Origin of the sequence: Novosphingobium sp. fls2-241-R2A-195 (assembly GCF_030209485.1) — a bacterium.
Lineage (GTDB): Bacteria > Pseudomonadota > Alphaproteobacteria > Sphingomonadales > Sphingomonadaceae > Novosphingobium > Novosphingobium resinovorum.
In genome coordinates this window covers 57672-115342 of record NZ_JARVRY010000010.1, presented here as the reverse complement: position 1 = coordinate 115342, position 57671 = coordinate 57672, and the positions used below count along the sequence as shown (strand labels likewise).

The window sequence follows — 57671 nt, the reverse complement described above, 5'->3', positions numbered from 1 at the left end:
TTTCGGTGCCCATGCCTTGAATGCCGCTTCGGAAAACCGTTCCTCTGACTCTCGCACTCCGGCCGCAGGGGTGCCGTCGATAGTCACTGCTCGAACAAACCGCCCGTCCGCGTCGAACGCAATTTGGAGAACCGCGACGCCCAGTTCGGAAATACGCTTCGCCGTTGCCAAAGCGTCTTCGAGTTGCGGCGGTCGAGGCGGTGCAGCCGCCTCATCCCAGCCGGGAATGGCAGCCCCCCAATCGGCCATCGAATCGAGTAAGAACCGGAGGCCTTGACTGTCGTCAAGTATGGCGCTGTCGCTCAACGCGCGTTGAGCGAGCATCGACAGCTGCCGCGTGTCGTATCCGACATCGTCGGCGTAGCGTGCCTGTGGCATGTTGGCGGCGAGTTGCGCCACCTCGCCGACACTTGGCGTATCGACCGACACGATCTTGACGAAGCTCGCCAGATTCCCGCCCGCCCACTTGGAGAGCTCGTCAAAGGTCGCTTGGGCATCATCCGGGATTGCGAGCTTGAGCTGGCGGGCCGCGCGGATGAGCTGCCCAAGTGCTGCAGCCGAGGGCGCGGTCTGGTCCTGTTCGGCAATCACGGTCTTGCCAATACGGACAGCTTCCCTCAACAATGCCAAGATCTCTTCAGCGTCGGTTTCGCGGAGCGTCGTTTGACGCGTCTGCAGTGCCATGAGATCGATACGATGACCGTACCGCTTCGTGAGACCTAGTGAATCCATCAACTGACGTGCCCGCTCGATGGCGGCAAAGGCCATCGGCGTGATCCCGATGTCGCGCATCAGACGGACAAGGGCGTAGGTCTCTTGCCACGCCGGCTCCTCATCGATGTGGTCATCTGCGGAGAGCGCGCAAGCCAATGCCAGCATGCCGTTCAGGTAATCCTGAGAACGGTGATAAACATCGGCGACCGCCAGCCACGCAAGCCGACGGCGACGGGGCGTGTCGGCGCCGCTCTCCACTGCGGTTTCAACGAGATCTCGACCGCGTTGCGGAAATCCGGCGCTCACGAGCTTGCCGCAGGCGAGCCGGTAGAGCCTAAGATCGACATCCGGATCAGCCGAGTGTGGCGCGATGGTCGTCCCAAGCGTAAGAAACAACTGCATCACCTGAACGTCGTTCTCGTCGCTTAGCGGAATGGCTTCGAGGCAAGCACTGATCCCTGCGACTGCGTCGTCCGGATCGACGGTGAGCAATTCGATTGGAAGGGCCAGCTTTCCCATGACGATCGGGGTCTCGTCCCCAAGCCAAGTCATGGCATTATTGATAAAGGTCTCGTTTTCTTCAATCCAGGCGACGCTGCGCCCGCGCATCGGGACGCCCTTGTCGATATGTACGGGCCGTCGGTATTCGTCGATGCAGATTTTGGCGATGAGCGCATGGCCGGTGGGACCGGCAAGATTTTGGCGCAGGAGCGAATAAAGGCCCGATCGGAGGTGGGCACTTCGAGGGTTAGCGGCAAGCCGTCGGACCAATGCGAGCACGGCGCTTCCGATATCGTCGATCGAGACCGGCGGATTGCCTTCCGCATCGAGGTTCAGAAAGCAGAGTTCCAATGCCGAAAGGAGTACCCGCTCCCACGGCTCTGCCAATTCAGGATCTCCGGGCCGGGATTTGGCCAGCTCGAACGCATGCACAACAAGGCCCCCCTCGTTGGCGTCGCGCGCGGATGCCAGTCGATACTGGTCGCGTTGCATCGCGTCCGATCCGGTGTCGATGAGCGCCAGATAGTCGGGAACGCCTTGTGCGGAGAACGCCTTCCCAATCGCATCGTAGTAGGCGGCAAGCGTAGGATTGTCGGGGCGTACGATGACGGCGACCGCAGCGTAATCTCGTGCTTTGAGGAGGCGCTGACGACGGTGTTCCTTGAGGCCGGCCGACATAGGAAAGCGGGCCTCAAGTCGTATCGCGACCCTGTCTGCGAGACCAATATCCTTGACGGCGTCGAGGGTGAGGAGCGCGCTCTGAAGCTCGTCAAGCCCCTCCAGTTCGTTGATCACCGGCTCGAGGATTTCGCGGGCAAGGTTGTTGGCCCCCGCCTGCCATGCGATTAAGGCTAGTCGGGTACGCGCACTTGGCGACGGATTGCTTGCTGGAAGAATGTCCGATCGAATTTCTGCGAGCGCCTGGACGGTGAGACCGGCCTTGCTCAGGAGTTGCACACGCAAGAACGGCTTCTCGGTGTCGAAATTCTCAGGGAGCGCAGCAACGTCTCGCAATGCGAGGCCTATGTGGCCGCTCCTAATCCATGTGTCCCACTGCCCTACCCGTTGCACAAGAATGGTCTCGCGAGCCTCCGAGCTTTCGGCGCTCAAAATGCCGAACCGATCAACCGACTGGAGAAGCGACTGGAGTGCGGGATTGACCGGCGCAAGCTCGTTCGCGTCGAAAGCGACGTACAGCGTGCGCTGCTGGGCGATCGGCACAGCAGTCTGGGCAAGAGCGAACAGCTGCGGCACCCAAATATCTTCCGGCGCCAAGGGACCACTCCCCCCAGGAGCTACGAACGGCTCGACCGTTTCGTCGCGAAAGAGGGCGGCCTCTGTGATGATGACGGCGGTTTGCTCTGCCTGTTGGCAGAGAAACTGGATGATCCAACCGGACCGCAGCTCCGCGGCTACGACCAGTTCGACGCGCTCCTCGAACCACTCTTGTAATTCCCCAGCGAGCGCAGTGCCGGACAGCACTCGGAAACCGTTTGAAAATCGATTCCAAAATCGTTCGCGAGCTTCTGTGATGTCGGCTGCGGGAGGAAGAATAATTCTGTAATGCTCGATTGCGCGAGCACCACCTTCAAGTCTGAGACCCGAAAGCACAGCCGCCGTCAGGCCAGCGCGACCCGGCGGCCTGCCGCCCGTTATGAGGAGCAAATCACCAGATTCCAGCACGGTCATATTTCCGGTGAAGTAATCAAACAGCGCTTGGAGCAAACCGGAATCGCCCCCCACCGCTCTTGCCTCGAAGTTCGATGAAGTTTGCGACGTCGCGCAATCTTGAGCTGCCTGCTCCGGTTCGTTCACCATCATTCGACCTGCTTTGATTTCACGCTGGTTGTCTAGCCGTCGGTCAGCATTAGTCGACTAACTTTCCCTATCGTCGCGCCGCGCAAACATCGGCTGCTGGCAAAAGTTGGCGCTCAAGCTGTACATTTTGAACGCCGAATTTGTCCCAGGGCGAGCCGTTGGGCTGACCTAGTGCGGACGCGGAGCGAATGTCGGCTTACCCAGAGCGGGCGCTCCAAAGGCGACTGTCGGCTAGGTCCCAATTGCGATCTGCTCCAAGAGGAAATCCGAGCCGAGGTTACCGAGCGTTTGCTAGCCGGCGTACGACTTGATCCATTGATATGCCGCCAGAAAGGAACTAAAACGTTTCAGTGCAAATGCGGCTGGTCCGTTCGCGCGGTACAGTGCGCCGACTGGTAATGTTGGAATGCAAGGCTTGGGGGGTACTTTGCCTGGTCCGAATTCGTTGAACTCAGTTCGTAAAGCCGTGAACTCCGACTTTTTCGCTACGAGCACTATCGCCCGTCTGTTAGCGATGGCGGCAGGTGTCCTCATGCAAGCAGTGCCCTCTCCATCGGTCGCAGTAGCCAAGGGCACCGCACCGGAACTCGTTATTTTCGATAATGACTTCTGCGAGATCACGCCGGTGCTGCCTTTGCTTTCGGCGCCCAATGTTCGCGTGATCGGGCTCACCACGGTGACCGGCGACTGCTGGAGCGAGGAGGCGACCCTTGCGACCCTCTCGGATCTGGAAGTGATCGGCCGCACAGAAATTCCCGTCGCGTCGGGGGCTATGTATCCGTTGGTGAACACGCCGGATCGGATGGCTGCGGCGGAACCTATGCGCGGCGCGCTGGCATGGAAGGGGGCGTGGAACGCTGCAGACGAGTCGGGGCGCTATCACCCCGACGATCCGCATGCATATGGCCTTCCAGCCCCCTTGCCGAGGCAGACGAAAGCCGTGGCCCAAAGCGCGGCTGCCTTTCTTGTCCGCATGGTTCGGGAGCATCCGCATCAGGTCACGATATACGCCGCGGGACCAATGACGAACATTGCGCTGGCAATTCGCCTGGATCCGGAAATCCCCAAGCTGGCGAAGGCATTGGTATTTGATGGTGGGCACATCCGCGCCTTTGACGCTGAAGGAGAAAGTGATGCCGATTTCAACTTTGCGTTCGATCCCGAAGCGGCCCATGTCGTTCTGTCCGCGCCCTGGTCCGGCATCACGTCGGTCGGCGATCTTGCCGATGCGATCGTAGTGACACCGGATCTGCTTGCGCGCATCGATGCTCAAAAGACGGTATTGTCGGCCTACGCCTTGCGCCGATTGACGCCCGGCATGCCGTTATGGGATGCGGTAGGCGCGGCGATCATCGCAGATCCGTCGCTCGTAGCCGCCGCGCGCGATCTGGCGATGGACGTCGATATCGCCGAGGGCTTGTTCTATGGGCGCGCACGGGTGTGGAGTGCGGGGCGCACGCCGCCTCGTACCGCACGCTGGGTCCGCGTGATCGAGGGGATCGACCGGGAAAGGCTGGAGCGGCAATACGTCGCTTCCCTCGCGCCAGGGCGCTGACGGCGCAACGCGAGGATACAGTTCAGGACAAGCCTTCGAGAGCGAACTTGGCGAGGATCGTTCGTGATCCCGGATCAAAATTGTCGTCCGCGATCATGTAGAGGAACGTTCGGTTGCCCTCGCGGCGGATCGCTACGCCTTCGAAGTTCTCTGAGATATCAGGCCGGGCGAATGTATGGAGTTGGCGCGTCCGGGCCTGCACGCCGTCCGAGCTTTCGGACAGCACCAGTTCTTCGACCATCACCGAAAAGCCCTGTCGCTCGCTCCAGCTTCGGCGCAGCATGATGTAGCGTCCGCCGCCGAGGGCCACCAGGTCGCTGGGCCGGTGATCGCCGGGCGCCGGGACGGACAGCGGTATGCTCCCCGCGACCGCGCCGGTGCCGAGCGCGGGACGGACCAGCATCGCGCTGGCCTGCCCGTCCGGTGCCCGCAGGCCCTCGGAGATGAGCAGGGTCTCGCCATCGGTGCTGGCAAGGGATTCGATGCCCTCATTGTCCGGCTGGCGAGAGAGCCAGGTATCGAGCCCGTGCAACCGCTCGGGGGTGCCGACCGGAAGGCCGCGGCGCATCGCATAGCGCAGTACCCGGTGATCTCGCTCCAGTGTGACGAGCACCGCTTGTGGTTTGCAGGAAGCGGCCGGGCACGGGCTATCGACGAAGTCGATCGCCTCGGCGTCGCTGCGCACCTTGCCCATCAGCGGGGCACCGTCGCTGTCCTGAAGGCTGGTGGAGCGGACTTCGTCCACTCCAACCAGCACGCCGCCGCGTTCGACCGGGCGGAAGGAATACCATGTTCCGTCCTGATCGCTGAGGCTATGAAGACGGCCGGCAGCCCAGCGCAGCGAGGATAAACCGCCGAACCGGACATCGTCCGACGTGAGGTCCACCGCACTCATGAAGCGCAGGTGTGCGCCGAGGTCTAGGTTGCCGATCGGCGCGGGCTTTGCGGCCACCTGCACCCGCATTCCGGCAGTAACGCCGCCGGAATGCGGGTGCGGCATGGCGCAAGCCGACAGGAGAAGTACCAGTCCGCTCAAGATACATCCTGCGCTTGCTGCATTTTCGATACGAACGGGCACGCGTTTCCTCACAGCTTGGCGGTCAGCCCCAGGAACACAGTGCGGCCCAGGGTGTCGTACAGGGCGGGGAAGGTATTCCCGTTGCCGTAATCCGCGTTCACGCCGAGGTTGAAGTTGTCAACGATCGGGGGATCGCGGTCGGCGATGTTGCGCACGCCGAAGCGCAGCACGAAATCGCCATCGGCGACGGGTACGCTGGCGGTCAGGTCGAAGTAGCTCACTGCGCCGATGCGAGCGTCGGCGATATCGCGGGCGCCGCCTGTCGCGCCGCTGAATACCGGGTTGCCGTCATTGATGTCGACTTTCGAACTGCCTACGAAACGCCAGGCCAGCGAGACCGTGGCGTTGCCTGGAGTCTGGTAGCTGAGGCGGGCGACGTGGCGCCATTTCGGGGTCGGCGAGCCGCAGGTCGGGCCGAACAGTCCCGCGCAGTCGTAGGACGCCTGACCGGGCAGGGGCGAGATGCTGCGGTCCCGCGTCCAGGTGCCGTTGGCGTCGAACAGCAGCCTGCCGGCCGCACCGATATCGGTGCCGTAGGCCAGAGTGGCATCGATACCGCTCGACTTGAGATAGCCGGTGTTGACATTGGTGGCGGCGATGTAGCCGCCCGTCGTCGCAAGGCTGCCGTTGGCGTCACGCCGGATCAGCGAGCAGAAGAACGGATCGGCGTTGTTCAGGCACTGCGAATAGGCCAGTGTCGGCGCCACGGTACCGATCAGGTTGCGGACCTTGATGTCGTAGTAATCGACCGTGAGAACCAGCGAGCGGGCGAAGCGCGGGGTAAGAACCAGCCCCATGGTCCAGGTGTCTGCAGTTTCCGGGCGCAGCGCAAGGTTGCCGCCGGTCAGCGTCGTGCAGAAGTTGGAGGCGCACTCGGCGATGGTGCCGTACTGAGCGGCGGTGACGCCGGTGTTGCTGCATTGCGCCTGGCTGCCGGTGGGTGAGGTGCCCGCGCAGACGTCGGTGATCGAGGCGGAGGACAGCGCCTGCGGGGCGAACAGTTCGACCACGTTGGGCGCGCGGATGGCCCGGTTGAAGCCACCGCGCAAGGTCAGCTCGGGACTGGGCGACCAGTCGAGGCCGAGCTTGAAGGTGTCCGCCTCTCCGGCGTAGTTGTAGCTCGAATGGCGATAGCCGGCGTTGAAGGTCAGGCGGTGGATGAACGGCATGTCACCCGCGAGCGGGGCGACGAGTTCGACGAAGCCTTCCTTGACGTTGGTGCTGCCCTGCGCCGGGGCGGTGGCGCCGAAACCGGCAAGGTCGCCGCTCAGCAGGTTGGCCGAGGGGGAGAGGTGGATCGCATCCTCCCGGTACTCGACACCGAAGGCCACCGCGACCGGATCGCGTGCAAACGGGCTGGAGATGCCGATCGTGCCGAGATCCCCGTTGATCGTCGCTGCGGCGACCTTCTGGGTGACCCGCCCGGTCGTGCGACCGTTGGCAAAGACGTAATCGGCAGCCTCGGGCGATACCTGGCCGAGCTGGAAAATGTTCAGCGGTGAGCAACCCGCATTGCCGGAGATGCACTGCACCGTCCCGCCCACATTGCGCGCCAGTAGGGCGTCCTGCACCCGGCTGACGGAGACGTCGTTCGTTGCATCGTTGGCGTATTCGACGCGGCCGTACTGACCATAGACGTCGTAGCTCCAGCCCGGCGCGAAAGTTCCGCGAGCGCCGACGATCCCGCGCCACTGGCGGTGCCGTACGTCGTAATACCGCTGGCGACCGGCGACCTCGAGCCGCTTGGCGATTGTGCCCGACCACACGGCGATTGCACTCCCGGCATTGGCGCCGCACAGGGCAGTCGCCTGCGAAGCGCTCAGCAGCGGGTTGTCGCAGTTGATGGTGTAAGTGCGGTTGCCGACGATCCCGGCCGGGGCGATTTGTGCCCGGGTGGTGTCCTGCATGAACATCACGTCGGTATAGAGTTCGATCGCATCGCTGACCTCATAATGCGCCAGCAGGCCCGCCGTGTAGCGCTCATCCTGCCGCTGGAGGTAGTTCTCCTTGGCTGAGTTGTAGGCCAGCGCGCCGGTATACGGCACGAAGGTCGCCGTCCCGTCCGGGTTCGCGGCAAGGCCGCCGCCGGTGCCGCCAGTGCGGAAACGACCATAGGCGTTGGTGCCCGAACCGGTGCAGACATGCGTATCGAACGGCGAGGCACCGCTCACCGTGCCGATGCCGCAGGCGGCGAAATCCCGGTCGATCGCGCCGACGGGCTGCGCATTGCGGTAGCCGAAGTATGCGCTGACATTCCCCCGGCCATCGGCGAAGTTGTGGCCCGCCGCCAGATTGACGTCGTGGGTCCAGCCGTCCCATCCAGCCTCGGGCACTTCGACGCCGAAGGCGCGCAGCTTGTCCTGCGCCCCCTTGTTGTCGTTCTGGGTCTGGTAGGCGCTGACCTGATAGTCGAGGCGGAGGCCCTCCAGGTCGCGCCGCAGCTTGAAGTTGACCACGCCGGCTACGGCATCCGACCCGTAGGCGGTCGAGGCGCCGCCCGTGAGTGTCTCCACCGAAGTAACGAGCGCGGTGGGAATGAAGTTGAGGTCGGCGACCGGCAGCGTCGGATCGCCCGGCATGAGGCGGCGGCCGTCGATTAGAACCAGAGTGCGGCTGGGCCCCAGCTTGCGCAGGTTCACGGTGGCGATGCCGGGCGTTCCGAACGTCGACTGCCCGGCCGTATTGCTGCCCGAGACCTGCGGCAGCGCATTGAGCAGGGTATCGGCAGTGGGCATCCCCTGCAGTGCGATGGAGGCCTCGTCGACGGCAACCAGAGGTCCGCCGGTCACCGCAGGCGAGCGGACGCGGCTGCCGGTGACGACGATGTCATTGGATATCTCGCTATCGGCTGGGACGCCCTGCGCGTGGCCAGCGGCAGGTACAATGGCGCTCAGAGCGGCGCCAAGTGCGACAGATGAAAACAGGCATGCGCGAACAGTCATAATCTACCCCTCATGAGCTTCAGGCCCCTCTCGGCGTGATCGAAGCTCGCGCGGCCCGATTCTGCCTGATGCCCGGCGGGTCGAGAATCTCCGACTTCACCGTGCCAATCCCTTCAAACAGGGGTGTCATAAAAAACGATTTAGTCAATATGATGACGGTGGAAAATCTGACATAACGGTAATTCTCAGCATTTCCTCATCACAGTCGCTCGGAAAATCATATGAATCGTTTTATAAGAATTTTCCTAACTTTGCTGGCGGCATCGTGCCAGCCGGCGATCGCTGCGGCGCAGGCCGGCACCTCGTTGCCAAAATCGGCCCCGGAATACGTCATATATGACAATGACTGGAGCCTCGGCACACATGGCTCCGGCTACGTATCGCAGCCTACCCTGCTCATGCTGCTGGCAGATCCGAACGTCCGGGTGCTCGGGCTGACCGCCACCAGCGGCGATTGCTGGCGGGACGAGGGCGTGGCGAGCCTGCTGCGTTTCCTTGAGATCGTGGGTGCGGTGGATATCCCGGTCTACAACGGCGCAGTGCTGCCGCTGCTGAACAGCGCGGCGCGGCATGCGCAGTGGGAAAGCCGCTATGGCAAGACCTACTGGAGCGGGGCCTGGAACGATATCGCGCGCGATGCCGCCGCCCACGCCGAAGACCCCTTTCGGATCACGGCCCCTGCGGACGGCATGCCAAGGCTTAAGCCCCAGTCGCAGAGCGCGATCGCTTTCATGATCGATGCCGTGCATCGCCATCCCGGACAAGTCACGATCTACGCCGAGGGGCCGCTGACCAACATTGCCCTTGCGGTCCGGCAGGATCCCGAGTTCGCGGGGCTCGTGCGCCGGATCATCGTCCAGGGCAGTTCCGCGATATCGGCCCATGACGATGGCAGCCGGGCGGCGGAGTTCAACTTCCTGTTCGATCCGGAGGCGGCCGATGTGGTGACGACGGCTCCCTGGCGCGAACTGGTGTTGCTCGGGCAGGCTTCCGATCATACCGAGCTGACGCCTGCGCTCAGGGCCCGTATGGCGAAGATCGATACTCCGGGAGGGCGCTATGCCACCGACAATGCCTCGGTGGGGATGCCGCTATGGTCGCAACTCGGCGCGGCGCTGATCGTCGATCCTGCGGTCGTGCGCGATTCCGTCCGGGCTTTCGTGGCGGTGTCGGTCGATCACGATGCGACTTACGGACGGACGCGGACGTGGCCGGTCGATGCGCGCGATGTCGTGCCGTTGGGTTATCGTCCGGCGACGATCGTGACGCGGGTGGATTCGGCGCGGCTGATCGATCTCTACCTCGCGGGTCTATCGCGCCCGGTTTCTCCGCGGCGAGATCACTGACGGCGGGCTACCCTGCCGAACTGCGCGGCGAATGCGCCTCCCAGCAGGCAGACGATGGCCATGAACCAGAAGCCGCCGGTGTCGGCCGGCCCCGACCAGCGGCCGATCAGGAGCGTCACGCTACCGATGACGATACCATGCACCAACCCCGCGAACAGGCCGAGGGCTGCAGGCAACTGGTTTGGTGCCACGATCGTCCGCAAGGCCTGCATGCCGCCCGCCATGGTCGCACCGAACGTGAAACCGTGCAGCAGCTGAGCGGCCAGCAGGGTGCCGAAGGGCGGGTCCAGAGCGCTGATCGACCACCGCAGTACCCCTGCGGCCGCTCCGGCAAGCAGCAGCTTCACCGATCGCTGCAGAGACGGCGGCACATCGGCGGAGCCGCTGCAGAAGGCCAGCACCGCCACCTCCGCTCCGACGCCGATGGCCCAGAGCAGGCCGACCGAACTCGCACTGGCACCGTAGACGGCCATCCAGTGGAGGTTGGCGAAAGTGTAGTAATAGGCGTGGCCGGAATTGACGAGCGCGACCGCCAGCATCAGCAGCCATACATCCTTGCGTACGACGAGAACGCCAAGACCGCGCCGGGGCGAAAGATCGGTCGTGGCGGCGACGTGCGCTAACGCCGAACGAACCCCGGCGCTTCCCCACAGAACGAGGCCCAGCATGAACGTCTCGGCCGCGATCACCGTCCATGCGCCGAACCTGTCGATAGCAAATCCGCACGCGATGCCGGAGGCAGCGAAGCCGAGGGAGCCGCAGGCACGCAGTCTCCCCCAGTTCGTGTCCGGAAACGAAAGCACCATTCCGTCCAGCAACGGCAGCAGAGCACCGCAGAAGACGCCCGACGCGGCGGCCAGCACGAGGATCGAGCCTTGCGCATGGGCCGCTCCCATCGCTGCCGTAAGGAGCATCGCCAGCAAGGCGACAAAAATCGTCAATCGGCGGAGTCCGAGCCTGAGCGCCGTGCTTGGAAGCGCCAGTTGCCCGAAAGTCGTCGCCATCATCACGATTGCCCCGGCGAATGCGATTGCGGGTCCCGCGAACCCGCGATCCGCGAGCCAGAGCGGCATGTAGGGCGTCACGATGCCCAGGTAACCGTAGTATGCCGGGTAGACCAGCGATAGGCCACGTACCCGTCCATCGCCTGCCTGTGTCGCTGTCGCCATCGGTCGATCCGGTCATTTTAAGATCAATGCAGTTCGTCGCCCCGCTTTCGGGCGGGTTGCGCTTGTCTAATGCCCGCGGCGGCCCCTATCGTGAAGAGAGTTCTTCCGCCGATGCGTGCGGGAGCCAGCGAGGATCAATTACACGGTGAAGCAGCCGCGCATCACGATCAGGGACGTCGCTCGAAAGGCAGGCGTCTCAATCGGAACGGTCTCGAACAGTCTGAACGATCGTCCCGGCGTCAGTAACGATGTGCGTCGGCGCGTGCTCAAGACCGTCAAGGATCTCGGATATCGGCCGAACCGTGCCGCGCAGGCCACTCGGACCGGGAGATCCGGCACGCTGGCGTTCGTCACGCCCGACTTGCGCAATCCCTATTATCCCCAACTCGCGCAGGCCATATCCGAGGCCGCGCGCGAGGCCGGATATGCCATGCTGCTCGTCGATACCGGCGATGGAGAAGACGAGCGGGAGCGGATCGAGCAGGTCGAGTTCGCGGGCGTCGACGGCATCCTGTGGTGCCCGGCGACGTCCGAGGATGTGATAGCAGGGAGCTCGGTGTCCAAGCCGGTCGTGGTCATCGACCATTGGCTGCCCGGCCGCGACAATGTCGTCGCAGACTACCGTCTGAGCGGTAAGCTGGTCGCGGATCATGTGCTGCGGGCTGGTTACCGTTCGATTGGCCTGATATCCGGCCCGCAAGACATTTCCGTGGCACAGCAGCGCAGGGATTCGTTCCTGGAGTTCGTTGCCGGAACGATACCTGTCGCCTGGGAGGTGCGTCACCCGTTCGACATGCGTCTGACGGACGAGGCGGTGGCGGCGATACGGAGAGCCGAGGCCGACGTCATTGTCTGCTGTGACGATCTCATGGCTCTGGGTGCCCTTTACGCAGCACGCGAGGCAGGCCTCGCGGTTCCAGACGATGTGGCGATTATCGGCCATGACGACCTGCCGTTCTGCTCTGTCACTTTCCCCGGGATCAGCACCGTGAGGCAGCCACTGGAAGAGTTAGGAAAGGAAGCGGTTGATCTGCTCCTGGCCAGGATCAAGGATCCGGAAAGACCGGCGAAGCGCGTGACGCTGGAAGTCTGTTTCATCGAGCGGGAGTCGACCGGGAATCGGGTTGATCGTCTTACCGTCGGCGAAGCACCGTGATGAATGGCTCTCCGAGCCACCTGCCATGGTTCACGAAGTACCGAAGATTTTGTCGCTAAGGGCCAGCAGAAGGAACGAGGACTTTCGATTGCGTCAGAGGCTCGACGGTCTCGGATTGGAACGCCAAGTTCGGCATGAGTCGCGCCGATCTCGGGGTTGGTGCGGTGCCCAAGCGCAAGCGCGCCGTTAATTCGAGGCTTTGTTGGCTAAATAAAGCCGTTCGCTGACTCCGCAAGCCAGGCTAGGCCGAGAGAAGCTTTTCACTCATCGACATTGGATTTGTTAATGGCAGGTTCGAGCGCGTAGCAGTCGTCGCCGCGCGTGTTCGAGATATGGAGAGGGGCGGCCGCCAAGGAATATGTGCCATCAATTTCGGCTTGGCCGAGCGCCTTCTCCTGACCGGACTAACTGCTTGGTCCGAGTCACAGCGCCCGAAGCAGCCGTCCAACCGCATGGGAACTTCCGCCTTCCTCGGTAAATTGTCGAGACCGGACCGAGCACTAAGGTCAGATTCCCGGCCACGACACTTAAAGTTGGACCGAGCACAAAGTTGCAGATTTCGCCGCATGCTACCATTTGCGGTCATTCGGTCTCGGATTTTCGCCCCCAGGTCTCGGCAGGCCGATTTTTGCTTTTCCCATGCTCTTCGGCCTGACCGATCGCGCAAATCCGACGATGACCCGGTATTATGTTCTCATTACGTTCTAACTGTGATATGCCCGGCGCATGGCCGATACCGAAGTCCGGAAGATCATTCACGTAGACATGGATGCCTTCTTCGCGTCCGTCGAGCAACGCGACGACCCCTCCTTACGCGGTCGCCCGGTCGCCGTCGGATATGCCGCGGCCCGGGGCGTCGTGGCGGCGGCGAGCTATGAAGCCCGCAAGTTCGGAGTCCGCTCGGCCCTGCCGTCGGTCACGGCGATGCGCCGGTGTCCGGACCTCGTGTTCGTCCCGCCGCGGTTCGATGTCTACCAAGAGGTGTCGCGCCGCATCCACGAGGTCTTCGCGCTCTACACCGACCTCATCCAGCCGTTGTCGCTGGACGAGGCCTATCTCGACGTCACCGCAAACCGGCGCGGGATCGAGACGGCATGGCGCACAGCGAAGCAGATCCGCGCGGCTATTCTGGAAGAAACCGGCCTGACGGCCTCGGCAGGTATTTCCTACAACAAGTTTCTCGCAAAGCTTGCGTCCGATCACCGCAAGCCCAACGGCCAGTTCGCGGTGACGCCCGATATGGGGCCGGCCTGGATCGAGGTCCTGCCGGTCAGCCGGTTCCACGGCGTCGGGCCGGTCACGGCGGACAAGATGAAGCGGCTGGGGATCGCCACCGGCGCGGATCTCAGGGCGAAGTCGTTCGAGTTTCTCCAGCAGCATTTCGGCAGCTCGGCCGGCTGGTATTATGCGATCTCGCGCGGGCAGGACGACCGGCCGGTGAACCCGGACCGGGTTCGCAAGTCGTCGGGGTCGGAGACGACCTTCGACCATGACCTCACCGACCCGGCCGAGATCGAGGCCGGGGTCTTGCGAATGGCCGAGGACGTCTGGAACTGGTGCGAAAGCCGCCGCTCATTCGGTCGCACGGTGACGGTGAAGATCAAGTATGGCGACTTCCGGCAGATCACGCGAAGCCGAAGTCAGACGGGCGCGGTGACGACGCGCGATGCCTTGCGCCAGTCCGCGCTGGACCTTGTCCGTTCGGTCTTCCCCGTCGCCAAAGGTATCCGCCTGGTCGGCGTGACGGTCTCGAACTTCACCGACGCGCCTGCCACCGGAGAAGTCGAACTGCCGATGTTTCGCGAAGGACAGGCGGCATGATGCTCGATCTGTTCGACGCGCCCGTACTGCCGGGACTGGCCCTGCGCGGCGACATCATCGACGCGGCCGAGGAACGCATGCTAATCGCGCATATCGATGCGAGCGATCTCACGCCGTTTCGCTTCCAGGGCTGGACCGGCAAGCGGCTGACGACGTCTTTCGGCTGGAACTACGATTTCGATCTGGGGCGGACGAGGCAAGCTCCGCCGATCCCCGACTGGCTGGCGCCCTTTCGTGACCGGGCGGCGATATTTGCGGGGCTCGAGCCCGACGAGATGATCCAGGCCCTGCTGATCCGCTACGATCCCGGCGCAGGGATCGGCTGGCACCGCGATCGCCCGATCTATGAACACGTCGTGGGCATATCACTGGGCGAGGCGGCGACGATGCGGTTCAGGCGCCGGCGGGGCGATGGTTTCGAACGGGCATCGGCACCTCTGGGCGCCCGCGGCATCTACCACATGAGCGGTGTAGCCCGGCGCGAATGGGAGCACAGCATCGCCGAAATGGCGCGGCCACGCTGGTCGATGACATTCCGGAGCCTCACGGAAAGGCGTTGAATCGGCGGGGTGAGATTTCTGGATCCGGCCCCTATATCTTGCCGTGCGAACCCGGGTGCCTGCGAGGTATTGCCTCTACCATGAAAATGATTTCGTTCGCCGATGGCATGAGCGTTCCCGCATTGGGGCAGGGCACCTGGATGATGGGCGAGAGCCTTGATCGCCGCGCGGCCGAGGTCGCGGCCTTGCAGGAAGGCATCGAACTTGGCCTGACCCTGATCGACACCGCCGAGATGTATGCCGATGGTGAGGCCGAGCGGGTGGTCGGCGAGGCGATAGCCGGGCGGCGCGAAGCGGTCTTCCTTGTCAGCAAGGCCTATCCGCAGAATGCATCCGGGAGGCGGCTGCGCCGAGCCTGCGAGGCGAGCCTGAAACGCCTCGGAACCGATCGGCTCGACCTCTACCTCCTGCACTGGCGCGGCAATGTTGCCCTCGCCGAAACGGTGGAGGCCATGGAGGAACTGGTCGCCGCAGGCCTTGTCGCGCGCTGGGGCGTCAGCAATCTCGATACCGAAGACATGGAGGATCTTGCTGCCGCCGGCGGCGAAGCCTGCGCCGCGAACCAGATCCTCTACAATCTCGCACGGCGCGGCCCCGAGTTCGAACTGATCCCATGGCTCGAGCGCCGCCGTATCCCCGTCATGGCCTACAGTCCGGTCGAGCAGGGAAGACTGCTCGGCCATACGGTGCTGCGCGAGGTGGCATTGCGCCACGGCGCCAGTGCGGCGCAGGTCGCCCTCGCGTGGCTGATGACAAGGCCGGGCGTCCTGCCCATTCCCAAAGCGGCCTCGATCGCGCATGTTCGGGAGAACCGCGCCGCTGTGGATCTTGTTCTGACGCAAGGCGATTTCGCGGCGCTCGAGCACGCCTTCCCGCCCCCCGTAAAGCGCAGCCGGCTCGAGATGCTCTAGGCTTGCTTCGCGCCTTCTACCGTTTCGCGGTCGTCTTGGCGGGCAGAGGCGTATCGAACACCCAGTTGAGATAGGCGGCGATGCGAACGCCGGCGTGTTTCAGGCGATCGTCGATCTCGGTGCGGTGGGCGTACGCGTAATCCCACGAGAGTGCCGGATCGGCAGGGTAGATCGTCTTGCGCAGGGCGATGCTCTCGTGGATCCAGACCGCGGGGTCGCGCTCGTTCCAGGCGATGACATCGGCCGGTGTGATCGATCGCGACAGCCAGGCGGCGTACTCGGAATAGGACAGCGAGCGCTGCTCGATGAGCGCCGAATCCCACACCGAGTGGAGATTGGTCGGTTTGCCGAACCAGGTGACCGAGACCGTATTGCCGCCGCGATCGCTACCGGTCCCGGCATGGAGCGGCTGATGCAGATCGCCTATGATATGGACGATGAAACGAAGCGCCAGGCGCTTGTCGTCGGGCGCGGACTTGAGATCGCGCAGGGTAGCGGTGAATCGCGACAGCGCGGTCATCGCGTCCCCAGCGGCAGGCCTGTCGGACGCGTTGTAGTCCTCGCCGGCGACGGTCACGTAGTGCCAGGGGCTGGCCTGCTTCTGCCAGAAGACGTCGGGATCGGACTTCATGTCATCGGGCCAAGTTGCCGCTTCGGCGAGATCCTCGGTTCCGAGCAGCAGGCGGACATTGGCCCGGGCAAGGCCGCTCAGGTTCTCGTCGGCGATCGCCCCGGTGATGCGGTGACCGACCGGTCCCCAGGCATGGGCGGGTGTGGCGATGGCGAGCGAGGCGGCGAGAAGGATCGATTTACGCATGATGCCTTCATAGAGCACGGGCGTCCGGGGCACAGCCCCCAGCTTCCTTCTAATCGATGCGAGCCCGCCAGTTCCACTTGGCAGTTTTTGGTTCACATTACGCTCTCGCGCGGCGCAGTTTCAGAACACTCGCACGGCCGGCAGATTTCCGAAACCGGGACCGAACGCTGCACGAAGCCAAGAATGAAGCAGGGTGTTCTCCTGCCGCGATGAATAGGGCTCAAATGCTCAGGAAGTCGTGGAAAGGATGCTGGAACTAGGCCTGCTTGTACGGCAAGGGGCCTCCCGAATTGCCATCCAGGCCTCGCGAGGCGAGGCCTTACTGACGAGTTGACGACCTGGACATGACCAAGAATGAACGCGGCGGAGAGTTCGAAGCGCCGGTTATCGAGGCGAGCCGCGGCTCTGTCGCCAAGTTCATAGCCTATGCCAGGCGTCGCGGCACGATCACCGTCGACGAGCTGAACCTTGCCCTGCCGCAGGACCAGATGACCGCAGACCAGATCGAGGACGTCATGGCGGCGATGTCGGAGATGGGTATCAGGATCGTCGAGAGCGAGGATGACCCGGATTCCGACGATACGCCCGCCGGGGGCGCCTTATCGCGCGAGGATGAGAGCGACGACGATCAGGCGCCTGGCAACGATGTGGGCGACGATGTAGCCGATGATGATATCGGGGGTGCCGACGACGGGGCAGTTTTCGAAAGCCGCGGGCCGAAGCCGAAAAAGGCGGAGAGCCTGGGCAGCACGGATGATCCCGTGCGCATGTACCTGCGCGAGATGGGGGCTGCGGAGATGCTCACCCGTGAGGGAGAGGCCGCCATCGCCAAGCGGATCGAAGCGGGCCGCGACATGATGATCCAGGGCCTGTGCGAAAGCCCGCTGACGTTCCATGCCATCATCCACTGGTCCGAGGCGCTCAATGCCGGGGGCATGCAACTTCGCGAGATCCTCGATCTCGACGCGATGCTTGCGAAGGAACCGCAACCCGAGACATTCGGGGAGGGAGCCGAGGCTGACGACGGCGGCGAGATCAGCGAGAAGACCGCGGGCCCATCCTTCAGCGATGAAGAGGAGCCGGAAGAGCAGGACGCCGGTCAACTGGACGAAGACGGCAATCCGGCCTCGACCCCGCGAACCGAAGAGGCGGACGCGGACGAGGGCGGTATCAGCCTCGCGCAGATGGAAGCGGCGCTCATGCCCGGGGCGCTGGATAAATTCGCGCTCATCGCCGAATTGTTTCGCAGCTTCGAGGCGCTTCAGGCAGGCCGTATGGAGGCGGCAGGGCTTGGCATCACTTTCCCCGAGGCGAAGGAGGAACAGTACCAGCAGCTGCGGGCCGAACTCACCGCGCAGGTGGAGTCGGTCAAGTTCCATGCGGTCAAGATCGAGCAGCTGATCGACAACCTCTACGTGTCCAATCGCCGTCTCACGGCGCTGGGCGGTCAGATGCTGCGGCTGGTCGAGCGGCACAAGGTGAAGCGCGCCGATTTCCTCGAAGCCTACGTCGGCCGTGAACTGGATGACACCTGGGTGGCCGAGATGGCAGGCAGCGACAAGAAATGGGCCGCGTTCGCCGCCGCCGAAGCCGAGCCCGCCGAGCGTATCCGTAGCGAGGTGACGGAAATCGCGGCGACCATCGGCATGGCGCTCCCCGAGTTTCGCCGCATCGTCAACATGGTCCAGAAGGGCGAGCGCGAGGCGCGTATCGCCAAGAAGGAGATGGTCGAGGCGAACCTGCGCCTGGTGATCTCGATCGCCAAGAAGTACCTCAACCGGGGACTACAGTTCCTCGACCTGATCCAGGAGGGCAACATCGGGCTGATGAAGGCCGTGGACAAGTTCGAGTACCGGCGCGGCTACAAGTTCTCGACTTATGCGACCTGGTGGATCAGGCAGGCCATCACCCGTTCGATCGCGGACCAGGCCCGCACGATCCGTATCCCGGTCCACATGATCGAGACGATCAACAAGCTGGTCCGGGCAAACCGGCGCTTCCTGCATGAGCATGGCCGCGAGCCCACGCCAGAGGAGATGGCAGAACAGCTCTCGATGCCGCTCGACAAGGTCAAGCGCGTGCTCAAGATCGCCAAGGAGCCGGTGTCGCTCGAAACTCCCGTGGGCGACGAGGAAGACAGCCACCTGGGCGATTTCATCAGGGACGAGAACGCGGTTATCCCGGTGGACGCCGCAATCCAGGCGAACCTCAAGGAAATGATCACGCGAACCCTGGCATCGCTCACCCCGCGCGAGGAGCGCGTGCTGCGGATGCGCTTCGGCATCGGCATGAACACCGATCACACGCTGGAGGAAGTCGGCCAGCAGTTCTCGGTGACCCGCGAACGCATCCGCCAGATCGAGGCCAAGGCGCTGCGCAAGCTCAAGCACCCCAGCAGGTCGCGCGCGATGCGCGCGTTCCTGGATTGACGCGTATTTGCACTGGCATTCGCGCCCGGATTCTACGCCGGCTTCGGCGGTTTCAGGTCACAGAACTCGCGGGGGATATGCGACAAATCCGTCGCTGCAACGCATAGCCGCGGGCACCGCGCGGGCCTTGATGCGATCTTGTGCCAGACTCTGTCGAGACTGAACGCCGTCCATCCCGGGAGCCACCCGTATCGACTACCAACTTGCATGCCGGACGCCTAACGGCCGAATGAATGTCCTCCCGTGGCCCATGGCCGATCGGCATTGCTATTCATGGGGCGCAGGGGGAACGTCTGCGTGGTTCTCCCGCTGCCTTCGCGCTTCGTGTTGTTCACGCGCTATCTGCCGGCCGAGAAGGCGGGCAAGACGCAATATAGCGGCATTCGCACTTGGTGAAAGTTCAGAACGTTCGGTGGGAGGCGGGCGTTGGCTTTTCATGGCCTTGCCCTTGCACGGTCGATGCGCAGGTAATGTTGGATCGCGGATGGCGAGCGAGTTGGGAAGGGAGGAGGAAGGAAAGGCTGCAGCTCGCGTTTCGGGAAATTTGTATCGGCGTTCCCGTAGCGAAGACTGTCTTGTCCTGTTTCCACGCCGAGCGTCGTTGTGTTATCTTCCGCTTCGGAAAGGCTCTGCACATGCAGGATGTTGATCACGTCGAACCGGCAGAAGAGGCGGCCCCGCCGTCGCCGCGTGCAGCCGACTGGTTCTGGCGCCCGTGGTATGCCAAACTCTATCTTGTCTTGGCGCTGCTCTACTGGATCGGCCTCGAGTTGATGATCACCATCCCCTATGATCGGCTGAACATCTATCTCGTCAACACGATGGTCCTGCTGATCTTCGTGTTTAATCCCGTCACGGTTGTCGCAGCACTGGGATATGGCTTCCTGAAGGCCAAGGTCGCGTGCGGGGAATGGGTGATTACGCCGGGTTCGCCGTCGCAGAGGCCAATTGGCGATCCATATACTGATCCGGCTGACGCGCGCTCGGGGCTCCGACATCTCCGGCATATCGGAGCAATAAAGCACTGATCTCATGGATCCCGACGCTCCTTGAAGCTGGAATCTCTATCCGTCAGCCCTTGATCTCGGTCGAAAACCAATCGGCCGGAATTGAGGATCGAGGACTGCTCCATCGATATGACGGGGCCGGTGACATCTACAGTGCCGCGTCCAGAGTCAGCTTGCTTTAGATATCTGTTCCGGAGCCCATCATTACCTACCACACGTTCGCTGAGCTCCCCGGCAAATGCCTCCTCTGGGCGACCGGAACGAGCGGCTTTTTTCTCTGCTGAGGCAATCGCCTCCCGGACGTCGTAATTTACAATGTCGATTGATGCTTGCGCAGCAACCCCCGCTATTCCTCGATCTGAAATGTCTGCACTCAACTTTCCGGTTAGAGAGCCAACAGCACTGGTTTGCGCACCATCCTTCTCTTTACCTTCTTTGCCGCTTGAGCCCACTCCGCGTGAGACAGAAGCAGTAAGATCGCCGGAAATACTCTGACTATCCTGCGTCTGATGCTCCGCATTGCGAGTAATCGACCTTTGCCATCCGGTCTGCGCGATGATCGCGGTGACATCGCGTTCAAGCGTATCCGCTACCTGCGGCTTCAGCCGCCAGTCGCCGCGCCGGTCCATCTCGAAGCCGCCGCGCAGCCAGTTGGCCATGGCGGCCTGCCCTTCCTTGCCGCTGCCCAGGAAGTGCTCGATCGTGTCGGGGCCCGCCTGTTTGCCGGCCTCGAAGCGCGTGCTGGTGTCATTGCGCGCGGACCGGCTGAACCCTGTGCTGCTGGAAACAAGCAGATCGTTATGCGCGAAACTGAAGCGCGCATGCCCGCCATTGGCGATGGCGCCAAGCTGGCTCTCGTTGATGAGGCCACCGCGCCACATCTGCGCTGCAAGTTCGGGCGTCAGATTAAGACTGAGGTCCCCATTCTGGTCCATGGCGATCTGGCGCTTCGACATCTCGACACCATGCGCGCGCAGCAGCGCCTGGGTGCGAGTGAGGCGCTCCTTGTCGACGATCCCGGTCAGGCGCTCGTTGCGCGCACGATCGGCGATACCTTCCGCGCCGCCCTCGGCCATGTCGACCTGGTTACCGGCGGTCCCGGCAAGCGCGCGGATGAAGGAATCAAGGCGCGCGGCTTCTCGCACGGAAACGCCCGCAGCCGCGGCTCCCTCAGCAAAGCCGGCATTGTCTGCCTGCCGCCGCTGTTCGCCGATCTGCGCGTTGCTGCGCACCCCGTCGAAGCCGATCTCGCGCTGCGCGTCGAGCTTGCCCGAGCGCTCGGCGAAGTCGTAGCCTGCGGCCTCGCGCGTGCGTCCATAAACGCTCGTACCCTCGCGTGCCGCCTCTGCGCTGGCGCCATCGGCGGTCCCGACCTGCACCGCGGCATTGTAGCTCTCCAGTGCGCGCAGCACCTGCGCTTCGCTCCGCCCGGTCGCGCGGGAAAGCTGGCTGATCGCCGTCGATCGCGCTTCTCCCGATAGGGCGTTGATGAAGCCGATGCGGCGGCTGGTTTCGGTGACGGACAGCCCGAGCATGGCTGCTGCCTGGCGCTGGCCGTGATTGCCGCCGGTGCGATGCGCCTGCTCGGTCGCGACATTGCCGCGCTCGACGGCGGCGACCCGGCTCCCCGCGTAGTCGCGCCGCCCCTCCATCGCGCCGACCTGCGTCTCAGCCGCGGTGAGGTCGTTGCGCAGCATCTGGTCCTGCTCGAAGGCATTTGCCGTCAGCTTGGCGAAAGTCGGATCGGCCCCTGCCTGGGCAATGACGGTGGAAGCCTTGAGCGCGGCATCCTTGGCGTCATAGCCGCTGCGCTCGAAATGCCGCTGCGCGCCCGACTGCATCATCTCGTAGGCTTGGCTGTCGCCGAACGCCTTCCACTGCGCCATGTTCTGCGCGAAGGCGGCAAAGGCCCGCTCGCCCTGCTGTCCTTCTCCGAAATACGTCGTGCCCAGTTTTCGCAAGGCATCGCCTTGGGCAAAGTTATGGATGGCCGATGTCGCTGCATTGGCGCGAACCGTGCGGGCCGTCGCCGGATCGCTGAGGTCCCGCACGGCGAGGGCAGGGGCGAGGCCACCCAGTTCGCGCGCGGCGTCGGTCCGGCCAAGCCCGAACGCGGCGGTGCCGCTCGCGCCGCCGCCCTGTTCGCCGAGCACGGTGCCGGAGGAGGCGAATGCCCGGTCGAGACCGAAACTGCTGCGCTCGCCGAAGTCGCCGAACCCGGAGGACGCCGATCGCCGCGCAGCCGTGCCGCTCGCCGACGCCTGCGCTTCAAGCGCCGAGGCGTAGCCCTCGCTGGTTCCGACAGTGGCCGCTGCCATGCTGCCCTGGCCCTGGACCCCGAGCATGCCCGAGGTGAAGGCGGTGAACATGTTGCCCGAGAAGCGGAACACCGTGAACACGAACGCGCCCGCCAGGCCAGCGGCAGCAGTGCGGAACGAGCCGAAGATGGCGAGCGCCTTCATTGCGGCCGATGGCGCGAGGATCCAGCTGTCCGCGGCGACACTGGTCGCGCGCAGTTCGGCCAGAACGTCCATCGCCCGTCCCAGGGTCAGTTGGTAGATGCCGGCATCGATCACGCCCCACAGCGCGACGAAGACGAAGAGGCCGAGCGCGAAGCTCGCGACCCTCAGGTTGATCGGCGTCAGGATGAAGAGCAGCGCGATCGGCATCATCATCAGCATGATCGCGAAGACCGAGGCGCGGATGGTCGGCATCCACTCGTTGGCGGTCGAGAGCGTGGCGAGCCCGTTGGACTCGATCGCGCGGTTGGCCATCACCCGTGCGGTCGCCGCCGGCGAATCCTCGAACAGGACGTCGCCCACGGTCTGGCCGAGCAGGATGTTGGTTAGGAACTTCTGCCGGTTCATCGCTTGCTCCAGCATCATTTCGCCCAGGCCGTCGATCTGCTGGCGGCAGCGATCGCGCTGGGCTGTCTGGGTCACGTCGAAGCCGGTGCGCGCGCAGACCTGGTCGCTGTAGGCATCGAACAGCGTGGAATCCGACAGGCGCTCGGAAACGTGGCTCCACGCCGCCTCGCAGCTCACCGTCGTTCCCGCCTTGTCGCTCGCCGTGAACACGGTCGAGAAGGTGGCCGGTCCAGCCATCGCCGCGAAAGAGGCGGGAAGGTCGGTCGAGGTCCGGAAGAGCTGGTCGTCGTCGACGCCGTACGCCGGAGAGACGCGCGCCACCGGATAGCACTGGCGCACATAGTCCTTCACCGTCGCATCGAGGAAGGTGTCGACCATCGGGCTGCGCGGAGACACCGCGTTCAGGAACAGGTCGAATGCGTGACCACCCGCTCCGAACTCCAGCTTGGCATTGGGATCGGTGGTATTATCGTCGATCGTCTCGGCAAGCGCCCGCTCCATCAGGTTGGTGACGCCCGCGACCAGCACGATGAGATTGGGGACATCGCCCACCGGCTGGTAGGCGTTGCGAACCCGGTCGTAGACATGGACCGTGCCGGTAGTGGCGATCATCCCGGCGAACAGGCCGATGCCGACGAGCATCTGGAAGCCGAAGGCGACAAGACCCATGCCCGAGCCCCGGATGCTGGCGATCACCGCGCCGAAGGCGATGCCCGCCACCGCGATGATCACCACCAGCGTTTCGTAGCGCGGATCGCCGAAGATCATCGCGATCAGGTGGAAGGCATCGACGGTCTCGGAAAAGCCGTCCCAGGTGTAGTAACTGGAATCGATCGCCAGCGCGGGCGTCGCGAAAAGCGAGCCGGTAAGGACGATCAGCAGGCGAAGAAAGAAGCGCATGGCGGGCCTCACCGGTTACGGTTGGCGTTGGCGCCTGCGGCATCGCGGGCGTCGCGGTCACGCTGGCGCACGACCCCGGCATAGCTTGCCGACAGGTTCGCCTGGTTCATGGCTGCCATGTAGGACTGACGCATCTGCGCGCGCTGGCGCAGCACCTCGTCCCTGAGCTCGCGAAGCTGCTCGATGCCCTTGGTAAGAATCCGCGTCTGGCACACGTTGGTGTTCTCGGCATCGGCGGCACCCGCCGTCGTAACCCCGCGCTCGGCATTCTGAAGGGCGAAGTCGATCGAGCGGGTCAGGTCGTTGAGCATCTGGTAGGCGAGGGTGAGCGCGACCAGTTCGTCCGTGTCGGCAATGACGCTGTCGGTAAGGCCCTGACGCACGCCCCATTCAAGGAGGCGATAGACCGGCAGGGTCCGCACGTTGGCGACGAACTGCTTCTCCTCGCTCGTCAGCGCCGAGCGGGCGCGGATCTTCGCGGCGACCGATTCCATCTTCTCGCGGGCCAGCACCAGCGCGCCGCGCCCGCTGCCGTTCACCGAGCAGTCCGAGGCAGTGGCTGGAATGTTGAGCGCACGGGTCGGCACGCGGCCGGTCAGGAAATCGTCTGCACTCTCGGTATCCTGGCGCGGGCAGGCGGGGATGGCCGAGAAGATCGGTACCTTGTCGTTCGCATCCCAGCGCATGTAGACGTCGCCGACCCGGGCCCGCATGACGCCCGCCCAGTCGGAGGCGCCGACCCTGCTTGCGGCATGCGCGAGCAGCGAGCCGGTCCTGAAGATCTCGGTCACTTCCGCCGGGCAATTCTCGAGCGCGTCCTTCAGGTCCTCGGTCGGGTTGCCCTTGTTCGACTGGATCTTCTCGCGGCTCTGCTGCCAGCTGTTGGCATAGCCCTCGCGGATCGACTTGTAGCCGGTCATCTCCTCGAGGATCCCCGACATGTTGTCGTCGCCCTTGGCGACCTGCACCATGCGGTTGGCGAGGCGGCAGTCGTTCACCTGGATCGAGTTCAGGTAATTGGTCGCCGCCTCCATCTTTGAAATTATGTTCCCCATCTTCTCGTCGAGGGTTTCCAGAAGATACTGGAAGGCGACCGCCGGCGCGGCCTGGAGGATGGTTTCCAGCTTCTCGACGAGGTATTCCGGATCGAGGAACGACATGCCGCCGAGGAACATGTCGATGCCGCCGCAACCCGCCTTCACCTTGGGCAGCGTCAGGCTCATGAGGTAGTCGTCATGGACGTCGACCCGGCCCGACATCCCACCCGCGGTCACATAGCCGCGGGTCTGATCCTCGAAACTTCCGGGCGAAGTGTAGGTGACGTTGTCGAACCAGCTTTCTGCCCAGCTCTGCGCATGGGCGGGGACCGCGTGGCCACACGATGCGACCACCAGGAAGAGCAGGAAGGCCGAAGCGCGACGTTTCAGACGGCGTAGATCGAATTCCATGGCGGGCATCCCGGTGAGGTGGAAAGGTAACGCAGCCCCGCCATGATCAGCGTCCCTTCGGGTTGGAGGAGGCCGGCGCCCTCACGCCGACGATCCCTGTGAACCTGGACATGGCGCGCACGCCGACGGCAGCTCTGGCTCCGGTGAGCATCCTGGCGGCAAGCCAGGCATTGCGCGCGATGTTGGCTTCGTGATCGGTGCCGATCGCGATGGGAACCATGCGGCCGGGATCGCCAAGCGGACGCACCCAGGCGACGGGATGTCCAACCCAGGGCAGGCCGAGCCTCCCCGATCGCAATATCGCCTCATCCTGGCCGATGGTCTGCACCCGCCAGCCAAAGCGGCCTCGAAATTGCACCAGCTTGGTCCAGAGGTCACCGCACGGAACGCAGCCCGGAGCAGTGCTGATCTCGATCACGTAAAGCGACGCCTGGCTGCGCAGCATGACGGCGAAGTCCGGTGGAAAATCACGGGTGAGCGGCACGCGCGAAAGCCACGCTTCCATTTCCCGGACGGTCGATACCGGATGGATGGCTGCACGCATCGCCGGGGTCGGACGGATTTGCGCTTCGGCTGGAGCGGCCATTGTCATCGTGACCGCGGCTAACAGCAGCTTGCAGGTAATGGAGTTTAGCATTACCTTTCTTGCGGTAGAAAGGAATCCTGCGATGACGGCTCTCAACGTACCCGCAAGGGATGCGACCCTGACGGTAACTGCAAAGGGGCAGATCACGCTGCGCAAGGACCTGCTGCAGCACCTGGGCGTCCATGCCGGGGCCAAGCTGACGATCCACAAGCTGCCCAATGGACGGCTCGAGGTCGAAGTCGCTCGCCCGAAGGGCAAGATCACCGAGGCCTTCGGGATGTTGAAGCGGGACGGGCAGAAGCCTGTATCGATCGAAGACATGAACGCTGCGATCGAGCAGGGCTGGGCCGGCGACCTGTGAAAATCACGGCGGATACGAATATCCTCGTCCGGGCGGTGACCGAGGACGATCCGGTGCAGGCGCCGATCGCCCAGCGCTTGCTGGCTGAGGCGACGCTCGTCGCCATACCGATCCCGGCGCTGTGCGAATTCGTCTGGGTGCTGAGCCGGGCCTATGGTTTCGCAAGGTCCGACATCGCGCGATCCATGCGCGCGCTTGTTCACGCAGACAATGTCGAGACGGATCTTGGCGCGGTCGAGGCCGGGCTGGCGCTCTTGGAGGCAGGCGGCGACTTTGGCGACGGCGCGATCGCGCACGAGGGCAAATGGCTTGGCGGCGAGACTTTCGTCTCGTTCGATCGCAAGGCGATCGCGTTGTTGAAGGACCAGGGCGAAGCGGTGCTTCTGCCATCCTGAATGTCCGGCGGTCACGGCCGCGCGCCAGGGGCTCATGGCCGCACACCCGGTGGATCGGCCAATTCACGACCGGTGCCGCGCGGATCGGCCGCGGAAACCGGCCCGTTGGCGAGTGCATCGAAGAAACCATTTTCCTCGCCCGCGGCGGTCAGCCACTGCTCTGGCCGGATGTCGCCGCTCAGCAGCCGCACCGCCTGGTAGGCCATCTGCGCGATGTTGGGGTAAGTCTCGACCCCGGCGGCGATGACCATGCGCTGGGCGCTGTTCCGGCGAATGACCATGGTCGTCGGCGTGACCTCGACCCCGAAGCGCTGCCCCAGTTCAGGCTTGCGGTCGAGATCCACGAGGCTTGCCTGCCAGCCCATCTCGTCCTGGAAGCGCTGGACGATCGGCCACTGCACGCGGCAATAGCCGCAGGACGCGCGCGCGAACATGACGAGCGCGAATTCGCTCGCTTTCGAGCGCAGATACTGGCGGCGCAGCTGATCCTTGTGTGCGCCGAGCACATCGCGCGCCTCGCCGACCATCGGGTTCGCCGCCCTCGCATTGAGCTCGGGATGCGTGAGCATGGCGAGCTGGGTGACGCCTGCGAAAGCGCGGGCCTTACGACGCGCGAAGTCCTGCAGCCGCCAGAAGTCCGATACGGCCTCGACGGTGAGCACGGTGGCGGCATAGTCGCGCTGCTGTTCGATCAGCGTGCGGATTTTCGGCGGGGTCCAGGTCGCGAGCTCCGCCATCGGCGGGATCACCGGTTTTACAAGCGCGTCCGGATCGGGCTGCTCCTCCTCGCCCCCGGCCTCCTCCTCCTTGGGCGGCGCCTCATACCACCAGTAGCCGCGGGTGCCGCTCTGCGCGCCTGCGCCGACGGAGGCCTGCGCCTGCACTGCCTGGGTAGGCAGCAAAAGGGCTGCGGCGAGGGCAAGCTGCCTTCTCACAGCAGCTTCTCCATTCGCGTCAGACGATCGATCGCGACCGGCCCGTAATAGCGGCTGTCGTATCCGTCGGGATGGCGGGAGCCGACGAAGATCATGCCATCGGGAATGCGCGTGATGCCCGGGCGCCAGTGCGTCAGCACCTTGCCGCCGCGGCCGATCGGCTTGCTGACGCCCATCAGGCGGCCGTTGCAATAGTACCAGCCATTGCCGGGTTGGCCCAGGCGAGGGGCCTTCTCGATCATGACAATCGGCTCACCCGGCATGCACAGCGCATATTTGGTGACGTTGACGGGCCTTGGACCCGCCACCGGGTCTGACAGCATGAACGATACGAGATCGCCGCGCCCGATCGGGCCGGGCGCGCGATGCACCACCCAGGCGTCGATCGACGGGGTCATCACCAGCGTCATGTGGGGCATCGCCCACCATGCGAAGAGACCGATCGGGAGTACGATACCGTAAGCCTTGAGCAGCTGCGCGGGGCGCGCCGGCTGGCCAAGACCACTGGCGCCGAGCGCCACGGCGGCGCGTAGCGGCAGATCCCTCCCATCACGATAAAGCCGCTTACCGGCGCGCCAGGCGAGCGAGAGCATCCCGCACCTCCTTTTCGCCGCCGAGGCGGCCATATTCCTCGAGCAGCCCGGTAAGCGCCGCGTCGCCGAACACGAGATGCGCGGGCCGCAGGGGCACCTCGTCACGCTCGCAATAGGGCCGGGTGGGATCGCCGGGGACCATCGCCAGTGCCGGCACCCGGGTGACGCCATGCTGGCGGAAGACCAGCGGATCGACGATCAGCTGCACGTTACGCATGGCGCAGCCGGGCCCTTCGCAGCCCGGATCGATGCGCAGGATCGCCGCCGACAATTTCGCCATCGGCGCGACCTTCCGCATCCCGCCTGGCATTCCCCGAAACGCCATGACGCCGCCGGCACGCTCGAGTTGGCCCGCATAAGTCCGCAGCGTCGCGACCGGCATGGCGGACGACACGAACAGCACCGGCAACCAGCGCGTCTCACCACCAGCGGAGACCACGCCGGCCAGCGCCGCGGCTTCGGGCTGTTCCAGTCCCAGCGCCTGCGCGACCCGGCGACCGGCAGCTTCCCGCTCGGCGGCGAGCGCTTCGCGCGCCGCCGCGACATCTTTTTCCGCGCGTTTGACCATGGCAGGATCCGTCTTGCGGCGGTGGATACCGTCGAAAGCGCGGCGCTGAGTGGCGGTGTCCGGCTTCGGGGGCAGAACGGGCGAGGGGACCGCTGTGGCCTTCGCCTTGCCGGCGGCGCGCTTGACGCGCTCCATGGCGTCCGCACCCTGGTCCTCGATCCGCGTGCGGGCGCTCTCCGGCTGCGCCTGCCCGGTCGCGGCCGGCGGCGCACTTGCGGTTGTCCCCATGGGGACACAGGCAAGGCAAGCCACGAGCAGGCCGCGCCTAGTTGCTGATCGTCTGCATATAGGCATCGATCTTGTCCTTCACGTCGATCTGGATTTCGCTCTGGGCGCGCGCTTCGATCTCCTCGTAGTATTCGGAGAGATCCATCCTGCTGAAATCGAGCGCCTGGAATTCTTCCGCGGTGAGTCCGCGGCAATAAGGGTTCTTCGGCGTGCCCCAGCCCTTCTCGGCGAAGCTCTTGAGCTGGGGGCGTCCCTGTTCCTGGATAATGCGGCCGAGCTTGGTGTTGAAGCAGCAGTGGCCTTTCGCCTTCTGCACGCAGATGCCCAGGATCTTCGACGAGCAATAGCTGCCGACCTCGTGGCACATTCCCGAGCCGCGCAGCATGCCCACTTCCATGTCCTCCTGGTCGCAGCCCTGCAGCAGCACCTCGATCATGAAATTGACGGCAAGGCTGATCGCGATCGAGGTGGGATCGATGCCGACGATGATCGCATTGGCGCCTGCGCTTGCCGCCTGGCTCGCCGTCGCGCCCGCCTTGAAGGCGGTGTAGGCCGCCTTGAGGCCAGTGAAGACGCCCTTGGCGACGGCGATCTTGGTCGAGATCGACGAGATCGAACCGCCCATGCCGTCCTTGACGATCTTGCCCTTGTCCTTGCAGCAGTTCTGGAATGTGGTGCTGAGACCTGCGGGACGACAGCGCGCGGCGCGGCCCGAGAATATCTCGATCGTACCCAGGCAATTGCCGTCCGCATCGACCTCGCCATCGGCCTCGACACCGGGATCGCCGAGCGCGGCTTCCTCGACGACGGGATTGGCACCGGTGTCGATGCAGGGGTTGGCAGAGCAGGCGGCCGCGCCGCCGCTCGCGGGAACCTCGCAGGCATATTGATCGCCGAGCGGGCAATGGAGCGCGCCTGCCGTGTCCGCCTCGCACGTCGTCTGGCCGATCGGACACATCCACCCACCCGAAGCGGTCAGATGGCAGGCGGCCGTCTCGCCTTCGTCGGCCGCATCGCCGTTGCCGCCGAGATCGGCCGCGCAAAGCTGCTGGGCGGCGGCGCTCGCCGGAAGCAACAGCACGCTGGCGATGAGCAGCACGGCTGCTGCAAGGTGGGACCGCGCGGCGCTCATCGCACGCTGCTCGTGCAGACCATGTCCGCCCCGCCGAGGCGCACCGACTGCATCATCACCGCCGCTTCGGGAAAATCATCGAGGCATCCGCAGCCCTCCACGAGGTCCTCGCCTTCCCCGGCCGGGCAGACGTTGCTGTCCTGGCAGGTGCGGTAGTAATAGTCCCAGCCTGTCGGATCGGTCTGCTTCGAACCGGTCACGCCATTGAGGGCGACTGCCGTGTTCGCCTGCGCCTTGCGGGTTTTGCAGATCGGCTCGCAGGCGCTGACGCTGCCGCGATCGGGCATGGAGAAGCTGCGGGTGGTGAGGCGGTAGCTGCCGTCGGCGTTCGCCAACCGGTCGGCAAGCAGGGTCTCGGCCGAGTGATCGATGATATAGGCGCCGCGCGAGAGATCGGGCTCGGCCGCCGCTCCCAGATCGACGGTGCACCGGTAGGTGCGCTCGCGCAGGAAGAAGTCGCGGGCGATCTGCGCGGTGCAGGCGCCGGTTCCGAATACCCGCGTCTGGGGCAGCGGCGAGAGGCCGGTGTTGACGCCGCCGCGAAACGTCGTGACCCCGTCGACCACGTCATCCTGCAGCCGGCAGGCATCGTTTGCCCCATAGCCGGAACAGGTATCGACAAGCTGCTCGCTCGTCTTGCATCCGGTATCGACGCTCGCATCGATCGCGGCATAGGCTTCGCCGCCTTCGGCCACCGCGACGCGCAGCCAGATGTCGTGGTCGCCCTGTGTCATCCGCGAGGTCAGATCGAGCGCGGGGTTCAGGTAGAAGGCGCCCTTCTTCTCGCATTTGCCCGGCGGCAATCCGGTTCCGGTCCAGGTCTGCGGCCCGGAACCCAGCAGTTCGCCGTCGACACGGATCTGCGCCCAATCATCTGCGCCGAAGCGGGTAAGGAGCACCTGGTTCAGGCGATCGATATCCTTGATCCGCAGCGTCATGTGAAAATCGAAGATCGAGCAGGATCCGCCCGAGAGGCTGTTGTCGGACGGCGAGCCCATGAGAAAGGTGACGTTCCCGGTGCCCGTGACGGACGTCGCGTAGCCACCGGCAATCCGGTCGATGACCTTTTCGGTTGTTATTTCTTCCTGGGCGATCTGCCGGGTGATGGTGCAGCTGCGGCTGACCTCGGAAGTGCCGGTGCCGGTCGATGAGGCGGCGAGCGCCTGGAACACGCTGCTGGCCTGCGCGGCGGCGGCGGCGTCGCTGGAGATGGCGCCGGGATTGCTCTTGTACGCGGCGGCGCCGACATCGGACTGCGCTGTGCACGAGGTCGTCTGGGCGCCGGTGTAACGGATGACCGGCCCATCGATCGACGCTTGCGTAATGGCGATGCGGGCGTCCGACGTGGTGAGCGCGCCGACCACGCCGCCACCGAGGTCCTTCAGCACCGAGGCGATGTTGCCCCACGCCAGGTTGCTGCCGCAGCTGTTGTTGACGCAGTAACAGCCGGCAAGCTCGGTCAGATCGACCTCGCTGAGCTTGAGCGCTCCCGAAGTCGCGGTGTCCCAGCGGAAGAACCGGCAGGCATCCCACGTCCCCGGGGTGCAGGAGATGATCCCGTTCGCGCAGATGCCCGAGGTCACGACGGGCACCGTCAGCGCCTCGTCGAAGCTGCCGTCGAGATCGCTGTCCCGCGAAATGCGGAGCGTGGCGATATCGCCGGTGGCGCCTGGCTGCGCGAGCAGTTCCAGATAGGTCGTGGTCTTCTGGCAGGCGAGATCGGGAGTGAACGCTTTGGAGGAGTCCACCGTGGTGATGCTCCGGCCCGCCATACCCGGCGTCACGTAGTTATCGAGCAGCGCATCGCTCTCAGCGCTTTTGGCGCGCGCGGCGGCGGCCGCGGCGCGGGCGCGGTCCTCCGGCGTCTGCGCGTGCAGCGGCGCACATAGCCCGAGCACCGTGACAAGGAGCAGGGCGCGCGCCTTCATGGCTGGATCTCGCCTGGAACGATGCCGCGCGAGCCGCGAGGCAAACGAAACAGCGGGACGTCGCCGTCGCTGAGCGGCCTCTCGGCCCTGAACACGGCTTGCCCCTCGAAGACGGTCAGCGTGGCCGCGACGACAGACGGCGAGGAGGGGAGCACCGCCTGTCCATCGTCTGTGTTGAAGGCCACGCCGACCGCCCGACCGACACCGCAGGGGGGAAACGGCGCCGGTCTGACCGCGATGGAAACGCTCGGGCTGAGGGGCTGACGGGCAGGCCACCGGCTGATCCCGGGCGTTTTCACGCGGTTGTCGGAAGGCGACCTGCTCACGGCGTCGATACTCCGGCGCAGCAGATCGTCTTTTCGAAGAGCATGAACTGGGCGTTGTCCTTGCCGGGCGCATGCTTCGCGCTGGTCCAGAGCGCACCGGGCCGGCCGACATTGACGCAGCTGCCGCCCTTGACCGGCTCCATCAGCTGGAACTTGTAGCGGCTCTTGGTCCACACCGGCTGGGGGATGAAGGAGCAGCCGTCGGCCGAACTGATGGTGAGCGCGCCGAGCCGCCCCATCATGAAGAGGCCACGCGCGGCAAGCCCCGCCCAGGCCTCGACGCTGTCCCCGAAATGAATGTCGCCCGCAACCGGATAAGTCGCGCCCCACGAGCCCATGCACCAGAACAGCGGATCGACGACCTTGCCCGCGGCTGCGGCGGCGCTGTCGGCCATGCAGGCAAGCCCCGCGGCCGGATTGCCGAACAGGATCGCCTCGGGCTGGATGATCGCGCCCAGCGTCGCCGATTGCCAGGTCGGCAGGACCTCGGTGATGAGGGCGACGTCGAAGCCATTGTCCTCGATGCACGGCAGGTCGGTGAACATGTCGAGCATCTTCCAGACCGGCGAGATGTAGTAGTGCATCTGCGCGAACATCTTGCGCGTGTTGGTGCCGTCGGCCAGGCTGCTCTGGCTTCCCTGCAGTTTGCCTCCGGTCGGCATGATGTCCGCGCCGAGCGCCATCATGCAGCCCGGTTCGGTCACGACATCGACCATGCGGTTGGGGGACCAGAAGCTGACCTTCACCCCGAACCAGAAGGTCACGCCCTTGCGGCAGGCGCAGAGCGGCTTGGACGCCGACTGGGCGTCGAGCGCCTTGCCGAGCGGATCACTGGGGCCGATCTTCACCCCGCCGATCGTGATCGGGAAGATGCAGTTCCAGCGCACTTTGGTGATCGGGTTGAACACCGTGCCCGCCTCGCATTTGGACGCATGGGCGGGAGAGGCGATCGCCAGTGCCGCGAGCGCGGCACCAAGCGCGAAGATGCTGCGTCGCGATGGAAATGGGACTATCTTTCCGATGCGGGAGGAGAGCACGGGCTTGCGCAGCGGCATTGAAATGTGCGCCAAATTGGCGTACATTGCGTGGGCCAAGGATCGAAGGCGAGAGTGATGAACAAGTTCGTGGATATTGCTTCGAAGGTCGACGAGCGCGCCACCGAGCGTATGAGCTTCCGCACGAAGCCGCGTATCAAGGAGGTCATCCGGTATGCGGCGGCGGTTTCGGGCGTCGACGATTCCACTTTCGCCATGAACGCGGCTTACAAGGCCGCGCTCGAGGTGATCGAAGCGCAGGAGCGGACAGTTCTTCGCGGAGAAGACGCAGTCGCTCTGCTCGATGCTCTCGAGAAACCCTCTCCGCCGACCGAGGCGATGCGCAGTGCATTTGCCCAGTATCGCGATCGTTACCTGTCCAACTGAGCGACGCACGGCTTCATGTACCGACCTATTACCGAGCCGCTCGATGTCGCCCGGCACGATCGTTCGACATTCGAAAGCGGCGTCGCTCAGGTCGATAATTTCTTCCGCCAGACCGCCGCCAAGCTGACCCGCGCCGCGAATCTGCGAACATTCGTTCTTGACGGTGGGCAGGGCAAGGTGCTGGGCTTCTATGCCCAGAACGCTTCGGCCATCGAGTACCGCGACCTGCCGGCGCGTTATGCAAGGACGCGACCCGGCCATGGAGAAATTCCGGCTGTCTTCATTTCGATGATCGGCGTCGACCGGCGCGTCCAGGGCAGCGGCCTTGGTCGTGACCTGCTCGTCGACAGCCTCTGGCGCATCGTTGAGGCCGAACGCTCGGTCGGAATAGCGCTGGTCCTGATCGATGTTCTCGATTGCGGAGATGCTGTCCAGGTCACCCGGCGAAAGGACTTCTATCTGCGACATGGATTCGCGGAGCTTCCGGGGCAGCCCCTTCGTCTGTTTCTGCCGATCGCAACGCTGCGCGAGCTGATCGGACATTGATCCGCGGCCGAACCTCTGGGCGATAAGGATAATCATCGCGGCGCGTTTCGCGCGATTTTGGCCCTGTCCGCTTCAACCAGGTCCACTTCGGTAAGCACCAGTTTCTGCCCCTCCTGCGCGACGATCACCGGCGCGGCGGTCAGTCCGAGCCGCGCCTTGACGCGCTCTTCGAGCAGAAACAGCGCCCGGCCATGGCGTTCGCCGAGCGTGATCGCATCGGCATCGCCGGGGCCGCCGGCCGCGAGCAGGATGAAATCGGCGGGCCTTGCGGTGCGCAGCGCCCAGTCGAGCTCGCGCGGGTGTACGACAATCAGCCGCTGGGGCAGCGACACATAGGCAAGCGGGTTGAAGCTGAAGCCCTTCGCATAGAGCAGTTTGCCCTCTGGTAGCCGGATATCCTGCTCAAGCGTGTAGAACGGGACCACCGTGCGGGTCCGATCCGCGCGGGCAATTCCGAGCGACGCCGCCTTCATCGCCGACCAGCGTTCGCGCGGCCCGAAGGCCTTCGTCATATCGGGAACGCGCGCAGCCTGGCCTTCGATCTCGCTCAGCGCGTCGGGTTCGGCGATGGGCCAGGTGCGACCGATGGTGCTGGTCGCGGCCAGGACGGCCGTCGGGGTGGCGACAATGGCGGCAAGCGATACCACTCTACGCAGGGCATGACGACATACAGAACTAGCGACCATGGCGACGCCTCCCGCCACGCTCACCACCATCGATATCCTCGCCGACCGCCGCGCGGATCAGCGCTGCACTCGCAATGAGCGTGGTAATGAAGACGAGCAGGCGGAACCGATCGGGTACGCCGGGCAGCTGCCAGGCGATGCAGGACTGCACCAGCAGCAGACCCTGGCTGCCGACCATCAGGCGGACAGGCCCCGGGCCTGGGGTCGAGGAGAAGAGGCCGTTCACCGATGCCTCCACTGCCGAACCCGCGACACCAGCTTCCCGCAGGCGCCGGAAAGACCGATCAGCAGCATGCCGCTCGCAAAGCAGGCGGCGGCGACGATGATCCCGGCGCGCAGCGCGGAGAGGGAAGGCTGATGAAGCGCGATACCGGCGATCGTCACCAGCGCGCCCATCATGAAGGTTTCGATAGCGACGAGCCGCAGCCGCCAGCGGAAGGCAGCAGCCTCCGCACGCTGGGCCACGCGCGCTTCGATGGCGGCCTGCACGGCCCGGTCCTGCTCCCAGTCGAGCAGCAGCTGGTCGGGATGCGAGGACGGCGCGCGTGTCATGTCGAGGCACCATCCGATTGACCGTCCCACTGGCGCTCCTGCCGGCCCGCATCGCCCAGGATCTGCACGGGGTCGACACCGGCGAGTTCGCACACCGCTTCCAGCGGGCTGCGCCCGGCGCGCAGCAGCGCTTCGAAGGCGGCGACCTCGCCTGGCGCCGAGGTGTTTATCCAGTAGCTGAAGGGATCGACCACGAGCCTCGCGATGCCGAGGCCAAGCGGAGAATCTATGAACACCTCGGAATAGTTCGGCTTGGCGTTGCGGACCGATTTGAGGAGGTCGAGGACGAAGCCCGAATAGTCGAGGATCTTGTTGTCGACTGCCTTGTCGTAGGTCGAGCCCTGCAGCAGGAACTTCGTCGCCGCGTTCTCGAGGATCACCTGGCCTGTGCCGCCGAAGAGCGTCAGATCGTTCATGCTCTGAAGGACGATGCCGAAGCTGCCCTGGTATTTGCGCGCCCGGCGATACCCCTGACCGAAGGCCTCGGCGAGACGCGAGAGATCCTGCCCCTCGCTGCGCGTCATGAACTGGGCGGCCTCGTCGCACAGCACGAAGCGAGGACGACCGCGGTCGGAGAGATAGAGCTCCTGGGTGACGGCGTTGACCACCACCATGACGATGACATTGAAGAGGTCCGGCAGTGCCTTGAGCCGTTCGAGCTCGAGCACGACGAACTCGTCGCTGCGGATATCGAAGGTCGATGGGCCGTTGAAGAAATGGCCGTAGGCGCCCCCCGACCCGAAATCGCGCAGGTTGAAGGCGAGCTCGCGCGCGACCGGCACGAGATGCTCGACGCGGTCGAGATCCGAGACAGCGTTCTCGGGATAGCGGCCCAGCCACTCGCGCACCGCATCGATGCCGTCCTCGCCGCGTCCGCCATCGACCGTCCACTGGACAGCGGATTTGAGGAGATTCCACTGCGAGGTGGTAACGGGTTTGCGGGTTGCGGCATTCGCCATTTCCGCGACGATCGCGACCGCCATGGCGATCGCCGACTGCTTGTCCTCGCCATCGAGCGCGAGCCCCATGTCGAAGGGGTTGAGGACAAGGCGTTCCTCACCGATGTCGATGTAGCGGCCCGAGCACAGCGTGCAGAGCTTCCTATAGCTGCCGCCGATATCGATGATCCGGATGAGCGCGCCTTGCGCGTAATATTGCTGGCACAGGTTGTTGAGCAGGAAGCTCTTGCCCGCGCCGGATTCGGCCGAGACGATGAAGTTGTAGTTGTTGATCCGCGGATCGAAGAGGTCGAGCGTGATCAGCTGACCCTTGCGGCCGACGTAGAGGAGTGCCGGGCGCCCGCCCCCGCGAAAATCAGTCTGCACCGGCGCCATCAGCGTCGCGGCTTTCACTGGCATCCGGAAGTCGCGCTCGAGCAGCTTCAGCGTGCGCTTTTCGGGATAAAGCCCGAAAGGCAGGCTGGCGGCGAGCAGCACCGGCAGCAGATAGCTCTCCTCCTGGACCATGAAGGGCAGCGGTTCGGACTCCCACAGCCGCTTGGCACGCGCGGCCATGTCGCGCGCCTGGCCGCTGTCGCGGCCCAGCACCCACATCGTCGGGATCACCGAGACGAACCGGCTGTTCGCGGCCTCGTCGAGGATCCAGCCGATCTCCTCGATCTGCTTGCCAACCTCGACCGCGAAGCTGCCCGCTGCCTTCTGCGCGGAAAGGATCTGGGCGCGCTTGTGAATCTCGAACTGCGAATGGTCGAACAGCACCGTGAGACACGAGAGGAACGGGCCGCCGATCTGGTCGCTGTCCTCCGCGCTTCCGCGCATTCCGCCCATGAGACGGTTAGCGCGCTCGGCGGTGATGCGCCGCGCCGGCGCCTTGGGCGTCAGGCAGCGCGCGACCTGGTTGCCGAGAAAAACCTCCGGCCCCTCGAAAATGAGGTCGGGCCCCGCCTCGATGATCTGGCGGGCCACCGAGGGCGCGGGCATGCCGCCGACGCCGTCCTGCAGAAAAACGCCGGGGGCAGACGCGAACACGCCGTTGAAGATCCGCCGGTAGAAACTGACAAGCTCCGATGGCGGCAGACGGCGAATGCCCATCTTCGCCAGCTGCTCCTCGACCTGCCGGCGCAGATCGGCGCCCAGCTTCACTCGCGTCTTTACCGCGAGGAACAGGCGAAAGTCACGCACCGGGATACCGTGCAGGGAGTCGAGCCCGCGTGTTCCGGCGCGCAGGTAGTCGGCGGTCCGCCGCGCCGAGGCCTGCACCAGCGGATCGGGCCGGACCTTGAGGTCGAGGTAAGCATCGAGCGCAGGGTCTATGAGGGGATCGGCGAAGGTGATGAGCTGCAGCACCGTCCCTTCGGGGAAGTGGACATTGAGCAGCCCAAGCAGCGCCTGCTGGACATGAGCGAACATGTAGGCGGCGGGTACGAGCTCCCAGGCCTGGCCCCAGCCATCGTCGATGCACAGGAAGGCTTCCTCCTCCTCGACCCAGGCCAGCATTGGCAGGAAGTCGGAATAGGCATCGCGTGTCACCGCAGCGCGCAGGCGCCGGTAGCTGAGACCGCCTCGGGAATCCCTCGCGCTCATGGCCGGCTCTCCGGTTCGAGAGCCTTGGGGCTCGCGCCGGTAGATGGGTCGGCGGCTTCTTCCGGATCGCTCTCGCGCGTGGTGCGCAGCACGGGCGGTGCGGGAACCCGGCCGCCGGGTTCGACGAGATAGTCGCCGACAACCCAAGCAGGTCTGTCGACGATCGAATAGATGTAGCGCGGCATATAGAGGCGGCCCGGCCGCTGCTTGTCCGCATAGGGAAGGATCAGCGTGCGCACCGTGCGCGAGGGGCGCAGCATCGGCGAGGCAGGGCTCTCGACCACTGCGCCGATGCTGGGCTCAGCGGGTCGGGCGGCGGCAGGAAGCTTCGTACCCCGGCGATTGGAGGCGGGCGCCGCTGGGGCGTGTTGAGCAGCGGGCAGGGTGCGCCCGTTTATAGGGTGCGCCGTTTCTTGGTCGAGCAGCTTGCGATCGTTGGTGACGGCCGGATCGGACTTGGACGGCCTTCCGGCCAGCGCGTCGGCATAGGCCTGGTCGGGATGGATGCACTGGCCATGGTCGCTGTTCTTGCAGGAGAACTTCTCGCTGTAGGGCGACATCACCGAACCGACCGCAGCGCAGCCCGACAGGGACAGGCCGATGAGGGGGAGGGGGAGAGCCAGCAAGGCGGGACGTAGCACGGTCATGTTCCTGTCTCCGTTGGCGAGGGTCAGAATTTGGCGGCGGTGCCGGGCTTGATCTCGAGGGTCACGCCCTCCTGGATCACCACGACGACGTCCTTGGCGGCGCCGACCTCGACGATGGGCCCCGCCTGCCGGGCGAGATCGAGGTAGAAGTCGGTGAGTTTGTCCGACGACTTGGAAAGGCCCCCGGCGATTCCGGTCTTGGCGGCGTCCGCGGCATCGAGAGTGCGCACCGAGCCCAGCGCCGAAGTCGACGTGCTGCCGAACGTACTTTCGACCGATTGCGAAATGCCGCTGATGGTGCCTGCGATGAAGGCACGGGCGAGCGTCGCGCCGGCGCGGGTCACCACCTTCCCCGAGAGCCCCTTCTTGCCGTCGGTGTCGACGAAGAAGCCTTTGACCGGCTGATCGACCACCGAATGCTCGTCGAAATCGACGCAGGACAGCGAGACGAGCTGGATTTCCACTCGCTCCTTGGCGAGGCTGCCGGTGGCGTTGCCGATGACGAAGCAGCCGGCAAGGTTCGCCTTGACCTCATTGGGCAGGACTGCGGGCGCCTGGACCCTTGCGATGATCGGCTCGGGATTGCTCGTGGCGTCCCGGCTTGCCAGCGCGTCGATCCCGGTCAGGAGCCGCGCCTTCATGAAACCAGGCGGTAAATAGATCGTCCGATTCTTTTTTTTGGACGACGCCGAGGCATCGGCGGTGCCCTGTGGGCCGCCCGTACCTATGACCGCGCCGGTCGCCGAGCCGATCGCGCCGACCGTCTTCTCGACCGGCGGGGCGGTCGGCGCCGCGGATGCCGAGGGACCCATCGGCGGTGCGGGCAACCTGTCGGCGTCAGCGGAAATGTCGCCGGTCTCGGGCGGATAGGGCAGGGCCGGGACGGTATCCGGGAGTGCGGGCGGCAGATCGCCATCGCTGCCCTGGTTACCCGCAGCCGATTTGCTGCCGGGAACCACCTTGCCTTCCTCGATGGCGCTCACCCGGTCTCCGAGCAGCTGCTGGCCGTCGAGCACTTTCTTGAGATCGCCGCGCAGCTTCACCTCGAGGCTGTCGCCGCGCAGCCCCGCGCCCATGTTGAGCGAGGCGGCGGGGTCGGCGGTCTTCACCTCTTCCTTGCGCCCCGAGGCCATGTAGAGCGCGAAACCGAGCGCACCGACTGCGACGGCGACCGCGAATTGCCGCGCGCGCAGCTTCTGCTTCGCGGACAGCCGGTCCCACCTGGCCTTCCAGTCGGGCAGGCCAAGGAGTGCGCCAATCCCCGCACGGGCCAGCGCATCCTCGCCTTCGCGCGCGGCCTGTTCGGCCAGGTGCGCCTGGTAGGCCGAGCGCGGCTCAGAGGTTCCCGTGCCCTTGTCGTCCGCGCCGGTCATTGAACCGCTCCCCGGCGCACGACCACGAGGCGGGCGGCTTCTCCGGCGGTGAGGCGCACACGATCGAGGGTGATCGCGAAAATTCGCTCGCCGAGCCCGGCATCGACCAGTTGGCGCTCGTCGAGCACGATGGGCGCGCCGGCCTGCAGCCGATATTCCGAGGCGGACAGCCCGGTGCCTTCGATGGCGATCCGGCGCTGCTCGGTGAGCGAAAGGGCGGGCAGCGATGAAAGCCGTACCGCCACGCCCGATGGTGCGACTTCGCTGAAGGTCGCCGGGACATGATCGTCGAGGAGTGCCATCGTGACCGAAACCGCGCGGTCCTCGTCGGCGAGCGCGGCGAGCAGATCGCTGTTGGCCTGTGCGCGCTGGCGGGCGCCGGGCACAAGCAGCACGGTCTGCGCCGGGATCTCGGCGGGCTCGCCATAGAGCGGGTACGTCGCGCCGTTGCAGGTGACGAAGAATTCTGCAGGCTGGGTGACATAGGTCCGCGTGACCTGGCCGGCGTCGTCGACCTCGCGCGTCAGGAACTTTATCCAGGCGTCCGCGCCGCCCTTCTCGACAGCGAGACCCTTTTCCGCCGAGAACTTGACGTCCTCGATCTCGCCGCCCTCGCACACGACATGATTGATGTCGCGATTGGAGAGACGGATATGGCTGGTCTGGTCCGGCAGTGCCTGGATGCTCTGGGCCGATGCCGGAGCGGGCACGATGAGGGAGGAAACCAGGGCAAGCACTGCTCGAAAGCACGCGCTGTGGCCCAGGTGCGTCATGTCTCTATGCGAACCTGCGGCCATGGCTGGCCGCCGTGACATCGCGTCAGCGTGTTTCGGCATCGAACTGTTCCTCGGAAAGACGGGTCAGCCAGAAGCGGCCATTCTCGATCCGGTAACCGATCCGCAGAATGCCCCGGAATTTGCGGATCACCCCGCCGATGACGCGGACCTTCTCCACCGGCACGAGGATCTCATGGGGCGTCCAGCGCACAGGCTGGTCACCCCGGATGTAAGTGGCGATCGACAGCGTCGGATTATCGGCCAGTTCGTCGAGCACGCCGTTCAGGCTGTCGCGCATCGCGCCGTAGGCGGACGGATGGACCAGCCCCAGCAGCTCCTGGAACTGGCGATCGGCCGAATAGGCCGACCAGGTTCCCGACAGCGCGACGATGTTGCGCGTCATCGCGACCAGGTAGGCTTCGGACGGCTTGCTGCCCGAGACGTAGAGATCGCCGGTAGCGCCGAAGGGCACGACCACGGTGCGCGCGTTCTGGTTGGTCGTGTAGATGACCGCTCCCAGCACCACCGTGACGCCGAACAAGCCGGCCACCGCGACCTTGAGCAGCCGGTTCTCGTCGAAGAGGTTGGCCGAGCCCTGCAGATAGCGATGGATGCCGAAACTTGCCGGTTTGCCCAGTAGTGGATCTTCGACCGTTCGCTTGCGTGAAAGGATACCCATCGCGCCTACTCGAAGAAGCGGGTCTGCGTCGGACCCGGATAGTGGGGGAAGGAAACCAGGCCCCAGCGCCAGGCGAGGTGGGACAGGTAGCCCCTGGGCTTGCTCCGCTTCCACGGGATGAAAAGGAGAAGGGCGGCGATGAGCGCCCAGCCGACAAATCCGCCCACGATCGCGGCCACGAAAACGCTCGAGGTCGCGAGCAGGAACTCGTCCGATCCGAACCACAGGATCTGGACCGGCCGATGCAGATATTGCGGAAGGCGCTCGTCCATGTGCCCTTCTCCTCCTGCTTCATGACACCTTGCGAAGGTGTCGGTTTCCGGGGACCGACCATCGGCCCCCAGCACGGTACCGGCGCGGGACGAACTTGGCCGGTCGGCCAGGCGCACCCCGCGCGCAGCGTCTCAGACGACCATCCCGAACGTCTGCAGGATCGAGTCCGCCTTGATCAGACAGACAGCCGCGACGATGGTCGGGATGCCGATCATGATGTTCGAGAAGAGGCGCGAGACGCCGAACAGGAAGGCGGCGACGCCGCCCACGAAGCCCAGCGGCCCCTTCACGCCCTTGTTCACGACGATATCGTAGATGTCGTAGCCGAGATCGCCCTGGGCCGGTGCCGAGAAGGCATGGGCCGGGCCGGCGATCAGGGCCATCACGCCCAAAGGGAGGCCGATATTCGCAGCCGCGAGAGCCTTTTTACCGAATGTACGCATCATGGCATTGCTCCAAAGAGGAGCCGTCCGGACATTCGCCTGCCGGCATCGACGAGGATCGGTGTCGGCCGGGGCGTCGGTGGACGGCTCCATGAGCCCGCCGCCGCCGGCATCCTGGTTCATCCGCCGGGCCGGGATCGGCCGGATTGGATGCCCTCCGGAAAAGAGAACGTCGCTTCGCGCTGCGATGCGTGTGAACTCAGCGCGGCGCATCGGTCGCGACCTTCGCCAGCGCGGGCTTCGCGTGCCGGTCGAGGAACGCCTCGAGCTCGGCCTGCTGGAAGCCCGAGATGAGCTTGCCGTCCGCGATGAGGGTCGGCGTTCCCGAGACACCCACCCTGGCGACCAGTTCGGCATCGGCGGCGACCTTGTCGCGGCCGGCCGCGCATTGGCGCAGAACCGGCGGAGTCTGGCCCAAATAGGCGGCCTTGAAGGCGGCCTCGCGATCGGGCGAGCACAGGATATGCTCCGCCTTGGCGGCAGCGGCCGGATGAATACCGCTGACGAAGAAGATGAGCCGCCGGACCGGCTTGCCTTCGGCAAGCTTGGCGTTCCAGTAGCGGTCGAGCGCCTGGCAGTAGGGGCAATCGGGATCGGTGAATTCGATCACCGTCGGCGCATCGACCGGCCCGATCGCCAGCGCCTTGGCAGGATCGATCGCCTTCAGCCGCCGGCTCGCGCCTTGTTCCTGGGCGAGCGCCGTCAGGTTGACGCCATTGCGATCGTAGACCGTGGCGAACAGCAGGTGTTCGCTTTGGGGCGCGAAATAGATGATCTTGCCGCCCGCGGAGGCTTCGTAGATCGGCCCCTTGACCGGCGCGGGGCCGAAGTCCTCGAAGCGCAGGTTGGTGAAGGTCTGGTGGAGCTGCCGCTCGGCTTCAGCCTGTGCACCGCCGAGCTGCTCGGCCTCCGTCTGAGCTGTAGCTGCACCTTCGGATTGGCCCGTCATCTGATCCGGTTCACCGGCATGGGCGGAGGCAGACGACATGAAAGCCAGCGCCGCTGCCCCAGCCGCGCCAAGAAACAAGGCAGGCCGCTTCGGCCACGCTGAGGACGCGGTCGATTCTTCCCGCCGCCTTGCGGCTTGTCCGGTTGCCCCAAGATGCATTCTGGCAGTCATCGCCAATTCACGAGGATCGTGGAACATTGACACATGCCTCCTTCTTCCGGCGCGCAGCGGTAGCGCGACGGGTTTTGTCATGCGGTTCGGGCTGGGAGCGTGGATAAGGGCTGCGCTCGCCGTCACCATGATGATCGGATGGATGAAGGATGATGCGAGCAATTCGCCGCTGCAATGGGCAGGGCACTGAGATACCGGATCGGAAATACAGTACCGCAATCGGCAGCCCATTGCCGGATATGGTGCTTTCTTCGGCTGTTTTTGCCGTCTTGTCTGTGGAAGCGCTGGCCGAGGCGCATTGCTTCGTGACCGAATCAGGCGAGGGAGTGACGGTGTGAGGACGTCCAGGAGCTACAAGCTGCAACTCTCCGGGAAAGGCGTCGATGCGTTTCTTGCCTGCCACTGCCGGCTTGCGCGCCTGACGCGCGAGTTCATTCCATACGGACTGACGCTTTACGTCGCCATGAGCATAGTCGATTCCAGCGATCCGGCCGATATCGCGGCCGAACTGGAATCGCCCGATTGTGAAGTGCTGGGCGGTACATCAAGGCGTTTTGTCGGGGCGACAACCCGGCTTGCCGAACTTGTGGAACGTACAGGCAAGCGTCTTGCCGAGAGTGGGCAATACGGCCGTCCGGTTGCGACATGGCGTCTTTACAATGCGGGGCTCAGCCTACTCCTGAGCCTGGATGATGCCGAGTTGCAGGCGATCTACGAAAGTGCCTCGGCGATCGTTCCGGCAAAAAGAGCGCGGTAAAGCGACGATGAGATCTTCGATTTCGGATTAAATACTTTCATCATGAAAGCATTATTGTTTGACCCTTGGCGTTATCAACAACATCCTTCTCATACGGGCTGCGCGTGGGAGCTTGAGCCATTGGCAAGGGAGACCTGGTCATGCCGCTTCGGGCGATACCCAACGCACGCGATCCTTCCGTACTCGAGGCGATCAAGCAGATGTCGGGGAGGCGCATCGAAATGAAACGACGAACCGAGAAGATCACCCAGGAGCGGTTTGCCGCGCAGGTCGGGATCGGCGCGCGCTGGCTGCGCGAGATCGAGGCCGGCAACCCCAAATCCCGGCTCGACGACCACTTCCGCTGCGCGCATGCACTGGGACTTTCGACCGGGCATCTCATCATTCCGCTGCTTTTCATGGAACACCAGCGGGTATTTCCGCACGGCCTGCTCGAAGGGGATATCTCGAAAATCGAAACCGTGTGCATCGATGCGATCGCCCGGCACAATATCGACATGCTTTCGTTTCAACTCCTCGCCCGCGATGCCGATCATCTCCCCGGTAACCGGGAGGGTGACTGAACGACGATGTCGCCGGGAGCCCGCCAGCATGAAGCGGTTTACGTTCAGCTCAAGCAGGTTCTGCTTTCCCGCAGCTACCTCGCGGGTCGCGAACTGTCGGTGACGCAGCTGGCAGCAGACATGGGAACCAGTATCTCGCCCGTTCGCGATGCGCTGCACCGGCTCTACGGAGAGGGGCTGCTCGCGATGGGCGAGCATCGCGGATTTCGCGTCATGGGCTGGAGCGAGGCGGCCTTGCGCGAATGTTACACATGGCACGGACATTTAATCCGCATGGCCGTCAAGGCCCGGAAATCCAGGCGGCTCGATGATCCGGCAGTCCTCAGAGCTTCTGCCATCGACTGTAGCGCGCCCGCCCGGATCGTCGAAAGCACCGAAGCCCTGTTTCTGCGTATCGCGGAGAGCTCGGGATCGAACGAACTTGCCGCCGCCGTCAAAAACGCCGGTGAGCGGCTTCGGGTGGTACGACTCGTCGAGACGGAGCGATGGTCCGACTGCGGTGATGAATTGCTTGCCGCCAATACATTGGCGAGATCCGGAACCGGACGAGCTCTTCGCGAGGCCTTGTGGAACTATCACCGCCGGCGAATTCGTGCCGTCAGAGGACTATGCGAAGCAGCCCGGAAATCCGTACCCTCCTGATTTGCGTCAGTAAGATCGTCGGCAGGGTAGTAAAACCTGGATCACAATAGAGCGCGGCGAGAGTACTTTCATGCTGAAAGCGTATGGTGCTGAATATATCAGCTCCCAGCCATAGCCTTTGTGGGCCACGAACCGAGTGGCAAACAGAAGGAGGCAAATATGGAACGCGAACATGAAGCCGCCGACAACGGTGTGATCGAACTGGGAGTCGCCAGCGAGGTCACTCACGGGTCCGGGGACCGGCGGATCGACAATCCGCAAGGCCAGTCCCTGATCGGCATGCTCGACGACTGAGCATAGATGGCCTGGCTCGCGGCGCCGCCGCGGGCCAGGCTTTTCTTTGGGGAGGAAGACAATGCCGTTCGTTGATCTTCGCGCCGGAGTGGGCCTTTGCGATTATCAGGATCGTGCCCTTGCCCTCGACATCGACCGCGATCGTTATTTCGAGCTCAAGCCGGAGCTTACGGGATTGGTCCGCAGGTGGCTCGAAGGATTCGAGCTCACATTCTCGCAAACCGAGGCGTTGACGAAATCCGGTCTGTTTGGCGTTTCGGAAACCGCCGGTCTCCGTCATGGCCATGATCGCCGGCTGGCTGAACGCGCCATCGTCGGCACGGAGGCGCCCGTCGAAATCGGAGTTCGCTTCGTCCTCGATTATGCCCGTGCGCTCGTCTGGCTCTCCTTCTTTCACTGGAGCATGCGGCGGCGCAGTCTGCGTTTCCTGCTGAAGATCGCGAACGCGCGAGCGCAATATCGAGCGCAAGGTACGGCGCGCATTCCGCGTACCTTTCCCCCAGGTCTGATGATCTGCCTCTCGGCATTCAGCCGTGCTTCACTGCTCTTCCCTCGCACATCACGTTGCCTGCCTGATGCACTGGCGTTACAACGCCTTGCCTCGCGGCACACCGCTTGCTCGAAGATCGTTTTCGGCGTCCAGGCCGACCCGTTCCAGGCGCACTGCTGGGTCCAGTTGGACAAGGTCGTGCTGGGTCAGGGACTGGACGTCGTGACGGGCTTCCGCCCTATCCTGACATCGCCATGAACACGGCGTTCTCGATCCTGGCGGATCTCACTGCCGCCCCGGATCAGGATGGGTCTCCCGGACATACCCTTAGCCGGAGGCTGGTGCATAGTGCGGACCTGAAAATCCAGCTCCTGTGCCATGGTGACGTCGTCATCATCGGCGATGTATTTCCCGCTGCACGGAGCCCGACTGTCGCTGCGTTCGAAGGCAGCGGCAGCGATCCGCTTGATTTCCTGGCCGCCTTCGCCGGCGCCTATTGGGGGCGATACGTCGGTCTTGCCCGTAATCCGAAGACGGGCGAACTGGCAATCTATCGCGATCCATCGGGCATGGTTCCGTGCTACTACGGTCACTCCGAGAGACGTGTCTCGATCGCGACGGATGCGGTGTCTATATGCACGCAGTTGGGCATCCGACCGACGATCGACTGGTCAAGCATCGCAAATCACCTCCTTGCCCCCGATCGGCGTCAAAGCACGACCTGCTTGGACGGCATCACGGAGGTCCTTCCGGGCGAACTCGTGCGTGTAGGGCGAGATGGTGTGCGCCGGGAACTCATCTGGAAACCGGCGGATTACGCGGGGCGCAACCTGGAAATCCGTTTCGGCGATGCTGCCAGCCTTATCGAGACGACATTTGCACAGGCAGTCGCGGTGTGGAGCGCACGCTACCCGCGTCCACTTGTCGCCGTGTCCGGCGGCTTCGATTCTTCGTCGATCGCCGCGCTGGCAGCGCAATCGGGACCGATCGACCTTCTGGTGTATTTTGCGCGATCCCCTCTGGCGGATGAGCGGAGCTATGCCGGGCAAGTTGCAAAGCACCTGGGCCTCAAACTTCACGCCGAGTTTTGCGATCCCCGGCATGCACAGGTGCGCCGAAACCTCTCGGCCGCGCGTCCGCGCCCATCAGCCCGGGCCTTTACCCAGGTATTCGACCGGCATGCCGAGATGCACGGCGAAGCGCTTGGCACCGCCGCGCACTTCAACGGTGGGGGCGGAGACAACGTGTTCGGGAAACTCCATTCGGCCTACCCTCTGGCTGATCGGTATTTGCATGAAGGACTAACCCGACATCTCCCGCGCACCGCGACCGACATATGCGGCGCGACCGGCGCCTCGCTGCCCTCGGTCCTGCGGCAGGCATTGGCGGCTGTGTCGGGCCGGTTGCCTGGCAAGACTTGGCCGGGCGCCACCGAACTGTTGTCGCGCAAGACGATCGACATGCGTGACGACAGATTGCATCCTTGGCTCGATACGGAAACCCCACTTTGGCCAGCGCAAAAGCAACTTATCAGGAATATCGCGCGTGCGACGGCGGGCACTGATCACCTCCATATCGAGGGCGCTTTGCCGACAATCTATCCTTTGCTTTCGCAGCCACTCGTCGAATTGTGCCTGTCTCTTCCGACCTGGTTCTGGTTCGAGGGGGGGCGCGATCGCGCCGTCGCGCGCGCCGCCATGAAAGTTCACCTCCCGGCCGAAATCCTGGAGCGCAAGCTCAAGGGGGCTTTTGACGGTCTGGTATATCAGATCGTCGATCTCAATCGCGCCGCTATACTGGAGGATCTGAAGAACGGGGCGCTGGCGAGCCAGGGCCTCATTGACGTGGAAACCGTAGGTTCGGTTATGGGCGGGAATGGGAGCAACGAAGTCCACGCCATACGAACCCTCCATCTTCATGAGGTGGAGATGTGGTGCCGTCACTGGTGCTGAAGGCGCTCTCTGAGCCAGGCGAGATTGCGATTGTACACCGCGGATCGATGGGCCGGGTGCAGTTTCACATGCCCCTCATCCGGGTACACGTACATCTCGATCGGCCACCCTCTGCGGTGAAGATCGCGGTATGTCGCAAGACCCATCCTGAACTCGCTCGATGCGGCCTGGACAAGGATGGGCACCTTTCTTGCATCCGGCGCATCGACTATGGAATTTGTGCGCCAGAACCCTGGCGCGGCATCGCGCGTCCCGGGGTAACCCATCGCGACATAGAATTCGTCGAGTGCCGGTCCGCTGGCTTCCTGCGCAGGCTCGCTCTCGCAGCACGTGCTGAGGATAGCAGCCGAGAACAGCGACGAATTGGCAAGGGCAAAGGTCGCCGTCACCGCGCCGTCGCTCTGCCCGGTGATGGCGATCCTGTTTGGATCGATGATGCCCTCCCGGTCCAGCTGGGCGATTACCCGCTCGAGCGAAGAAAGATTGCTTCTGCGATCTGCAAAATTCTCGTTGTTGCGGGCGTAGAACTCGTCGTCCGTTCTTGGATGGCTCGTCAGCCCGAACCACGTCGGCCTGTTGAAGCTGAGCACGGCGAGGCCTTGCCCGGCCATCGCCTGGATCGGGTATTCGTCGCCGGTGCCGCCGCGCAGGAATCCACGCGATTCATACTGGACGATGACAAGAGGAAGGCGTGTTCCCGGCTTCCAGCCCGGAGGCAGGACGACATCGGCGAATGTCGTCAGCCCGAAGGCATTCTGCCAAGTGCGCCTCTGGATACTACCCAATCGCAGCGACGAAAACGCCGGGTTCGGGTCGAACACATCGCGGCGCTTGCCCGTACTCGTGTCCAGTTCGACCACTGTTCGCGGCCGGCTGGACGTCTCCTGCGCGCAAACGAGGTCCGCACCCCTCGAAGCGCATCCGAATAGCGCGTCCGACGTTTCCAGCAGGCGTACAGGTGCCTCTTTGCCAAGCCCCCACGAGTAGAATTCCGTACGGCTGTCCGCTGGCCCCGAGCGTCGCTGGAAGATAAGCCGCTTCCAGTCCGATGCCCACCACAGACCGGTGACAGCCGTGCAGGCTGCAAAGGGGCAAATGCTCTCTGCGGTTGCGTGAGATTTGAACTTGATCTCGGTCACGACGTCGAGCGCGTCACTGCGCGGCACGATCCAGGCAACGAGCCCGCCTTCCTTGGCGATCGCAGCCGCGAGAGCACCATTGGGCCAGATGCGCGATGGATGGAGCGTTCGCGCATCCTGCTGCGACAACGCGGCCGCTCCGCCGCTTTCGATATCCCAGGCACTGTCGATGACCGGAATGTCCGAAGGGGGCATCGGTCTGTCGGCTGATAATGGCCAGAACCGCTCGTCGTAGCGATAGCCATCCTTGCCTTCCGCAGCGATTGCGGACCGGGCGGCTACCAATCCAGGCTGGCTGGAATAGAGCAGACGCCGTCCGTCGTCAGACAGGGCCATTTCGAGAATGTCCACCGCGCTCGTCAGCACGCGGTTGGAGCGCCGGTCCACGCGATCGTAAATCCAGATCTCGGAACGGTCGGTGAAGGTTTTGGTGTAGGCGAGCCGTCTGCCATCGGGCGACCATCGAAGCAGTGCCGGCTTCGGGATGCCCAGCGGAAGATCGGTCATTCCGTAGCGGGTTGAGCTGGCGGCGACGATCTCGCCTCCGGTATCGATCACCGTAGGAGAGTAAGGGGCATCCAGCTCAACGAGCACGATCGCTGTGCAATACCGATCATTCGCGGCGTCAGCCTGGCGAAGTTGCAATGCAGCCGTATTGCCCTTCGCCGACAGGCTGAAGGGGGCCGGTGCGCTGCCCAGGCCAATGGCGCCGAAATCCCGCAGATCAAGAAGGTCTTGCGCAGTAACGGTGCGACCCGTTGCGGGGTTCGGGGAATCGAGAGCCAAAGTGCAGGGCGCGACCTCGCGCGATTTTGCCTGCGCCGGAGCACCGGCGCACACCATGAGAGCGCAGCCGAAGCGCGCGATTGCTTGCAGGTTCATGGGAGAGTCCAATCGAGAACCGCAGCGGCGCTCGCCGCTGCAGAGCCTTACCAGTCCTTGGAAATCGTCAAGCTGACGAAGCGTCCGACCGGTGAGGCATTGGTCGAATCGTATTTGACGTAATAGGTGTAGCCGCCGCTCGGTGCCGCGTATGGCGGATGCCTGTCGAAGGCGTTCTGAACATTGACCTGAAATCCAAGCCCGCCCAGTGGACCTCGTCCTCGCGGAATCTTGTATCCTGCGGAGAAGTCGAGCGTGGTCAGCGCAGCGACCCACGCCGCCGGATTCTGCCTGTTGTCGGAAAGCCCGGATTGATGGCTGACGTAGGCACCGACGGTCAGTCTCCGGTCAGACCAGGTCACGCTTCCCCGCGCCCGAAAGCGCGGCGGATTGAAGACCGTGCCCGCGAGCGCGATATTTGCAGAATCCCCGGTGAAGTTCTGGTTGGACCATAGCCAGGCACCACTTGCTGCAAACGTCACCGCCGACGTGCCGTTGACAGGCAGTCGGAAATCGACGGCGAGATCTACGCCTTCAATCGTTTGATGCGCGGCGTTCGTATATCGACTGTTGATGATCGCAACGATCTTGGCAGGATCGTACTCTCCCGCGAAGTTGTAGAAATCCAAGGCATTGGACAAGACGTCTTCGATGTCGGCGAGGGTAGGCGAGTAGTTGACGGCGGGATCATATGCCGGATCGCTGAGCGCAGTGAACATGGCGGCGCCGGAGACTGGCTGGATGATGCGGTCGCGATATCCGATGTGGAAATAGCCGATGGAAGCGCGAAGCTGGTCAATAAGGCGAGGGTGGATGTCTATGGTTGCTGACCATGTGTTGGCATGTTCCGGCTTGAGGTCGCTATTGCCGCCGTAGTCGGTAAGGACGGTAGATCCCGCCGGAAAGCGTTCGCCTCCCATATAGCTGGTCGGATCGAGGTAGGCGCTGCGGTATTGATAACGCTGGCTGAGCGTGGGTGCCTTGAACGACTTGCCCCAACTCAGCTTGACGCTGAAATCGGAGGAAGGGCCATAAATGAGGCCAAGCTTGGGCACCGCAACGGAAGCCATGTGAGGATAGTGTTCGTAGCGCAGCGCTGCACTCAGGATCAATCGTTCGCCCAATGGGGATGCGTCGACTGGCAAAAGGACCGGCATCCTGAATTCCGAGAACCCGTAATAGCTGTCGATCGTGCCGCCATACCGAAATTGGGCGGACGAGGGCGAATAGTCGTAGCTATTATACCGATAGCCTGCGCCTACTACGACATCGACAGCGTGAGGACCGAAACCGGTGATAGCTCCGGCGACATACCCTTCCGGGTTGACGACCTCGTTTTTGTAGTAGCCGGTAGACCGGGAGGCGACATCGTCATTTAAGAGCGTGGTCTGATCGTAGTTCAGCTTGCTTTTGCCGTATGTGACCGAGGCATGGGCATCCCATCCGGCCCCGAGGTCGATACGAACAGACGGGGTCGCGGAATAGGAGGTCACATCGGGCCGGTTCTGATAGGCCACGCCGTAGTCAGTGACCTGCGACATGAAGGATTGCCGGTTGCTGTATGCGGCGTCGATGGAAAACTCCGCCGTCGAGGAAATAGCCTGATGCGCGCTGGCGACGATGCTGTCCTGGTTGACGCGGGGATAGAGCGTCCCGCCATTGGGCATGTCTGCCGTATACTCGCGATCATCCGAGTAAATGGCGCTGTTGGCCTGATGGCTGTAGGCCAGTGTCACGCCGCCGCTCGCCCAGGTTTTGCCTGCGACGCCGGAAAACTGCTTCGTGAAATCGCCGCCATCGGTCGCTCCGCCCACCGTGGTGGTCAGATTTGCGCCGTCGTAATCCCGCTTGAGAACGACGTTTATCACGCCGCCGACCGCGTCCGAGCCGTAGATCGCCGATGCGCCATCGGCGACGACATCGATCCTCTCGACCCCCGCCAGCGGCACCGCGCTTATGTCGACGGCCTGGACGAATGACCCGTATGACAGGCGATGTCCGTTCAGCAGTACCAGCGTCGCGTCTCCGCCCAGGCCGCGCAGGTTCGGCATCGAACTCGCATCCATGTTCTGATTGGCGATGCCATTGGCGCCGGGCGATACACCGGGGTTCTGCCCACCGCTGAAGTTCTGCGGCAGGGCACGTATCGCCTCGCCGAGATCGACCTGCCCAGCCGAACGGATGTCCGAGGCCTGCAGCCTGATGGTCGGTGACGCACTGTCCTGCGACTTGATATGCGTTCCCGTGACGACGATCTCATCGTCGTTTCCCGCCAGCGCCGGGCTGCCAATGGCGCGTATGATGAGCGCTCCATCGATCACTTCTGCCGTCAGCCGCGTACCGTGCAGCACTCGCTTCGCGGCATCGACCGGTAGGAAGCGCCCTTTCAGTGGCTTGGCGAATTTGTCCTGTAGCGGATCGGCCGGTGCCGAAAATTCAAGGCCGCTCAGGCGAGCGATTGCTCGCAGCGTCTCCGTCAAGGATTGAGCGGGCAGGTCTAAAGCCACCGCCCGATCGGCTTGAGCCATCACGGGCACGCCAGTTGCCAACGCGCAAGAACCGACACCTACAAGAAAGCTGCAACGAAGCGCTCGCATTCTATCCCCCATTGTCCAGATGGCGCACCCAATGGCGGCCATGTGGAGCTAGACGGGAGAAATTTCGCAGCGAGCGGCGCCGACGTCATTTCTTGAGAATTATGCGTTCTGCTCCTCGAGACTCCAGCTTCAGTCCCAGAGCGCGGGAAAGATGTTTGGCGACGCTCTGCGGATTACGGATGTGCAGTTCCGCGCTGACGCGCATCTCGGCGACATCGGGCGAAGCTGCGATCAGCTTGACGTTCGAATAGAGGTTAACCTCTGCAAGGATGGCGCCAATGGTTTCATTGTCATAGCTTTTCACGCCGGTGATCCACTGCTCGTCATTGACCGGTGCCGGCTCTACGGTAGCCGTCCCGCTTTGCAAGATGGCTGCGGAATAGCGAATTCGCTGTCCGGGATTAAGATAGCGCGTTGTCCCGGCGGTGTCCTTCGTTGTCCCTTGGCACGGGGGTGTGACGGCGACATGTCCCGTATACAGGACAACGTCCATCTGGCAGCGGCTGCGTCGTTCGACACTGAACCGGGTGCCGAGCGCGGTAGTCGTACCTTCTTCCGTTGCAACGATAAATGGGCGGGAGCGATCATGGGCAACGGAGAAAATGGCCCGGCCATGATCGAGCGTGATATCACGTCGGTCACTGCGGAACGAAACCGTCAGTCGGCTATCGGAATCGAGCGTCACGATTGATCCGTCTGCCAGTGCGACCTGTCGAACTTCGCCTGTCCTCGTGGTGAGAACGAGCGGGCCGTCGCCGCTCCGGGGCGCAGACGAGGCAAGCGGCCCGGTATCCGCATGTCGGCGCAGGTTCTGTCCCGAAACGATGTGCGCCCCGAAAAGGAGGATGGCCGCTACAGAGGCCGCGATCGCAACCCGGCTCAGCAGTTTGGCACGCCGATGCTTCTGCCGCGCACGTACGGTTCTGGCTGCGGGGTCAATCGTGCCTGCCAGTGCGGCTTCCACGATGTCGAATTCCCGGCGGTGCTCCGGGTCCTGGGCACACCAGCGCATCGCCGCGGCGTGCAATGCCGGGCTTTCCTGACTTTCCAGCACCCAGCGCCGGGCCTGCTGCTTGATGGTAAGCGGGGGATCAGTCTGGGTCATCGGCCTTCCATGCACTCCATCAGATGGTCCAGCGTCTTGAAGACCCTACGTTTGACGGCCCATTCGCTGAGCCCCTTCGTTCGTCCGATCTCGCGAAAACTACAGCCCTCCACGCGGTTGAGCAAAAACATTTCCCGATCGAGCGGATCGAGCATCTCAAGTACACTTGTAATAACCGCGACGTCCGTTCGCGCCTCAAGGACACGAAGCGGATCGAAAGGAGTGGGAAGCTCGGCTGCCTCGGAGAGCGGGCTCTTGAGTGTGCTTACACGGCTTGAGGATAAATCCGCATGGTCTCGTAGCAGGTTGATCGCGATGCGACGCAAATAGGCTTGCGGGGTTCGGAGGATCGTTGCGGCGCCGCTCCTGAGGAAGCGGAGAAAGGTTTCCTGCGCGAGTTCATCGGCTTCTGCGCGGCAAACTGAGTTACGCTGGAAATAGCGGACCAGCCATCGACGTTCTTCGCGATAGAAGCGCGCGAATTCGTCTGTCGTCGCGCGATCGATCCGATCCGTGGTGTCGCTGTCGGCGTGGATGTCATTGGCCATGGTAGCCACCATGGCGCGTACCATCAAAGCACGGTGAAAGCGGAGCGCAACGCACTAACCCGCCTGCCGGCATTCTACTCACACCTGATTGTCGTCGAGGCCCCATCCGTCGCACCTATGTCCACTCGGGGCGACGGCCGAAGCCGGATGTTGGAAACCTGCCTGTCGGTCAGGCGCATGCGCCTTTACCGTTGCCGGTTGGACATACGCACATGCCACCCGGCCGTAAACCCGACCGAGTTTCGACAGGATTGAGGTTTCCACGCCCCGCTCCCGGCTTTCACGGGAGCAGGTCCATTTGCACATGGAAGGGGCAAGGAGGCAAGCGGGAATTGACACGGTATGTATCGAACACCGTTTCGCGTCGAGGGGGTCGCTTGGCCCGGGGTATGATATGCAGGTGACCTCTTCCTGGTCCCGGGCCAACGAGGTGAGAATTGTGTGCGCCTTGTTGACGGGGTTGGGTGACCAAGTTTGATGGGGCCAAGGACAAAAGTCAGCTGAAAGCGGGGGTTATTTCGCGATTTCAGTACGAGACTCGCCGGAAGGGCGCCCTTTCTCGACCGCTTGGCACTGCGGTTTTCATTTCCGAAACCGCGCATTCGCGAAATTCAGTAAAAAACGGCCGCCTTTGGGATATTCGCGACAGTCCGCTTCGGAGGGTAAAGCGGTGATTGCGGACGCCGAATTGTTATGTACCCCTCGCTCACTGTCGGCGACATGGCAGGCCTCTCTTCCACTTGAGCTCCTGTAATCAGGCGTGGCCAGCTCGTGCATAAGAGGGATCGACCTGTTCCGGCTTGGCTTCGTCGAGCGGGACGCCGTCGTGCAGGTAGGCCGGCGCTTCGATCAGGATGAAGGCGATGCGGCAGACCTGGTCGGTGGTGTTGCGCCACAAGTGGTTGGTTCCGCGCTGGACGATGATACCGCCTTCGTGGACCGAGCGCTTGTGCCCGTCTTCCAGTTCCAGCTCGATCTCGCCCTTCAGCACGATGCCGTAGTCGATCGAGTTGGTGCGATGCATCGGGCTTTGCGCATGGGGCAGCATGTCGACCACGCGGATCACCGAGCCGCCGTTCAGCGTCACGCCGGTCGGGCGGTCGCGTCCGTCGGTCTCGTCGTTGTTGTCGGCGGGGACGGTCTCGGTGCTCCAGATGGTCAGCATCGCCGCATCGCCCGAAGGCACCATGCGCGGGGCGCTCACGTCCTCGGAGCGGAACACTGCGCGGCCGTTGTCGTCGTGGCCGGTGACCACCCGCTGGACGCCGGGCAGGCCGGAATCGGAAAGGATTTCGCTCATGCCTTCATCACCTTCTGTTCGATCACGCCGAACGGCGCACTGCCGTCGGCCAGGGTACCCTGCATGCGCACCGTGTCGCCGAAGCGCATGAAATCGGTGCGCGGCTCGCCGAAGTCCACCAGTTCGATGCCGCGCCGCTCGGCGATGCAGGAAGAGCCGATCTCGCGGTAGTTGGCGTTGGAAACGGTGCCCGACCCGATCACCGTGCCCGCCACCAGATCGCGCGTGGCGCAGGCGTGAGCGACGAGTTCGTGGAAGCCGTGGTCCATCGGTGCACCGTTGGCGGCGCCGAAGCGGCGGCCGTTCCAGTCCACCAGAAGGTCGGCGCAGACCCGTCCGTCACGCCATTGCTCGCCCAGTTCGTCCGGGGTGACGGCGAAGGGAGCCATCGAGCAGGGCGGTTTGGCCTGGACCCAGCCGAAGCCTGTCTTCATCTCCGGCCCGGCCAGTTTGCGCAGGGACCAGTCGTTGATCTGGACGATCAGGCGGATGTGCCCGAGGCAATCCTGCGCCGAAGTGCCCATCGGGACGGCATCGACAATCACGCCGAACTCGCCCTCGAAGTCGAGGCCGAACTCCTCGGTGGGGAAGCGGACGTCCTCGGCCGGGCCGTAGAATTTGTCGGACGTGCCCTGATACATCAGCGGCTTGCCGGTCTTGACCGAAACCACGCCGAGGGCCTTGTCCATCAGCTCGCCGTGACAGGCGAAGGCCGAGCCGTCGAGCCACTGCCACGCGCGGGGCAGCGGCGCGCGCAAGGTCGCGGGATCGAGTGCCTCGGGATAGTCCGTGATCCCGGCGAGGGCAGGGGCTACCGTGCCCCAGTGCTCCATCGCCTGTTGGAGGGTGGCGACGGGCGCCGGGGCGCAGGACGCGCCATCGGGTGCAACGAGGACGAGGCGCCCATCCGGCGTGCCGTTATCCAGTGTGGCCAGTCGCATCTTCCAGCAATCTCCCGGGCGCCGATCAGGGTGGCGGCGTGTTCATCGTTGTCGGCTACCGGACGGGGGGACGGGCGACAACGGCACAGGATCGATACCAAGCCATCGATAACATGCGTTGGTCTGTATTCCTGTCCGGAGCCTAGGGCAGGGCATGATGCGCAGCGCTCCGCTGCTGTCGCAAAGGCCCGTTCAAGCGCAGGAAAGCTCATGTTCGAACCGTTCCCCGGAAACTACGTCTGGAACCTCGCCACCAATCTCGCGCTCGTATGCGGGGGCAATCATGGCGAGATCGACGAGGCCAACCGGCCGATCATGGAAGCCAGCAAGGCGGGCGCCGACGCCGGTTCCGCGCAGATGTTCGACAGCTGGATCAGCGTGGCCGATCAGGTCGCCGCCAATGCCGCCGCCGACGAGGCCGAAGGCTTCCTGCTTTCGGCAGGCACCAAGTACCTGCGCGCCTCGGGCTATTACCTTGCCGCTGAGCGCATGCAGAGCCGCGACTACGCGCCGCGCTGGGTTGCCTACGACAAGGGTATGGAGCTGTTCCACAAGGGCGCTGCGCTGCGCGGCATCCATGTCGAGAAGGTCGAGATTCCCTACGAGGGCGGCAGCTATACCGGCATCTTCCACCATGACGGCTCGGGCACGCCGCGCCCGACGCTGGTGTCGGTGAACGGGCTCGATTCCATGAAGGAGCAGGTGTTCATGGCAGGCCATGCTCAGTCGAACCTGGAGCGCGGCATGAACACGCTGTTCGTCGATCAGCCCGGCACCGGCGAGGCGATCCGCAAGCGCGGCCTGCCCGCCGTGTTCGACGGCGAGCGCTGGGGTACGCCGGCGCTGGAATACCTGCTGACCCGTGACGATGTGGACCATGACCGGATCGGCATTTTCGGCCTCTCGTTCGGGGGCTATCACGCGCCGCGCATCGCCGCCAACGAGCCACGTTATGCGCTCTGCGCGGTGATGGGTGCCAACCACGTCTGGGGCAAGCGCCAGCGCGAGCGTGTGGCGAACGAGGGCGAAAACCCGGTGCCGCATTACTGGGATCACGTGAAGTGGGTGTTCGGCTTCGATGATCGCGATGCGCTGCTCGAATATACCGATCAGGTCGATCTCACCGGGCAGGTCGAGAAGATCCGCGTGCCGTTCCTCATCACTCACGGCGAGAACGATCGCCAGATCCCGGCGTACAACGCGCCGCTCAGCTATGATCAGGCGTTGAACAGCCCCAAACGCCACATGCGCATGTTCACGAAGGCCGACTTCGAGGTCGAGCACTGCGGCGCCGACAACGGCACCGGCATG

Annotated in this window: 51 protein-coding genes (2 of these 51 cut by a window edge); 19 read left to right on the top strand and 32 right to left on the bottom strand. The window is 64.1% G+C overall.

The genetic code is table 11. The features are described 5' to 3' along the window. Positions 1–3036 carry the 5' portion of a CHAT domain-containing protein gene (locus tag QRN25_RS09500; RefSeq protein ID WP_285019092.1) on the bottom strand. The gene continues 858 nt to the left of window position 1, outside the view, so 3036 of the gene's 3894 nt are visible here — the first part of the coding sequence; its start codon is at positions 3034–3036; its stop codon lies off the left edge, out of view. Positions 3037–3565: 529 nt separating this feature from the next. Between QRN25_RS09500 and QRN25_RS09495 the strand changes: the two genes are divergently transcribed. Further along, positions 3566–4588, top strand: a complete 1023-nt coding sequence (locus tag QRN25_RS09495; RefSeq protein ID WP_285019090.1) for a nucleoside hydrolase — start codon at positions 3566–3568, stop codon at positions 4586–4588. 22 nt (positions 4589–4610) lie between these two features. Here QRN25_RS09495 and QRN25_RS09490 read toward each other — a convergent pair whose 3' ends face one another. Both QRN25_RS09490 and QRN25_RS09485 read right to left on the bottom strand, forming a co-directional pair. Beyond that, positions 4611–5624: an esterase-like activity of phytase family protein gene (locus QRN25_RS09490; protein WP_285019089.1), complete on the bottom strand. Its 1014-nt coding sequence runs from the start codon at positions 5622–5624 to the stop codon at positions 4611–4613. Positions 5625–5674: 50 nt separating this feature from the next. Continuing rightward, positions 5675–8608, bottom strand: coding sequence for a TonB-dependent receptor domain-containing protein (locus tag QRN25_RS09485; protein ID WP_285019088.1), 2934 nt, complete (start codon positions 8606–8608; stop codon positions 5675–5677). Positions 8609–8913: 305 nt separating this feature from the next. Here QRN25_RS09485 and QRN25_RS09480 point away from each other — a divergent pair, with 305 nt between their 5' ends. Then, the gene (locus QRN25_RS09480) at positions 8914–9954 is read left to right on the top strand and encodes a nucleoside hydrolase (protein ID WP_285019087.1); all 1041 of its coding nucleotides are present in this window, start codon (positions 8914–8916) and stop codon (positions 9952–9954) included. Here the strand turns inward: QRN25_RS09480 and QRN25_RS09475 are convergent. Beyond that, positions 9948–11123 (bottom strand): MFS transporter, encoded by a 1176-nt coding sequence (locus tag QRN25_RS09475; protein ID WP_037518655.1) that lies wholly within the window; start codon positions 11121–11123, stop codon positions 9948–9950. The genes QRN25_RS09480 and QRN25_RS09475 overlap by 7 nt on opposite strands. Before the next feature lie 145 nt (positions 11124–11268). Here QRN25_RS09475 and QRN25_RS09470 point away from each other — a divergent pair, with 145 nt between their 5' ends. The 4 genes from QRN25_RS09470 (at position 11269) to QRN25_RS09455 (ending at position 15571) form a co-directional block, all read left to right on the top strand. Next, positions 11269–12279 (top strand): LacI family DNA-binding transcriptional regulator, encoded by a 1011-nt coding sequence (locus QRN25_RS09470; RefSeq protein ID WP_285019085.1) that lies wholly within the window; start codon positions 11269–11271, stop codon positions 12277–12279. A gap of 726 nt (positions 12280–13005) precedes the next feature. Then, positions 13006–14100 carry a DNA polymerase IV gene (gene dinB, locus QRN25_RS09465; protein ID WP_285019084.1) on the top strand — a complete coding sequence of 365 codons (1095 nt, stop codon included), beginning with the start codon at positions 13006–13008 and terminating at the stop codon, positions 14098–14100. Further along, on the top strand, positions 14097–14660 hold the full coding sequence (locus tag QRN25_RS09460) for an alpha-ketoglutarate-dependent dioxygenase AlkB (RefSeq protein WP_285019082.1): 564 nt from the start codon (positions 14097–14099) through the stop codon (positions 14658–14660). Before dinB ends, QRN25_RS09460 begins: the two co-directional genes overlap by 4 nt. Positions 14661–14740: 80 nt before the next feature. Next, positions 14741–15571: an aldo/keto reductase gene (locus QRN25_RS09455; protein ID WP_285019081.1), complete on the top strand. Its 831-nt coding sequence runs from the start codon at positions 14741–14743 to the stop codon at positions 15569–15571. Between the two features lie 16 nt (positions 15572–15587). On the opposite strand, the gene QRN25_RS09450 is transcribed toward QRN25_RS09455, so the two are convergent. Further along, the gene (locus QRN25_RS09450; RefSeq protein WP_285019080.1) at positions 15588–16388 is read right to left on the bottom strand and encodes a S1/P1 nuclease; all 801 of its coding nucleotides are present in this window, start codon (positions 16386–16388) and stop codon (positions 15588–15590) included. Between the two features lie 344 nt (positions 16389–16732). Here QRN25_RS09450 and rpoD point away from each other — a divergent pair, with 344 nt between their 5' ends. Both rpoD and QRN25_RS09440 read left to right on the top strand, forming a co-directional pair. Beyond that, on the top strand, positions 16733–18817 hold the full coding sequence (gene rpoD / locus QRN25_RS09445) for an RNA polymerase sigma factor RpoD (RefSeq protein WP_285019079.1): 2085 nt from the start codon (positions 16733–16735) through the stop codon (positions 18815–18817). A gap of 635 nt (positions 18818–19452) precedes the next feature. Continuing rightward, positions 19453–19845, top strand: coding sequence for a hypothetical protein (locus tag QRN25_RS09440; protein ID WP_285019078.1), 393 nt, complete (start codon positions 19453–19455; stop codon positions 19843–19845). 2 nt (positions 19846–19847) lie between these two features. Here the strand turns inward: QRN25_RS09440 and QRN25_RS09435 are convergent, their stop codons facing one another. Genes QRN25_RS09435 through QRN25_RS09425 form a run of 3 tightly spaced genes read right to left on the bottom strand, consistent with a single transcriptional unit; the run spans position 19848 to position 25676 of the window. After that, positions 19848–23591 (bottom strand): conjugal transfer protein TraG N-terminal domain-containing protein, encoded by a 3744-nt coding sequence (locus tag QRN25_RS09435; protein WP_285019076.1) that lies wholly within the window; start codon positions 23589–23591, stop codon positions 19848–19850. 8 nt (positions 23592–23599) lie between these two features. Continuing rightward, entirely contained in the window at positions 23600–25039 is a 1440-nt protein-coding gene (locus QRN25_RS09430; protein WP_285019074.1) for a conjugal transfer protein TraH, read from the bottom strand. Positions 25040–25085: 46 nt separating this feature from the next. Then, positions 25086–25676 (bottom strand): hypothetical protein, encoded by a 591-nt coding sequence (locus tag QRN25_RS09425; RefSeq protein WP_502910449.1) that lies wholly within the window; start codon positions 25674–25676, stop codon positions 25086–25088. Positions 25677–25707: 31 nt separating this feature from the next. Here QRN25_RS09425 and QRN25_RS09420 point away from each other — a divergent pair, with 31 nt between their 5' ends. Next, positions 25708–25986, top strand: coding sequence for an AbrB/MazE/SpoVT family DNA-binding domain-containing protein (locus QRN25_RS09420; protein ID WP_008827559.1), 279 nt, complete (start codon positions 25708–25710; stop codon positions 25984–25986). Beyond that, a complete protein-coding gene (locus QRN25_RS09415) occupies positions 25983–26381 on the top strand; it encodes a type II toxin-antitoxin system VapC family toxin (protein WP_008827560.1) in 399 nt (132 codons plus the stop codon). The genes QRN25_RS09420 and QRN25_RS09415 overlap by 4 nt, the downstream gene beginning before the upstream one ends. Before the next feature lie 32 nt (positions 26382–26413). Here QRN25_RS09415 and QRN25_RS09410 read toward each other — a convergent pair whose 3' ends face one another. The 7 genes from QRN25_RS09410 to QRN25_RS09380 all read right to left on the bottom strand — a co-directional run bounded on the left by QRN25_RS09410 (position 26414) and on the right by QRN25_RS09380 (position 33146). Then, on the bottom strand, positions 26414–27316 hold the full coding sequence (locus tag QRN25_RS09410; protein WP_285019072.1) for a conjugal transfer protein TraF: 903 nt from the start codon (positions 27314–27316) through the stop codon (positions 26414–26416). Beyond that, complete coding sequence (locus QRN25_RS09405) at positions 27313–27909, bottom strand: S26 family signal peptidase (protein WP_285019070.1); 597 nt, start codon at positions 27907–27909, stop codon at positions 27313–27315. The genes QRN25_RS09410 and QRN25_RS09405 overlap by 4 nt, the downstream gene beginning before the upstream one ends. Beyond that, complete coding sequence (locus QRN25_RS09400) at positions 27881–28705, bottom strand: type-F conjugative transfer system pilin assembly protein TrbC (protein ID WP_285019069.1); 825 nt, start codon at positions 28703–28705, stop codon at positions 27881–27883. The genes QRN25_RS09405 and QRN25_RS09400 overlap by 29 nt, the downstream gene beginning before the upstream one ends. A gap of 37 nt (positions 28706–28742) precedes the next feature. Further along, positions 28743–29837 (bottom strand): conjugal transfer protein TraN, encoded by a 1095-nt coding sequence (gene traN, locus QRN25_RS09395; protein ID WP_285019067.1) that lies wholly within the window; start codon positions 29835–29837, stop codon positions 28743–28745. Next, positions 29834–31765: a hypothetical protein gene (locus tag QRN25_RS09390; RefSeq protein WP_285019066.1), complete on the bottom strand. Its 1932-nt coding sequence runs from the start codon at positions 31763–31765 to the stop codon at positions 29834–29836. Before QRN25_RS09390 ends, traN begins: the two co-directional genes overlap by 4 nt. Beyond that, positions 31762–31950, bottom strand: a complete 189-nt coding sequence (locus tag QRN25_RS09385; RefSeq protein WP_285019065.1) for a hypothetical protein — start codon at positions 31948–31950, stop codon at positions 31762–31764. Before QRN25_RS09385 ends, QRN25_RS09390 begins: the two co-directional genes overlap by 4 nt. Positions 31951–32087: 137 nt before the next feature. Beyond that, entirely contained in the window at positions 32088–33146 is a 1059-nt protein-coding gene (locus QRN25_RS09380; protein WP_285019064.1) for a TraU family protein, read from the bottom strand. Between the two features lie 57 nt (positions 33147–33203). Between QRN25_RS09380 and QRN25_RS09375 the strand changes: the two genes are divergently transcribed. Together QRN25_RS09375 and QRN25_RS09370 are read left to right on the top strand one after the other, a co-directional pair. Then, entirely contained in the window at positions 33204–33512 is a 309-nt protein-coding gene (locus QRN25_RS09375; RefSeq protein WP_285019062.1) for a type II toxin-antitoxin system TacA family antitoxin, read from the top strand. 15 nt (positions 33513–33527) lie between these two features. Further along, positions 33528–34058, top strand: a complete 531-nt coding sequence (locus tag QRN25_RS09370; protein ID WP_285019059.1) for a GNAT family N-acetyltransferase — start codon at positions 33528–33530, stop codon at positions 34056–34058. Between the two features lie 32 nt (positions 34059–34090). Here the strand turns inward: QRN25_RS09370 and QRN25_RS09365 are convergent, their stop codons facing one another. From QRN25_RS09365 to QRN25_RS09315, 11 genes are all read right to left on the bottom strand, one after another. Further along, a complete protein-coding gene (locus tag QRN25_RS09365) occupies positions 34091–34744 on the bottom strand; it encodes a conjugal transfer protein TraW (RefSeq protein WP_502910446.1) in 654 nt (217 codons plus the stop codon). Next, positions 34734–34970 (bottom strand): hypothetical protein, encoded by a 237-nt coding sequence (locus tag QRN25_RS09360; protein ID WP_285019055.1) that lies wholly within the window; start codon positions 34968–34970, stop codon positions 34734–34736. The genes QRN25_RS09365 and QRN25_RS09360 overlap by 11 nt, the downstream gene beginning before the upstream one ends. Next, entirely contained in the window at positions 34967–35296 is a 330-nt protein-coding gene (locus tag QRN25_RS09355; protein ID WP_285019052.1) for a hypothetical protein, read from the bottom strand. The genes QRN25_RS09360 and QRN25_RS09355 overlap by 4 nt, the downstream gene beginning before the upstream one ends. After that, positions 35293–37839, bottom strand: coding sequence for a TraC family protein (locus QRN25_RS09350; protein ID WP_285019050.1), 2547 nt, complete (start codon positions 37837–37839; stop codon positions 35293–35295). Before QRN25_RS09350 ends, QRN25_RS09355 begins: the two co-directional genes overlap by 4 nt. Beyond that, a complete protein-coding gene (gene traV, locus QRN25_RS09345; protein ID WP_285019047.1) occupies positions 37836–38486 on the bottom strand; it encodes a type IV conjugative transfer system lipoprotein TraV in 651 nt (216 codons plus the stop codon). Before traV ends, QRN25_RS09350 begins: the two co-directional genes overlap by 4 nt. A gap of 23 nt (positions 38487–38509) precedes the next feature. Beyond that, entirely contained in the window at positions 38510–39859 is a 1350-nt protein-coding gene (locus QRN25_RS09340; protein WP_285019045.1) for a TraB/VirB10 family protein, read from the bottom strand. After that, positions 39856–40632, bottom strand: a complete 777-nt coding sequence (locus QRN25_RS09335; RefSeq protein WP_285019041.1) for a type-F conjugative transfer system secretin TraK — start codon at positions 40630–40632, stop codon at positions 39856–39858. Before QRN25_RS09335 ends, QRN25_RS09340 begins: the two co-directional genes overlap by 4 nt. Before the next feature lie 46 nt (positions 40633–40678). Continuing rightward, positions 40679–41314, bottom strand: coding sequence for a TraE/TraK family type IV conjugative transfer system protein (locus tag QRN25_RS09330; RefSeq protein ID WP_285019039.1), 636 nt, complete (start codon positions 41312–41314; stop codon positions 40679–40681). Positions 41315–41319: 5 nt separating this feature from the next. Next, the gene (locus QRN25_RS09325; protein WP_008827576.1) at positions 41320–41586 is read right to left on the bottom strand and encodes a type IV conjugative transfer system protein TraL; all 267 of its coding nucleotides are present in this window, start codon (positions 41584–41586) and stop codon (positions 41320–41322) included. Positions 41587–41718: 132 nt separating this feature from the next. Then, on the bottom strand, positions 41719–42033 hold the full coding sequence (locus QRN25_RS09320) for a hypothetical protein (RefSeq protein WP_207081237.1): 315 nt from the start codon (positions 42031–42033) through the stop codon (positions 41719–41721). Positions 42034–42229: 196 nt separating this feature from the next. Next, entirely contained in the window at positions 42230–43018 is a 789-nt protein-coding gene (locus QRN25_RS09315; protein WP_285019206.1) for a DsbC family protein, read from the bottom strand. Positions 43019–43484: 466 nt separating this feature from the next. Here QRN25_RS09315 and QRN25_RS09310 point away from each other — a divergent pair, with 466 nt between their 5' ends. From QRN25_RS09310 to QRN25_RS09285, 6 genes are all read left to right on the top strand, one after another. Beyond that, the gene (locus tag QRN25_RS09310; RefSeq protein ID WP_285019034.1) at positions 43485–43907 is read left to right on the top strand and encodes a hypothetical protein; all 423 of its coding nucleotides are present in this window, start codon (positions 43485–43487) and stop codon (positions 43905–43907) included. Between the two features lie 140 nt (positions 43908–44047). Then, the gene (locus QRN25_RS09305) at positions 44048–44470 is read left to right on the top strand and encodes a helix-turn-helix domain-containing protein (RefSeq protein WP_285019032.1); all 423 of its coding nucleotides are present in this window, start codon (positions 44048–44050) and stop codon (positions 44468–44470) included. Positions 44471–44476: 6 nt separating this feature from the next. Next, positions 44477–45112 carry a GntR family transcriptional regulator gene (locus QRN25_RS09300; RefSeq protein ID WP_285019030.1) on the top strand — a complete coding sequence of 212 codons (636 nt, stop codon included), beginning with the start codon at positions 44477–44479 and terminating at the stop codon, positions 45110–45112. A gap of 159 nt (positions 45113–45271) precedes the next feature. Further along, positions 45272–45406 (top strand): benenodin family lasso peptide, encoded by a 135-nt coding sequence (locus tag QRN25_RS09295; protein WP_285019028.1) that lies wholly within the window; start codon positions 45272–45274, stop codon positions 45404–45406. A 61-nt stretch (positions 45407–45467) separates the two neighbouring features. Continuing rightward, positions 45468–46154, top strand: a complete 687-nt coding sequence (locus tag QRN25_RS09290; RefSeq protein ID WP_285019024.1) for a lasso peptide biosynthesis B2 protein — start codon at positions 45468–45470, stop codon at positions 46152–46154. Continuing rightward, entirely contained in the window at positions 46151–47848 is a 1698-nt protein-coding gene (locus tag QRN25_RS09285) for an asparagine synthase-related protein (protein WP_285019021.1), read from the top strand. Before QRN25_RS09290 ends, QRN25_RS09285 begins: the two co-directional genes overlap by 4 nt. Here the strand turns inward: QRN25_RS09285 and QRN25_RS09280 are convergent. From QRN25_RS09280 to QRN25_RS09255, 6 genes are all read right to left on the bottom strand, one after another. Further along, complete coding sequence (locus tag QRN25_RS09280; protein ID WP_285019019.1) at positions 47836–49869, bottom strand: Atxe2 family lasso peptide isopeptidase; 2034 nt, start codon at positions 49867–49869, stop codon at positions 47836–47838. The genes QRN25_RS09285 and QRN25_RS09280 overlap by 13 nt on opposite strands. A gap of 47 nt (positions 49870–49916) precedes the next feature. Then, complete coding sequence (locus QRN25_RS09275) at positions 49917–52397, bottom strand: TonB-dependent receptor plug domain-containing protein (RefSeq protein ID WP_285019017.1); 2481 nt, start codon at positions 52395–52397, stop codon at positions 49917–49919. 154 nt (positions 52398–52551) lie between these two features. Further along, on the bottom strand, positions 52552–53571 hold the full coding sequence (locus QRN25_RS09270) for a FecR family protein (protein ID WP_285019014.1): 1020 nt from the start codon (positions 53569–53571) through the stop codon (positions 52552–52554). Beyond that, positions 53568–54119 (bottom strand): RNA polymerase sigma factor, encoded by a 552-nt coding sequence (locus tag QRN25_RS09265; RefSeq protein WP_285019012.1) that lies wholly within the window; start codon positions 54117–54119, stop codon positions 53568–53570. Before QRN25_RS09265 ends, QRN25_RS09270 begins: the two co-directional genes overlap by 4 nt. A gap of 754 nt (positions 54120–54873) precedes the next feature. Beyond that, entirely contained in the window at positions 54874–55419 is a 546-nt protein-coding gene (locus tag QRN25_RS09260) for a cupin domain-containing protein (protein WP_285019011.1), read from the bottom strand. Then, entirely contained in the window at positions 55416–56360 is a 945-nt protein-coding gene (locus QRN25_RS09255) for a fumarylacetoacetate hydrolase family protein (protein WP_285019008.1), read from the bottom strand. The genes QRN25_RS09260 and QRN25_RS09255 overlap by 4 nt, the downstream gene beginning before the upstream one ends. A 210-nt stretch (positions 56361–56570) precedes the next feature. Between QRN25_RS09255 and QRN25_RS09250 the strand changes: the two genes are divergently transcribed. Then, positions 56571–57671, top strand: the 5' portion of a protein-coding gene (locus QRN25_RS09250) for an alpha/beta hydrolase (protein ID WP_285019006.1). 63 nt of this gene lie beyond the right edge of the window; the window shows 1101 of its 1164 coding nt (coding positions 1–1101); the start codon lies at positions 56571–56573; its stop codon lies beyond the right edge, outside the window.

What these genes read in the sequence shown, in the direction of transcription:
- QRN25_RS09390 (WP_285019066.1), bottom strand. Translation starts at nt 31,765, where the DNA reads ATGAAGGCGCGCGCCCTGCTCCTTGTCACGGTGCTCGGGCTATGTGCG.
- QRN25_RS09275 (WP_285019017.1), bottom strand. Translation starts at nt 52,397, where the DNA reads ATGGCTCAAGCCGATCGGGCGGTGGCTTTAGACCTGCCCGCTCAATCC.
- QRN25_RS09440 (WP_285019078.1), top strand. Translation starts at nt 19,453, where the DNA reads ATGCAGGATGTTGATCACGTCGAACCGGCAGAAGAGGCGGCCCCGCCG.
- QRN25_RS09485 (WP_285019088.1), bottom strand. Translation starts at nt 8,608, where the DNA reads ATGACTGTTCGCGCATGCCTGTTTTCATCTGTCGCACTTGGCGCCGCT.
- QRN25_RS09455 (WP_285019081.1), top strand. Translation starts at nt 14,741, where the DNA reads ATGAAAATGATTTCGTTCGCCGATGGCATGAGCGTTCCCGCATTGGGG.
- QRN25_RS09375 (WP_285019062.1), top strand. Translation starts at nt 33,204, where the DNA reads ATGAACAAGTTCGTGGATATTGCTTCGAAGGTCGACGAGCGCGCCACC.
- QRN25_RS09290 (WP_285019024.1), top strand. Translation starts at nt 45,468, where the DNA reads ATGCCGTTCGTTGATCTTCGCGCCGGAGTGGGCCTTTGCGATTATCAG.
- QRN25_RS09320 (WP_207081237.1), bottom strand. Translation starts at nt 42,033, where the DNA reads ATGATGCGTACATTCGGTAAAAAGGCTCTCGCGGCTGCGAATATCGGC.
- QRN25_RS09460 (WP_285019082.1), top strand. Translation starts at nt 14,097, where the DNA reads ATGATGCTCGATCTGTTCGACGCGCCCGTACTGCCGGGACTGGCCCTG.
- traN (WP_285019067.1), bottom strand. Translation starts at nt 29,837, where the DNA reads ATGAGCGCCGCGCGGTCCCACCTTGCAGCAGCCGTGCTGCTCATCGCC.
- QRN25_RS09330 (WP_285019039.1), bottom strand. Translation starts at nt 41,314, where the DNA reads ATGGGTATCCTTTCACGCAAGCGAACGGTCGAAGATCCACTACTGGGC.
- QRN25_RS09325 (WP_008827576.1), bottom strand. Translation starts at nt 41,586, where the DNA reads ATGGACGAGCGCCTTCCGCAATATCTGCATCGGCCGGTCCAGATCCTG.
- QRN25_RS09495 (WP_285019090.1), top strand. Translation starts at nt 3,566, where the DNA reads ATGCAAGCAGTGCCCTCTCCATCGGTCGCAGTAGCCAAGGGCACCGCA.
- rpoD (WP_285019079.1), top strand. Translation starts at nt 16,733, where the DNA reads ATGACCAAGAATGAACGCGGCGGAGAGTTCGAAGCGCCGGTTATCGAG.
- QRN25_RS09280 (WP_285019019.1), bottom strand. Translation starts at nt 49,869, where the DNA reads ATGAACCTGCAAGCAATCGCGCGCTTCGGCTGCGCTCTCATGGTGTGC.
- QRN25_RS09255 (WP_285019008.1), bottom strand. Translation starts at nt 56,360, where the DNA reads ATGCGACTGGCCACACTGGATAACGGCACGCCGGATGGGCGCCTCGTC.
- QRN25_RS09350 (WP_285019050.1), bottom strand. Translation starts at nt 37,839, where the DNA reads ATGAGCGCGAGGGATTCCCGAGGCGGTCTCAGCTACCGGCGCCTGCGC.
- QRN25_RS09380 (WP_285019064.1), bottom strand. Translation starts at nt 33,146, where the DNA reads ATGCCGCTGCGCAAGCCCGTGCTCTCCTCCCGCATCGGAAAGATAGTC.
- QRN25_RS09475 (WP_037518655.1), bottom strand. Translation starts at nt 11,123, where the DNA reads ATGGCGACAGCGACACAGGCAGGCGATGGACGGGTACGTGGCCTATCG.
- QRN25_RS09335 (WP_285019041.1), bottom strand. Translation starts at nt 40,632, where the DNA reads ATGACGCACCTGGGCCACAGCGCGTGCTTTCGAGCAGTGCTTGCCCTG.
- QRN25_RS09365 (WP_502910446.1), bottom strand. Translation starts at nt 34,744, where the DNA reads ATGGTCGCTAGTTCTGTATGTCGTCATGCCCTGCGTAGAGTGGTATCG.
- QRN25_RS09430 (WP_285019074.1), bottom strand. Translation starts at nt 25,039, where the DNA reads ATGGAATTCGATCTACGCCGTCTGAAACGTCGCGCTTCGGCCTTCCTG.
- QRN25_RS09265 (WP_285019012.1), bottom strand. Translation starts at nt 54,119, where the DNA reads ATGGCCAATGACATCCACGCCGACAGCGACACCACGGATCGGATCGAT.
- QRN25_RS09450 (WP_285019080.1), bottom strand. Translation starts at nt 16,388, where the DNA reads ATGCGTAAATCGATCCTTCTCGCCGCCTCGCTCGCCATCGCCACACCC.
- QRN25_RS09285 (WP_285019021.1), top strand. Translation starts at nt 46,151, where the DNA reads ATGAACACGGCGTTCTCGATCCTGGCGGATCTCACTGCCGCCCCGGAT.
- QRN25_RS09295 (WP_285019028.1), top strand. Translation starts at nt 45,272, where the DNA reads ATGGAACGCGAACATGAAGCCGCCGACAACGGTGTGATCGAACTGGGA.
- QRN25_RS09340 (WP_285019045.1), bottom strand. Translation starts at nt 39,859, where the DNA reads ATGACCGGCGCGGACGACAAGGGCACGGGAACCTCTGAGCCGCGCTCG.
- QRN25_RS09270 (WP_285019014.1), bottom strand. Translation starts at nt 53,571, where the DNA reads ATGACCCAGACTGATCCCCCGCTTACCATCAAGCAGCAGGCCCGGCGC.
- dinB (WP_285019084.1), top strand. Translation starts at nt 13,006, where the DNA reads ATGGCCGATACCGAAGTCCGGAAGATCATTCACGTAGACATGGATGCC.
- QRN25_RS09435 (WP_285019076.1), bottom strand. Translation starts at nt 23,591, where the DNA reads ATGCGCTTCTTTCTTCGCCTGCTGATCGTCCTTACCGGCTCGCTTTTC.
- QRN25_RS09425 (WP_502910449.1), bottom strand. Translation starts at nt 25,676, where the DNA reads ATGCTAAACTCCATTACCTGCAAGCTGCTGTTAGCCGCGGTCACGATG.
- QRN25_RS09370 (WP_285019059.1), top strand. Translation starts at nt 33,528, where the DNA reads ATGTACCGACCTATTACCGAGCCGCTCGATGTCGCCCGGCACGATCGT.
- QRN25_RS09315 (WP_285019206.1), bottom strand. Translation starts at nt 43,018, where the DNA reads ATGTCGTCTGCCTCCGCCCATGCCGGTGAACCGGATCAGATGACGGGC.
- QRN25_RS09400 (WP_285019069.1), bottom strand. Translation starts at nt 28,705, where the DNA reads ATGGGGACAACCGCAAGTGCGCCGCCGGCCGCGACCGGGCAGGCGCAG.
- QRN25_RS09420 (WP_008827559.1), top strand. Translation starts at nt 25,708, where the DNA reads ATGACGGCTCTCAACGTACCCGCAAGGGATGCGACCCTGACGGTAACT.
- QRN25_RS09305 (WP_285019032.1), top strand. Translation starts at nt 44,048, where the DNA reads ATGCCGCTTCGGGCGATACCCAACGCACGCGATCCTTCCGTACTCGAG.
- QRN25_RS09300 (WP_285019030.1), top strand. Translation starts at nt 44,477, where the DNA reads ATGTCGCCGGGAGCCCGCCAGCATGAAGCGGTTTACGTTCAGCTCAAG.
- traV (WP_285019047.1), bottom strand. Translation starts at nt 38,486, where the DNA reads ATGACCGTGCTACGTCCCGCCTTGCTGGCTCTCCCCCTCCCCCTCATC.
- QRN25_RS09355 (WP_285019052.1), bottom strand. Translation starts at nt 35,296, where the DNA reads ATGACACGCGCGCCGTCCTCGCATCCCGACCAGCTGCTGCTCGACTGG.
- QRN25_RS09405 (WP_285019070.1), bottom strand. Translation starts at nt 27,909, where the DNA reads ATGCTCTCGCTCGCCTGGCGCGCCGGTAAGCGGCTTTATCGTGATGGG.
- QRN25_RS09260 (WP_285019011.1), bottom strand. Translation starts at nt 55,419, where the DNA reads ATGAGCGAAATCCTTTCCGATTCCGGCCTGCCCGGCGTCCAGCGGGTG.